General features: G+C 72.6%; 47 protein-coding genes and 3 pseudogenes (1 of these 50 running past the window's edge). 30 read left to right on the forward strand and 20 right to left on the reverse strand.

Annotation, left to right across the window (positions count from 1 at the left end):
* Window positions 1-97: 97 nt before the first annotated feature.
* The gene (locus tag I3F58_RS18095) at window positions 98-1114 is read right to left on the reverse strand and encodes an iron ABC transporter substrate-binding protein (protein ID WP_240109660.1); all 1017 of its coding nucleotides are present in this window, start codon (window positions 1112-1114) and stop codon (window positions 98-100) included.
* Window positions 1115-1311: 197 nt separating this feature from the next.
* Between I3F58_RS18095 and I3F58_RS18100 the strand changes: the two genes are divergently transcribed.
* Window positions 1312-4017, forward strand: a complete 2706-nt coding sequence (locus tag I3F58_RS18100; RefSeq protein WP_240109661.1) for an AMP-binding protein — start codon at window positions 1312-1314, stop codon at window positions 4015-4017.
* On the opposite strand, the gene I3F58_RS18105 is transcribed toward I3F58_RS18100, so the two are convergent.
* Both I3F58_RS18105 and I3F58_RS18110 read right to left on the reverse strand, forming a co-directional pair.
* Entirely contained in the window at window positions 4014-5132 is a 1119-nt protein-coding gene (locus I3F58_RS18105; RefSeq protein WP_240109662.1) for a CapA family protein, read from the reverse strand. The genes I3F58_RS18100 and I3F58_RS18105 overlap by 4 nt on opposite strands.
* Before the next feature lie 40 nt (window positions 5133-5172).
* Entirely contained in the window at window positions 5173-5619 is a 447-nt protein-coding gene (locus I3F58_RS18110) for a DUF4383 domain-containing protein (protein ID WP_240109663.1), read from the reverse strand.
* A 102-nt stretch (window positions 5620-5721) separates the two neighbouring features.
* On the opposite strand from I3F58_RS18110, the gene I3F58_RS18115 reads away from it, so the two are divergent.
* Complete coding sequence (locus I3F58_RS18115) at window positions 5722-6486, forward strand: PIG-L deacetylase family protein (protein ID WP_240109664.1); 765 nt, start codon at window positions 5722-5724, stop codon at window positions 6484-6486.
* On the opposite strand, the pseudogene I3F58_RS29835 reads toward I3F58_RS18115, so the two are convergent.
* A pseudogene (locus tag I3F58_RS29835) lies at window positions 6371-6928 on the reverse strand (AfsR/SARP family transcriptional regulator); the annotation flags it as partial. The gene I3F58_RS18115 and the pseudogene I3F58_RS29835 overlap by 116 nt on opposite strands.
* 63 nt (window positions 6929-6991) lie before the next feature.
* A complete protein-coding gene (locus tag I3F58_RS18120; RefSeq protein ID WP_240109665.1) occupies window positions 6992-7312 on the reverse strand; it encodes a hypothetical protein in 321 nt (106 codons plus the stop codon).
* Window positions 7313-7454: 142 nt separating this feature from the next.
* Here I3F58_RS18120 and I3F58_RS18125 point away from each other — a divergent pair.
* Window positions 7455-7595: pseudogene (locus tag I3F58_RS18125) on the forward strand (IS5/IS1182 family transposase); the annotation flags it as partial.
* Window positions 7596-7999: 404 nt separating this feature from the next.
* Here I3F58_RS18125 and I3F58_RS18135 read toward each other — a convergent pair.
* The 7 genes from I3F58_RS18135 to I3F58_RS18165 form a co-directional block, all read right to left on the reverse strand.
* On the reverse strand, window positions 8000-9067 hold the full coding sequence (locus I3F58_RS18135) for an aminotransferase class I/II-fold pyridoxal phosphate-dependent enzyme (RefSeq protein WP_240109666.1): 1068 nt from the start codon (window positions 9065-9067) through the stop codon (window positions 8000-8002).
* On the reverse strand, window positions 9064-9894 hold the full coding sequence (locus I3F58_RS18140; protein WP_240109667.1) for an alpha/beta fold hydrolase: 831 nt from the start codon (window positions 9892-9894) through the stop codon (window positions 9064-9066). The genes I3F58_RS18135 and I3F58_RS18140 overlap by 4 nt, the downstream gene beginning before the upstream one ends.
* Window positions 9895-9972: 78 nt before the next feature.
* On the reverse strand, window positions 9973-11841 hold the full coding sequence (gene asnB, locus I3F58_RS18145; RefSeq protein ID WP_240109668.1) for an asparagine synthase (glutamine-hydrolyzing): 1869 nt from the start codon (window positions 11839-11841) through the stop codon (window positions 9973-9975).
* A 24-nt stretch (window positions 11842-11865) separates the two neighbouring features.
* The gene (locus tag I3F58_RS18150; protein WP_240109669.1) at window positions 11866-12273 is read right to left on the reverse strand and encodes an ester cyclase; all 408 of its coding nucleotides are present in this window, start codon (window positions 12271-12273) and stop codon (window positions 11866-11868) included.
* 51 nt (window positions 12274-12324) lie between these two features.
* Window positions 12325-13560 (reverse strand): acyl-CoA dehydrogenase family protein, encoded by a 1236-nt coding sequence (locus tag I3F58_RS18155; RefSeq protein ID WP_240109670.1) that lies wholly within the window; start codon window positions 13558-13560, stop codon window positions 12325-12327.
* Window positions 13561-13584: 24 nt separating this feature from the next.
* Window positions 13585-14427 (reverse strand): SAM-dependent methyltransferase, encoded by an 843-nt coding sequence (locus tag I3F58_RS18160; RefSeq protein WP_240109671.1) that lies wholly within the window; start codon window positions 14425-14427, stop codon window positions 13585-13587.
* A 48-nt stretch (window positions 14428-14475) separates the two neighbouring features.
* Entirely contained in the window at window positions 14476-15045 is a 570-nt protein-coding gene (locus I3F58_RS18165; RefSeq protein ID WP_240109672.1) for a DUF2867 domain-containing protein, read from the reverse strand.
* Between the two features lie 421 nt (window positions 15046-15466).
* Between I3F58_RS18165 and I3F58_RS18170 the strand changes: the two genes are divergently transcribed.
* The 20 genes and pseudogenes from I3F58_RS18170 (at window position 15467) to I3F58_RS18265 (ending at window position 41875) form a co-directional block, all read left to right on the forward strand.
* Window positions 15467-15640 (forward strand): thiocillin/thiostrepton family thiazolyl peptide, encoded by a 174-nt coding sequence (locus tag I3F58_RS18170; protein WP_240109673.1) that lies wholly within the window; start codon window positions 15467-15469, stop codon window positions 15638-15640.
* Between the two features lie 156 nt (window positions 15641-15796).
* Window positions 15797-16564 carry an alpha/beta fold hydrolase gene (locus tag I3F58_RS18175; protein WP_308355038.1) on the forward strand — a complete coding sequence of 256 codons (768 nt, stop codon included), beginning with the start codon at window positions 15797-15799 and terminating at the stop codon, window positions 16562-16564.
* The gene (locus I3F58_RS18180; protein WP_240109675.1) at window positions 16557-19235 is read left to right on the forward strand and encodes a lantibiotic dehydratase; all 2679 of its coding nucleotides are present in this window, start codon (window positions 16557-16559) and stop codon (window positions 19233-19235) included. The genes I3F58_RS18175 and I3F58_RS18180 overlap by 8 nt, the downstream gene beginning before the upstream one ends.
* The gene (locus I3F58_RS18185; RefSeq protein ID WP_240109676.1) at window positions 19232-20254 is read left to right on the forward strand and encodes a lantibiotic dehydratase C-terminal domain-containing protein; all 1023 of its coding nucleotides are present in this window, start codon (window positions 19232-19234) and stop codon (window positions 20252-20254) included. The genes I3F58_RS18180 and I3F58_RS18185 overlap by 4 nt, the downstream gene beginning before the upstream one ends.
* Window positions 20241-21344, forward strand: coding sequence for a lantibiotic dehydratase C-terminal domain-containing protein (locus I3F58_RS18190; RefSeq protein WP_240109677.1), 1104 nt, complete (start codon window positions 20241-20243; stop codon window positions 21342-21344). The genes I3F58_RS18185 and I3F58_RS18190 overlap by 14 nt, the downstream gene beginning before the upstream one ends.
* Window positions 21341-23020: a SagB family peptide dehydrogenase gene (locus I3F58_RS18195; RefSeq protein WP_240109678.1), complete on the forward strand. Its 1680-nt coding sequence runs from the start codon at window positions 21341-21343 to the stop codon at window positions 23018-23020. Before I3F58_RS18190 ends, I3F58_RS18195 begins: the two co-directional genes overlap by 4 nt.
* Entirely contained in the window at window positions 23017-24735 is a 1719-nt protein-coding gene (locus I3F58_RS18200; protein WP_240109679.1) for a hypothetical protein, read from the forward strand. The genes I3F58_RS18195 and I3F58_RS18200 overlap by 4 nt, the downstream gene beginning before the upstream one ends.
* Window positions 24732-26675: a TOMM precursor leader peptide-binding protein gene (locus I3F58_RS18205; RefSeq protein ID WP_240109680.1), complete on the forward strand. Its 1944-nt coding sequence runs from the start codon at window positions 24732-24734 to the stop codon at window positions 26673-26675. The genes I3F58_RS18200 and I3F58_RS18205 overlap by 4 nt, the downstream gene beginning before the upstream one ends.
* Entirely contained in the window at window positions 26653-28062 is a 1410-nt protein-coding gene (locus I3F58_RS18210) for a cytochrome P450 (RefSeq protein ID WP_240109681.1), read from the forward strand. Before I3F58_RS18205 ends, I3F58_RS18210 begins: the two co-directional genes overlap by 23 nt.
* Window positions 28038-29342: an AMP-binding protein gene (locus tag I3F58_RS18215; protein WP_240109682.1), complete on the forward strand. Its 1305-nt coding sequence runs from the start codon at window positions 28038-28040 to the stop codon at window positions 29340-29342. Before I3F58_RS18210 ends, I3F58_RS18215 begins: the two co-directional genes overlap by 25 nt.
* Before the next feature lie 43 nt (window positions 29343-29385).
* Window positions 29386-30570, forward strand: coding sequence for a cytochrome P450 (locus I3F58_RS18220; protein ID WP_240109683.1), 1185 nt, complete (start codon window positions 29386-29388; stop codon window positions 30568-30570).
* Window positions 30561-33257, forward strand: a complete 2697-nt coding sequence (locus I3F58_RS18225) for a lantibiotic dehydratase (RefSeq protein WP_240109684.1) — start codon at window positions 30561-30563, stop codon at window positions 33255-33257. The genes I3F58_RS18220 and I3F58_RS18225 overlap by 10 nt, the downstream gene beginning before the upstream one ends.
* A gap of 33 nt (window positions 33258-33290) precedes the next feature.
* Window positions 33291-35033: a tryptophan 2-C-methyltransferase gene (gene tsrT, locus I3F58_RS18230; protein WP_240109685.1), complete on the forward strand. Its 1743-nt coding sequence runs from the start codon at window positions 33291-33293 to the stop codon at window positions 35031-35033.
* Window positions 35030-35863 (forward strand): SDR family oxidoreductase, encoded by an 834-nt coding sequence (locus tag I3F58_RS18235; RefSeq protein ID WP_240109686.1) that lies wholly within the window; start codon window positions 35030-35032, stop codon window positions 35861-35863. The genes tsrT and I3F58_RS18235 overlap by 4 nt, the downstream gene beginning before the upstream one ends.
* A 453-nt stretch (window positions 35864-36316) precedes the next feature.
* Window positions 36317-36704, forward strand: a pseudogene (locus I3F58_RS18240) (GNAT family N-acetyltransferase); the annotation flags it as partial.
* 104 nt (window positions 36705-36808) lie between these two features.
* Window positions 36809-38413, forward strand: coding sequence for an ABC transporter substrate-binding protein (locus I3F58_RS18245; protein ID WP_240109687.1), 1605 nt, complete (start codon window positions 36809-36811; stop codon window positions 38411-38413).
* A 26-nt stretch (window positions 38414-38439) separates the two neighbouring features.
* Window positions 38440-39405 (forward strand): ABC transporter permease, encoded by a 966-nt coding sequence (locus tag I3F58_RS18250; RefSeq protein WP_240109710.1) that lies wholly within the window; start codon window positions 38440-38442, stop codon window positions 39403-39405.
* Complete coding sequence (locus tag I3F58_RS18255) at window positions 39398-40228, forward strand: ABC transporter permease (RefSeq protein ID WP_240109688.1); 831 nt, start codon at window positions 39398-39400, stop codon at window positions 40226-40228. The genes I3F58_RS18250 and I3F58_RS18255 overlap by 8 nt, the downstream gene beginning before the upstream one ends.
* Before the next feature lie 41 nt (window positions 40229-40269).
* A complete protein-coding gene (locus I3F58_RS18260) occupies window positions 40270-41223 on the forward strand; it encodes an ABC transporter ATP-binding protein (RefSeq protein WP_240109711.1) in 954 nt (317 codons plus the stop codon).
* Entirely contained in the window at window positions 41216-41875 is a 660-nt protein-coding gene (locus I3F58_RS18265; protein ID WP_240109689.1) for an ABC transporter ATP-binding protein, read from the forward strand. The genes I3F58_RS18260 and I3F58_RS18265 overlap by 8 nt, the downstream gene beginning before the upstream one ends.
* Window positions 41876-41888: 13 nt before the next feature.
* Here the strand turns inward: I3F58_RS18265 and I3F58_RS18270 are convergent, their stop codons facing one another.
* Entirely contained in the window at window positions 41889-42437 is a 549-nt protein-coding gene (locus I3F58_RS18270) for a MarR family winged helix-turn-helix transcriptional regulator (protein ID WP_240109690.1), read from the reverse strand.
* A 79-nt stretch (window positions 42438-42516) separates the two neighbouring features.
* Here I3F58_RS18270 and I3F58_RS18275 point away from each other — a divergent pair, with 79 nt between their 5' ends.
* From I3F58_RS18275 to I3F58_RS18285, 3 genes are all read left to right on the forward strand, one after another.
* A complete protein-coding gene (locus I3F58_RS18275) occupies window positions 42517-43239 on the forward strand; it encodes a hypothetical protein (protein ID WP_240109691.1) in 723 nt (240 codons plus the stop codon).
* Window positions 43240-43241: 2 nt separating this feature from the next.
* The gene (locus I3F58_RS18280; RefSeq protein ID WP_240109692.1) at window positions 43242-44039 is read left to right on the forward strand and encodes an SGNH/GDSL hydrolase family protein; all 798 of its coding nucleotides are present in this window, start codon (window positions 43242-43244) and stop codon (window positions 44037-44039) included.
* Between the two features lie 156 nt (window positions 44040-44195).
* Window positions 44196-44390, forward strand: a complete 195-nt coding sequence (locus I3F58_RS18285) for a hypothetical protein (protein WP_240109693.1) — start codon at window positions 44196-44198, stop codon at window positions 44388-44390.
* Here the strand turns inward: I3F58_RS18285 and I3F58_RS18290 are convergent.
* The 7 genes from I3F58_RS18290 to I3F58_RS18320 form a co-directional block, all read right to left on the reverse strand.
* A complete protein-coding gene (locus I3F58_RS18290; RefSeq protein ID WP_240109694.1) occupies window positions 44380-45195 on the reverse strand; it encodes an aminoglycoside N(3)-acetyltransferase in 816 nt (271 codons plus the stop codon). The genes I3F58_RS18285 and I3F58_RS18290 overlap by 11 nt on opposite strands.
* Before the next feature lie 637 nt (window positions 45196-45832).
* On the reverse strand, window positions 45833-46849 hold the full coding sequence (locus tag I3F58_RS18295) for a GerMN domain-containing protein (RefSeq protein ID WP_240109695.1): 1017 nt from the start codon (window positions 46847-46849) through the stop codon (window positions 45833-45835).
* A 391-nt stretch (window positions 46850-47240) separates the two neighbouring features.
* A complete protein-coding gene (locus I3F58_RS18300; RefSeq protein WP_240109696.1) occupies window positions 47241-48485 on the reverse strand; it encodes a protein-glutamine gamma-glutamyltransferase in 1245 nt (414 codons plus the stop codon).
* 301 nt (window positions 48486-48786) lie between these two features.
* Window positions 48787-49254 carry a hypothetical protein gene (locus I3F58_RS18305; RefSeq protein WP_240109697.1) on the reverse strand — a complete coding sequence of 156 codons (468 nt, stop codon included), beginning with the start codon at window positions 49252-49254 and terminating at the stop codon, window positions 48787-48789.
* A gap of 750 nt (window positions 49255-50004) precedes the next feature.
* Window positions 50005-50742, reverse strand: coding sequence for an alpha/beta fold hydrolase (locus I3F58_RS18310; RefSeq protein WP_240109698.1), 738 nt, complete (start codon window positions 50740-50742; stop codon window positions 50005-50007).
* Window positions 50743-51460: 718 nt separating this feature from the next.
* Complete coding sequence (locus I3F58_RS18315) at window positions 51461-51685, reverse strand: hypothetical protein (protein ID WP_240109699.1); 225 nt, start codon at window positions 51683-51685, stop codon at window positions 51461-51463.
* Window positions 51686-51923: 238 nt separating this feature from the next.
* Window positions 51924-52598, reverse strand: coding sequence for a hypothetical protein (locus I3F58_RS18320; protein ID WP_240109700.1), 675 nt, complete (start codon window positions 52596-52598; stop codon window positions 51924-51926).
* 287 nt (window positions 52599-52885) lie between these two features.
* On the opposite strand from I3F58_RS18320, the gene I3F58_RS18325 reads away from it, so the two are divergent.
* The 4 genes in view from I3F58_RS18325 to I3F58_RS18340 are tightly spaced (at most 10 nt apart) and all read left to right on the forward strand, a layout consistent with a single transcriptional unit that may run on beyond the window.
* Window positions 52886-55303, forward strand: coding sequence for a SpoIIE family protein phosphatase (locus I3F58_RS18325; RefSeq protein WP_374207998.1), 2418 nt, complete (start codon window positions 52886-52888; stop codon window positions 55301-55303).
* Window positions 55300-56517: a sugar ABC transporter substrate-binding protein gene (locus I3F58_RS18330; RefSeq protein WP_240109702.1), complete on the forward strand. Its 1218-nt coding sequence runs from the start codon at window positions 55300-55302 to the stop codon at window positions 56515-56517. Before I3F58_RS18325 ends, I3F58_RS18330 begins: the two co-directional genes overlap by 4 nt.
* A 10-nt stretch (window positions 56518-56527) precedes the next feature.
* On the forward strand, window positions 56528-57316 hold the full coding sequence (locus I3F58_RS18335; protein WP_240109703.1) for an ATP-binding cassette domain-containing protein: 789 nt from the start codon (window positions 56528-56530) through the stop codon (window positions 57314-57316).
* On the forward strand, window positions 57313-57425 hold the 5' portion of the coding sequence (locus I3F58_RS18340; RefSeq protein ID WP_240109704.1) for a sugar ABC transporter permease. The gene runs 1072 nt beyond the window's last position; 113 of the gene's 1185 nt are visible here — the first part of the coding sequence; it begins with the start codon at window positions 57313-57315; the stop codon falls past the right edge of the window. Before I3F58_RS18335 ends, I3F58_RS18340 begins: the two co-directional genes overlap by 4 nt.

Here is a 57425-nt window from a genome sequence, read left to right on the forward strand (position 1 = left end):
CGGGAACGCCTGCCGGGCGGGGGCCGTCGAGCGCCGGGCCGCCCGGAGCCGGGTCCTTGGACACCGGATCCGGGGAAACCGGTTGTGGTGTCATGGGTCAGACCAGCCCCACGTCCTGGAGCATCTCCAGGGTCTCCTTGAGCGACTCCAGCTTGCCGAGGTCGATCTGCGGGGACTGGAGCGAGTCGAGCGACGGCACGCCCTCGGCGGGCTTCATGCCGGCGGTCAGCGGGTATTCCTTGGTCTCCTCCGCGAAGTACTGCTGCGCCTCGTCCGACAGGAAGAACGCGGCTGCCTTCTGCGCGTACTCCGCCTGCTTCTTGTCGGCGGCCTTCAGGACGCCCACGCCCGCGACGTTGACCAGGCCGCCCGGGTCGCCGTCCGGCAGGTAGTGGATCTTCGCGGTCTGCTTGTCCGCGCCCTCCTCGGCGGCCTTCTCGTACCAGTAGTAGTGGTTGATCAGGCCGAGCGAGACCTCGCCGGAGTCGACGGCGGCCAGCACGTTGAGGTTGTTGTCGTACGCCTTGGGCTGGTTGGCCTTCAGCCCCTTCAGCCAGGTGCGGGTGGCCTCGTCGCCCTCCAGGACGCGCATCCCGGTGACGAACGACTGGAAGGAGGCGTTGGCGGGCGCGTAGCCGATCTTGCCCTTCCATTCGGGCTTCACCAGGTCGTGGACGCTGTCCGGCGGCGTCTGTACCTTGCCCGGGTGGTAGGCGAGGACGCGTACGCGGCCGCTCGTGCCGACCCAGTCGCCGCCCGCGCCGCGGTGCGAGGGGCCGACCTTGTCCAGGGTGGTCTTCGGGAGCGGCGCCAGCAGGCCCTCGGTGGCCAGGGCGCCGAGGGCTCCGGCGTCCTGCGAGAAGAACAGCCCTGCCTCGGTCTTGCCGCCCTCCTCCAGGAGCTGCGCGGACAGCTCGGCGCTGCCTCCGTAACGCACCTCCACCTTCGCGTCCAGCTCCTCCTCCAGCTTCTCGATGAGCGGCTTCACGAGGTTCTCGTTGCGGCCGGAGTAGATGACGAGGTCGGCCGGTTCACTGCTGCACGCCGAGAGGAGGGGGAAGAGCAGACCGGCCGCCGCGACGGTGGCGATGCGGGTCAGGGAACGGCGGCGCATGGAGGGCCTTTCTGGATCCAGAGCAAAAGGATCAAGCCAGGGAACTGTGAACGATCTATAAATAAGGTAAAGCTAACCTCACCGTCAACCGGGCGGTGATAACGGATCAGGCACGCGCGCCCGATCTGTGCCGCTGTGGCCGTTCTGTGACTCGGGGGTGTCTTTTCAGCCAGGTAAGCCTTGCCTAAGATTCCGGCGTGCTTCCCCCAGATCTGCTCCCGGACGTCCGAGCCGCCGTCCCCTTCGCCCGTCGGCTCGCCGCGTTCGGAGAACGGCCGGCCCTGCTCACCGCCGACACCGAGATCACTTACCGTGACCTCGCCCGCCGCGTGGACGAGACCGCCGAGCGCCTCGGCCCGCGCCGCCGCCTGGTGCTGCTCGCCGGTGCGAACACGCCCGACGCGCTCGTCACCCACCTGGCCGCCCTGTCCGCCGGGCACCCCGTGCTCCTCGTCCCCGGCGACCATCCGGAGGCCCTGCGCGCCCTCACCACCGCCTACGACCCCGACGTCGTCGCGGCTCCCGGGGCCGACGGCGGCTGGGCCCTCGAGGAGCGGCGCCCCGGCACCGCCCACGAGCTGCACCCCGACCTGGCGCTGCTGCTCAGCACCTCCGGCTCCACCGGCTCACCCAAACTGGTCCGGCTCTCACACGAGAACGTCCAGTCCAACGCCGAGGCCATCGCCCGCTACCTGGACATCCGCCCCGACGACCGGGCCGCCACCACGCTCCCGCCGCACTACTGCTACGGCCTGTCCGTCGTCCACAGTCATCTGCTGCGCGGCGCGGGGCTGGTCCTCACCGACCTCTCCGTCGCGGACCGCTGTTTCTGGGACCTGTTCCGCGCCGCCCGGGCGACCACGTTCGCGGGTGTCCCGTACACCTTCGACCTGCTCGACCGCACCGGCTTCGCCGACCTGGACCTGCCGCACCTGCGGTATGTCACCCAGGCCGGCGGACGGCTCGCACCCGAGCGCGTCGCCCGCTACGCCGAGCTGGGCCGCCGCCGCGGCTGGGACCTGTACGTCATGTACGGGCAGACCGAGGCCACCGCGCGGATGGCCTACCTGCCGCCGGACCGTGTCCTCGAACACCCGCACGCCATCGGCGTCCCCGTCCCCGGCGGCGCCTTCCGGCTCCGGCCGCACCCCGACTGGGACGAGCCCGGCACCGGCGAGCTGGTCTACCAGGGCCCCAACGTCATGCTCGGCTACGCCGAGACCCCCGCCGACCTCGCCCTCGGCCGCACCGTCGACGAACTGCGCACGGGGGACATCGGCCGCGTCGTCACCGGCGCCGACGGCGGCACCGGAATCCGGGGCGACGGCCCCGGACGCGAACAGCCGCTGTACGAGATCGTCGGCCGCGTCAGCCGGTTCGCGAAGATCCTCGGCCTGCGCGTCGACCCCCAGCAGGTCGAGGCCACCCTCGCCGAGCACGGCGTCACCGCCCTGGCCGCCGGGGCCGACGACGCGCTGACCGTCGCCGTGGCCCCGGGCGCCGACCCCGCCGCCGTACGCCGCCTGGTCACCGCCGGGTGCGGACTGCCGTCCCGCGCCGTCCACGTCCACCCGCTGCCCGAACTGCCCCGCCTGGCCAACGGCAAGCCCGACTACCGGACCGTGCGGGCCCTGGGGCCCGCGCCCGTGGAGGCGGCCGAGGACGCCTCCGACCTGCGCCTGCTGTACGCGCGGATCCTCGACCACCCGGACGTCACCGAGGACGACAGCTTCGTCGGTCTGGGCGGAGACTCCCTCTCGTACGTCGAGATGTCCCTGCGCCTGGAGGAGACGCTCGGCGGTCTCCCCGCCGACTGGCACACCCTGCCCATCCGCGACCTGCGGGCCCGGGCTGCGCAGCCCGGGCCCGCGGAGACGTCCACGCCTGAACGCCCCGGCAGATTCCCGGGGCTGCGGCGCCCGGTGGCGCGCCGGATCGAGACCAGCGTCGCCCTGCGCGCGTTCGCCATCGTCGCCATCGTCGGCTCCCACATCCCGGTCTTCCACATCAAGGGCGGTGCCCACCTGCTGCTGGCGGTGGCCGGGTTCAACCTGGCCCGCTTCCACCTCACCTCCGCCGTACGGAAGGAGCGGGTCCTGAGGGTCCTGCGCGGCGTCGCCCGGGTCGCCGTGCCCAGCGCCGTGTGGATCGCCCTGGCCTGGCTGTTCACCGAGGACTACCGGCTGGCCGCGGTGTTCCTGGTCGAGTCCCTGCTGCCGCCGCGCGAAGGCCACCTCGCCGCGTTCTGGTTCATCGACACCCTGGTCGTCCTGCTGCTCGCCTCCGCCGCCCTGCTGGCCCTCCCGGCCGTCGACCGGCTCGAACGGCGCTTCCCGTTCGGTCTGCCCATGGCCCTCGTCGCCGTCGGACTCGTCACCCGCTACGACCTGCCGGGCCTCAGGGACCACACCTACCTTCCGGCGGCGGCCGTCGTGCCCTGGCTGTTCGCCCTCGGCTGGTCCGCCGCCCGGGCCACCCGCGTGTGGCAGCGGCTGCTGGTCACCGCCGTGGCCCTGGCCACGGTGCCCGGCTTCTTCGGGGACGAGCCCGCCCGCGAGGCGCTCATCCTGGCGGGCTTCGCACTCCTGGTGTGGGTGCCGTCGCTGCCCAGCGTCCCGCTCGTCAACCGGGTCGCGGGCGTCCTGGCGGGGAGCTCCATGTACATCTACCTGACACACTGGCAGGTGTTCCCGCGTGTCGACCACATATCCGGCTGGTTCGCCCTCGCCGCCTCCCTTGCGGCGGGTGTCGCCTACAGCAGGCTGGCGGCCCGGGTGGGAAGGTCCGGGCCCGTGCGGCGGCTGAGGGCGAGCCTCCTCCCGGCCCGCGCGGACGCCCGTGCGGGCACGGGCGAGGAGCCGGGCAGGAGCACGGCCCGGCAGACAGGCCAGGGCATGCGCTAGACGGCGGGCTCCGCGTACAGCCCGCCCTCCCGCGAGCCCACGCGTACGCCGAATCCCCGGCTCACCCGGTCCAGAGTCGTCCGCACCCACCCGCGCTCATCCTCCGACGCCTCCTCCAGCCGCAGCCGCCGGGCCCGCAGCGGAACCATCCGCAGCCCCCTCAGCGCGCCGGTGTCCCGGGCCAGCGCCGCGAAGTACAGCAGCCGCAGCTCGTCCCGGTACTCCGGGTAGCCGCCGATGCCCTCGTAGTCGTCGATCAGATCGCCGCACCCGTACAGCACCAGCCGTCCCTCGTACACCTCCACCGGGCGCGGGTGGTGCGACGAGTGGCCGTGCACCACGTCCACCCCGCCCTCCACCAGCGCGTGCGCGAACTCCACCTGGCTCCGCGGCACGCCGTACCCCCAGTTCGAGCCCCAGTGCACGGACACCACCACCAGGTCGCCGGGCCGCCGCACCTCCCGTATCCGCCGCACCACCTGCCCCGCGGTCGCGCCCGACGCCACCGGGACGTACGCGACCCCCGGGGTGCCGGGCGCCGCCGCCCAGTCGGGCGGGATGCCGCTGGACGGCATACCGCACCCGAACACCAGCACCCGAGGGCCGAGCCCGGGCAGCGGCACCGCGGCGGGGCGCCACGCCCCGGCCGCGTCCCGCCCCGCGCCCGTCACCGGCAGGCCCGCAGCGGCCAGCGCGTCCAGGGTGTCCAGCAGGCCACGGCGGCCGAAGTCCAGGACGTGGTTGTTGGCCAGTACCGTCACGTCCGGGCGGGCCACCGCCAGGGACGGCAGGTTCTCCGGGGTCATCCGGTAGTGCACGCCCTTGCCGTACGCGACGTCGTCCCCGCGCGTCACGCTGGTCTCCAGGTTCACCACGCGCAGGTCCGGTGCCGCCTCGTCGAGCAGCCGCAGCGCCGCACCCCACGGCCAGGCCCAGTCCACCGGGCGCCGCACCGGCCCGTTCACCGCCTCGGCCAGCTCCACGTAGGAGCGCGCGTCCCGGACGTACTCCTCCCACAGCGTGGGGTCGCCCGGGTGCGGCAGGACCTGGTCGACTCCGCGGCCGAGCATCACATCGCCGCAGAGGAACAGGGTCACATCCGGCTCCCCGCGCATGCCTCCACGGTAGATCCGTCACCCGCCCGTCCGGGAGCCGTCAGACCTCCGCCCGGCGTGGGAGGCCCGCTCCCAGGCCGACCATCACGATGCCCGCCGTGAAGTGCAGCCAGTTGCCGGCCGTGTCGAACGGCACGAAGTTGGCGGTGCCGCCCGGCTCGACGAATCCGCCGTACAGGGCCAGCGCCACATAGACCAGGCCGCCGATCAGCAGGTACCAGCGGGCCGCGGCGGCCGTGACAAGCGCCGCAGCCACACCGGCGACGCCGTACACGAGGTGCACGGTGTTGTGCAGCACCGACACCTGGAACAGCCCCAGCAGCTCCGCCGACGATCCGTGGCCGGCGAACTCCAGGCCGTCGCGCCCGGTGGTCACCCCGGGGACGAAGCCCAGCGTCCCGAGCAGCAGGAACACCACTCCCACCAGGAGGGCGGCGTACTGCACGGGCGCGCGGGGCGCGGCCCTCCTGCCGCGTGCGCTGGTCATGCCGCCGCGAGTACCCCGGCCCGCCCGCCCCACACCCACGACCTCCGCGACCCGGACCGTGCCCGCACCCGGTTCCGTCGCCCCCGCCCGTATCCTGCGCGCATGAACGACCGGAAGACCGAACCGACGTCCCGTCAGCTGGACCCGCTCACGCCCATGCCCGAGGACTGGCGGCGCGCCCTCGCCGTCGTCGCGCACCCCGACGACCTGGAGTACGGCTGCTCGGCGGCTGTGGCCACCTGGACCGACGCCGGACGGGAGGTGGCGTACGTCCTCGCCACCCGCGGCGAGGCGGGCATCGACAGCCTCCCGCCCGCCGAGTGCGCCCCGCTGCGGGAGCAGGAGCAGCGGGCGAGCGCGGCGGTCGTCGGGGTCGGCACGGTGGAGTTCCTGGACCACCGGGACGGCGTCGTCCAGTACGGGCTCGCGCTGCGGCGTGACATCGCCGCCGCGATCCGGCGCCACCGGCCCGAACTCGTCCTGACCCTCAATCACCGCGACACCTGGGGCGGGACCGCCTGGAACACGCCCGACCACGTGGCGGTCGGCAGGGCCACGCTCGACGCCGCGGCCGACGCGGGCAACCGGTGGATCTTCCCCGAACTGACCGAGCAGGGCCTCGACCCGTGGGACGGTGTCCGCTGGGTGGCCGTCGCCGGGTCCGCCGCTCCCACGCACGCGGTGGACGCCCGGCCGGGGCTGGAGCGGGGCGTGCGCTCGCTGCTGGAGCACCGGACGTATATCGAGGTCCTCACCGACCAGGACCCGGAGACGTACTGCCGCAGGTTCGTCGGCGGCCACGCCGAGGCGGCGGCCGAGCGGTTCGGGGGAGTGCCCGCGGTGACCTTCGAGCTGTTCGCCCGCTGAGCACCCGCTGGGCGGGAGGGCGCCCGGCGAGGGGGCGGCCGTGCGGCGGCTCCGTCACACATCGGGCGTGTCCCAGGCGACGTTGACCTCGCCGGGCCCTGGTCGGAGACGAGCATCGAGCGCTGGAGGCGCCGCAGGGCGGGGAGGGCTCCAGGCCGAACTCCTTGACCAGGCCGGCGCGCACCCTGTGGCAGACCCCGAGCGCCTCCGGGCGCAGCCCCGCCCGGTGCAGGGCGGGCATCGGGTGTGCGCACAGGCCCTCGTGCGTGGGGTGCCGGGCGATGACGCCCCGCAGCTCGCCCAGGAGTTCATGGCGGCGGCCCAGACGCGGATCGGCGTCGATCCGGCGGTCCAGGAGGTTGAGACGGGTCTCCTCCAGCTCCTCGACCTCTCGCTGGAGGTGGTGGCCGGTGCGGATGCCGGACAGCGCCTCCCCGCGCCAGAGCGCCGGGGCCTTCGCGAAGGCGTCGGAGGCGGCCTGGAAGTCGCCCTGCTCGCGGGCACGCTACCCGGCCGCCGCGTATGTCTCGAACCGCCGCAGCGCCACCCCGTCGTCGGCTGCCCTCAGCACGTAGCCGTCGGACTCGGTGGCCAGGACGAGCGGGGACCCGGCGGCCCGCGCCATGCGCTTGCACACCTCCTGGACGTACGCATGGTCGGCGGTCCTGGCGCAGGCCGGGGCCTTCTTGGTCCACACTTCCCGAATGATCACGGAGACCGGAACGAACCGGTTGGCCCGCACGGCGAGCAGCGCTTTGGCCTTGGGCGCCGCGGGGACCACGGAGAGCGCGCCCTGGGAAACCCTCAGCGGGCCGAGCACATCCACGTACGTCGCTTCCCTCAGTCGATCAGTGAGCTTCTTCTAGCGGGCCGCTGATCAGGTGACGGTCCACAAGACGCAACGAGCGAGGCCCCCGAGCTGTTGATCGGGATGTCTGACGTCTCAATCACGTTGCCCGGGGGCCTCGTTGGTCATCTGTCCCGCCGCACTCGACCTGCCGCGTGCGCTCGTGGAGCGGGTCACCATGCTCATCGTCACCCGTGAGGGCGACCGGCGCTGCAAGTTGCGCCCCTCGCAGCGCGCGATGGTGGCACTGGTGCACCTGCGCGAGGTTCTCCCCGAGGCCGAGCAGGCCGCCGTCCTGCAGGCCGTCCTCGAAACCACAAGCCCTGCGACCTGGGACTTTCCGGTCAGCTGTGGACGCGGGGGCTGATTGGCGAGCTGATCCTCAAGCTGCACCAGGTCCGCTTCGTCGAGCCGGGGGCACGTACCTCGAACGCTGGGGCGCTGAACCGGCCCGCGTGGGTCCGGTGATTCGGTGGCCGAGTTCGTCGCCGGCCGCCGGAAGGGGTGTGTGGCAGCGTTGGGTGAGCCCGGCTGCGGAAGGGCAAGCCGGCGTGCCGGGCCGTCGCCCAGGCGGTGAAGGCGGACCTGGAGGCAGGCGGTGCCGAGCACGTCAACCAGTGCATGTCCGGCGCCGGTATAGCGGCGGTCTGATCAGGAGAGCCTGGCTCAGCGTGGTGGGGGCGCGGGCCGAGGCCCGCGGTTCCGGGAAGGGGCGGGGCGGGGAGAGAACCGCTCGGCAAACCTCAGCAGCGCGTCGTTCGCCTGCGGGCTGCCGACGGTGACCCGGACGCCCAGGTCGTGGACGGCTCGCACGCGCAGGCCGTGGCGCGCCGCCTCCGCGGCGAACGTGGCGGCCCCGGAACCCATCGGCAGCCAGACGAAGTTCGCCGCCGACGGAACGACGTCCCAGCCCCGGTGCCTCAACTCGTCCTCGACGCGGTCCCGTTCGGCGATGACCAGATCCACGTGGCGCATCACCTCGGCTCTGCGGCCAAGTGCGGTCCGCGCCGCGGCCTCCGCGACCGTGCTCACCGAGAAGGGCAGTACCCTGCCGCGCAGGATCTGCGCCGTGCTGCTCTGCGTGAGCGCGTAACCGACGCGCAGTCCCGCCATCCCGTAGGCCTTCGAGAAGGACCGCAGGACCACCAGGTTCGGCATGCTCCGGTAGATCCTGCGTCCGTCCGGGGTGGGGTGGTCCCCGGCGAACTCGCGGTAGGCCTCGTCCAGGACGACGACGATCCGTTCCGGGATCTCACGAAGGAACGCCGACATCTCGGCGCTGCCGACTACCGTCCCCGTGGGGTTGTGAGGATTGCACAGCACGATGGCGCGCGTGTCGCCGGTGATGCTCTCCAGCATCCGGGACAGATCGTGCCGGTGGTCCCTCAGGGGGACTTCCACGGGCTTGGCCCCGGCAGCGTCCACGACGAGGCGGTACGCGTCGAAGGACGGCCAGGCGTGGATCACCTCGCCGCAGTGGGGCGCCGCCCACTGGATGACATGCTGGAGGATCGCGGCGGAGCCGGGGCCCACGACCACATCGGAGACCGGCGTGGCGTGGGTGGCCGCGATGGACTCCGTCAGCCTGCGGGAGAAGGGGTCGGGATAGCGGTTGACCTCACGGAGGGACTCCCGCAGTGCCTCTCCCAGACCGGCGACCGGGACGTCCGGCATTTCGTTCAGGGAGAGCTGGTACCCGTCGGCGGGCGTGGCCGAGCCTGAGTCCTCCGTCATGGCGACACGCCTGCGAGGGCGTCGTCGACGAAGGCCGTGATGTCGGCTGTCGCCCGGTCACCGTCCAGGTCGTGCAAGATCCCGTGCACTGCTTCCTGGTACACCCGTTCGGTGAGATGGAAGCCGCGGATCTTCTCGACGCCGCTCCTGGTCTCCTCGATCCGGGCCAGCGGATCCGCGGCGCCGTGCAGCCAGAGCGTCGGCAGAGAGGACAGACTGCCGCCGTCGTTGATCCGGTCCAGGCAGCTGACGACCGACTCCAGGGTCCTCCGTACGAAGGCGCCGTGCCAGATCAGCGGGTCCTCGTTGTAGCGTGCGGCCTCGTCGGGGTTCCGGGACATGACCGCGCCGACGTCGATCGGCATCTCGGGGATCTCGTCGAAGGCCAGCAGCGCGGTCGCCGTGTGCCAGGAGCCGAGCACGGGCGCGACCAGGACGAGAGCGGCGAGTCCGTCGCCGCCGTGGCCGTGGCGCTGCGCGTAGCGGGCCGCCACCATCCCGCCGATCGAGTGCCCGATCATGACCACGGGAAGGCCGGGGTGCTCGCCGCGCGCGTGCTCCACCACCATGTGGACGTCGTCGACGAGTTCCTCGTAGTCCTCCACGAGTGCGCGCTGACCGCCCGACCGGCCGCTGCCCATGTGGTCCGGAGCGTAGACGGCGGCGCCGTGTCGTGTCAGGGCACCGGCCACGCGTCGGTACCGGGCGGCGTGGTCGGCGTATCCGTGGACGAAGACGGCGGCATACCGGGGGGCCGGATGCGGCCAGACGTGCGTGTGAATGGGATGGCGGACGCCCGTGAACCGGCGCCCGGTGCTGTCGGTCATCGCTCTGACTCCCGTCGATCGGCCTTGTAGCGGCCCAGGTCCGCCTTGTTCCGTGCATCCGCCCGCTGCGTGCGTCCGCTACTCCGTGAGCTCCACCTGGTAGTCGCGCATCCAGTCGTCGATCCTGATCAGTGACTCGAACCCGACCCTCAGAAAGCGCAGTTCCTCCGGTGACGCCCTCCGGACCGCGGCGAAGGCCTCCCGCGCGCTGCTCTCGTCCATCAGCGCCCGCACAGGTGCCCCAGTGTCGTCCATCAGGTCACCCAGCCTGCCCTTGAGCATCTGGTCGTAGTCCGGATCGGCGATCGTCGGGTAGGGCTCCTTCTTCCTGGTCAGGACGGACTCGGGAAGGTCGGCCGCCATGGCCGCGCGCAGGAGGCTCTTCTCGCGCCCGTCGAAGGCCTTCATCGACCACGGGACGTTGAACACGTACTCCACCAAGGCGTGGTCGCAGAACGGAACCCGGACCTCCAGGCCCACGGCCATGCTCATCCGGTCCTTGCGTTCGAGGAGCATCGGCAGGAACCGGGTGAGGAAGAGGTGGCTGACGGTCCGCATGCGCCGTTCGTGCTGCGGCTCCCCGGGCAGGACGGGAACGTCGGCCACCGCTTCGCTGTAGCGGTCCGCCCGGTACTCGTCCAGCGACAGGCGTGCGGGCAGGGCCGGATCAAGGAACGAGGGGCCTTGCGGGACTCCTCCACCGCCCATGTGCATCCAGGGGAACGTCCGCGCGCGCGTCGCGTTCTCGTCGTGGAACCAGGGGTAGCCACCGAAGAGTTCATCGGCTCCCTCACCGGACAGCGCGACTGTGGAACGCTGCCGGATCGACCTGAACAGCAGGTACAGGGAGGTGTCCATGTCGGCGAGGCCCTGCGGCAGATCGCGGGCGCGGAGGACGGCGGCACGTGACGAGGGATCGGACAGGAGCTTCGCGTCGAGCACGATCGACTCGTGCGCGGCACCGATGTGGCCGGCGAGTTTCGCCGCGTGGTCGGCGTCGTCGAGGGGACCATGGCCATGGGCGGGCGGATCCGGCACATGGGCTGGCCCGGTCGGCCGGGAGAAGGCGACGGAGAAGCAGGCGAGAGGAGGTTCACCCCGCGTCCGCAGGGCCTGCGCGGCCAGTGCCGCCACGGAGCTGGAGTCCAGGCCGCCCGACAGCAGCGAGCACAGGGGGACATCCGCGACGGTCTGACCGGTGACCGCTTCCCGCAGCAGCTCACGCACCTGGCGGACCGTCGTGTCGCGGTCGTCGTGGTGGGGACGCGCCTCGAGTTCCCAGTAGGCGGTCTCGGTGATCTTCCCGTGGGAGACCCGGACGATGTGTCCTGGACGTACCTGGGACAGGCCCTCGAAGATCGCGTGTCCCGGGGTGTTGACCCACGTCATGAGCTCCCGCAGGCCGGCGGCGCCGAGCCGGGCCCGTGCCTCGGGGTGGGCCAGGACGGCCTTCGGCTCGGAGCCGAAGAGCACTCCGTCCGTGGTGGGGTAGTAGTACAGCGGCTTGATCCCCAGCCGGTCACGGACCAGCAGCAGTTCCTGGCGCCGCACGTCCCAGAGGGCGAGCGCGAACATGCCGGTGAGGTGCCGGGCGAAGTCGGCGCCCCATTCCAGGTAGGAGCGGAGCACGACCTCGGTGTCGCTACGGGTCCGGAAGCGGTGGCCGGCGGAGCGCAGCCGGTCCCGGAGTGCCGCGAAATCGTAGACCTCCCCGCTGTACGAGATGACGGCCCGGACGCTCCCGTCGTCCTCGGCGGCCATGGGCTGCGCCCCGCCGGCCACATCGATGACGGCCAGACGACGGTGGCCCAGGGCCACGTGGTCGCCGTACCAGACGCCCCCGGCGTCGGGGCCCCGGCAGGCCATGGTCTCCGTCATCGCCTCCACGGCGGACCGCCGGGTGCCGGGGTCCCGCTCGAAAGCGACCCAGCCCGTGATTCCACACATACCTCTCCTCCAGGCAGTCGCCGTCTATGCGGGAAGCGCACCGAGCTGCCGGTGCAGCCCCAGCAGGTCCATCTCGTCCCAGTGCTGGGCGAACAAGCCGTCCTCGACGAGGAAGATGTCGATCAGGCCGATGGAGAACCGCCTGCCGGAGGGCGGTATGCCGAGGACGGCGCCGACCTGCCGGCCGCTGAACGTCATCCGTGCGACCACCTTGTCCCCCTCGACGACGAGGTCGTCGAGGGTCAGCCGCAGGCCCTCCACCGACGCCGACCAGCGGCTGACCGCCTTCCGCATGCCCTGGATGCCGCGCTCGGCCGCCGGATCGGGATGCCGGTACTCCGGATGCAGACAGTGGTCCAGATGCCGTGGGTCTCCTTCGTTGTAGGCCGCCAGGAAGTGCTCCATGAGCTGCAGAGCGCCCGCTCTGTCCACAGGTGGTCGCCTTTCATGTGGTCTGATCAGGTTGCACGCCGTCGGATCAGGTCAGGGATTCCGGTCGTCGGCCGCCGGCTCGGCCAGCCTGGTCAGACGCGGTGGCCGGGCCGGGGCCACCTCGGCGCCGAACGCCGTCGCGGCGATGAGGTCACATGCGTCGGAGTTGCTGTACGGATGCATCGTCCCGGCCCGTACGTCCCGGTGAGCACGCTCGTACGGCGAGCCGGGACGCAGCGCCGGCGTGCCGATGATCCTGATCACCCGGTCGACGATCTCCACTGCGTTGTTGGTGCCGACGGTCTTGGCCAGCACGACGCGCGCCATGCCCTGCTGGACGCTCATCGAATCCCACAGGGCGTTGCCCATGACCTCGCGTGCCGTCCGTTCGATGACCGCGCGGGACGTCTCGATCAGGACCTCGCACTCGCTGATCAGCGCCCGCACGTAGGGCCGCTGCTCCCATCCGCGGTTCTGCACGTCCCGTACACACTGCTCGAAGGCCCCGACGGCGACGCCGAGATACACCGCCGCGAACGTGGGCATGGCCCAGCCCCACAGCGTCTGCAGGAGCGAACCGTCCAGTGAGCCGAGGGGGAAGCTGGTCAGGACGGACTCCTCGGGCACCATGACATCGCGGAGTTCGATGTTCTCGCTGCGGGTCGCCCTGAGGGCGGAGGTGTCCCAGGTGCCCTCCAGGACGCGGACACCGGGGCTGTCGGCGGGAATGCGGAACACCAGGACGTGCGGGCCCTCGGGGTGCTCCCGGTACACCGCCATCGACGTCATGTGCGTCATGACCGCCGAGCCCGTTCCGAAGGTCTTGTCCCCGGTGACCAGGTAACCGCCTTCCACCTTCAGCGCTTTGGCGCCGGTGCTCCGGACGAGCGCGTGCCCCGGCTCCGCGGTGGCCCCCATGAGGATCACCCGTCCGTCGGCGATGTCGGTGAGCATCCGCCGGGCGCGCTCGTCGCCCGTGGTCCGCCAGGCCCTGGCCATCTGTCCGGCCATCGACAGGTGCATGTTCACGGTGAGCGCCGTGGAGGCGCATCCGGTGGCCAGCCGCTCCTGGGTCACGGCCATGTCGGCCAGGCCGCCGCCCAGCCCGCCGAGTTCCCGGGGGACGGTCAGCCTCAAGTATCCGGCGTCAAGGAGGTCGTCGATGTTCCGATGGGGGAACTCGGCCTTCCTGTCGTACTCCTCGGCCCGTTCGCGGAAGGCCGCCGCCAGCTCCTCCGCCATCGCGGCGTACCGTTGCCGGGCGGGTTGGGGGATGAGAGGTCGCATGAAGACTCCAGCGGTAGCAGGTGCTCACTCGGATGCCGTCGCGGTCACGAGGCTCGCGGAGATCAGCCAGGTACGTGCCGCACCGGGCGTGCCGCGGGGTGGTGTCCTGGGAACCAGCCGTCCCGCCGCTTCGGGCAGGTCGCCCGGTTCGCACACGACGGCGTGCCAGCCCCGGGCGGCCAGCCAGGCTTCGGGGTCGGCCACACCGGACTGCCAGGGGCGCCCTTCGTCACGCATCTGCCGCAGCCAGCCCCGCATCCACGGCGCGCGGTACAGGTCGGTGTTCACCTGTTCCAGGCAGAGGACGCTGCCGGGTGCGGACTGCTCCGTCACCTGCTCGACGACTGTGTCCGCCTGGTTGCCGGTCAGGTAGTAGAGAACTCCTTCGGCCAGCCACACCGTGGGGAGTTCGGGGGAGAACCCCGCGTCTCGGAGCGCGGACGCCCAGTCGGCGGTGAGGTCGGCGCCGACAGGGACGCGGCGGCACCGGCCGGCAGGCAGTCGGCAGCCGGCCAGAAACGCGTTCTTCCGCTCGACAGCCTCAGGCAGGTCCACCTCGTAGAGGGTGACGCCGGAGGGCCAGGGCAGTCGGAACGCCCGGCCGTCCAGGCCGGCGGCCAGGACGACGACCTGCCGGGGGGTGCCGTCGGTGACCGCGCGCAGCAGACGGTCGTCGAAGAACCTGGTCCGCACGGCCAGGACGTCGAAGCGCGCACTCGGCTCGGATCGCAGTGTGGCGTACAGTGCCGGTTCGGTGTGCCGGACGAACGCCACCGCGAGCGGATCCTCGAAGAGCCGGTCGGGACGGAGCGATTCGGCGGCCCTGGCACAGGCGATCCAATGGGCGGTCTCGGTCAAACTCGACATAGCGCTCTTCTCGCGTGTGCCGGACGGCGGGGCGCCCGGTGAGGATCACTACCGGTCTGCGGTCGTCCCACGGCCCACGGCGCCGTCCGCGCTCTCCGCGGCCCGGGTCAGTCCGCGACGGAGTGACTCGTGCAGGATCTGCGTCTGGTTGTGGCGGAACTGGTTCCAGTAGGCCTCGCCCTGCTCGTTCAGGGTCCGCAGCACGACACCGATGTACGCTTTGCCGTCGGCCACGACGAAGGCCATCCGGTGTTCGAGGAACTTGTCGGTGTCGCCGAGCAGCACCTCGCGGTCGTCGGCCTCGAACACCTCATAGGGGCCGAGCCGCCCTCCCGCCTCCGGCAGGGGCTGCTCCTGTCCGCTGCGCATCGTGTTGGGCTTGACTCCGAAGGGGCGAAGGAGCAGGCCCTGTACGCGGATCCACAGGTCGACCAGCCGGAAGGCCCGTTCGGGCGTCAGGCTGGGACGGTCCATGGTCAGCCGGGCGAGCTCCCGTGCGCCGACCTTGCCGCGTTCTGGAAGCGGGGACTCCGCGGCCTCGGCGTGCGTGTAGGCCCCGCTGTCACGGAACCGGGCGAGGGCGGTGCCGTCCGGAATCGGGCAGCTGGCTACCTTCATTGATGATCCCCCATGTGCGGCGTGTCGTATCCGGAGGCCCGGGGCGTCCGTGCGTCGGAAATCAAGATCGAGGAATTCAAGATCGGAAAGCACGGGATCGGGAAAGAGGGGTCGGGTGGCGCAAGATCGAACGATGAAAGATCGAATGGCGCAAGGTCGAATGGCGCAAGATCGAAATGTTCGGCGCTGACGCGAACCTACCCGTGATCCGGTCGCCGAACATGCCGCGCGCAAGCATTTGCCATGTGATATACATCACAGTCGCTGTGGCTGAAAAGCTGTCTTGAGGGCCGGAAGTGCGGATGCCTAAGGTCGGCCCCAGCCGGGCGACAGAAGTCCCGGGGGGCCGGCTGAACATTTCCCTGGCTGGCCTGTGTGCGGCGCGACGGACGCGATCCGCATTCGCTGAAAGGGGAAAGTCATGACCAATTCCACTGCCGTCGGCGTCGAGGACCTCACGGGTTTGGACGTCGATGCCCTGGAGATCAGCGACTACATGGACGAGACGTTGCTCGACGGCGACGACCTGACCGTGACGATGGTCTCCTCCGCCTCGTGCACCACCTGCATCTGCACGTGCAGCTGCAGCTCCTGAGGTAGTCGCCGGCGCGGGCAGCGACCCCGCCGCCCTCGGGTCCGCCCATGTGAACCGGGCGGGCCCGAGGGCTCCCGCCGGTGTGCGCGGAAAACCGCTGCGAAGAATCGCCGTTCGCCACAAGAAAGCTGGTAATGCGTGCGACCCGTAATCCTCGTGCACGGCCTCATGGGTACAGAAGACACTCATTATGAGGGGTGTCGGCGCTGGTGGACCGATTCCGTCACCGAATTACGACTCCCCGGCCACGGAGCCGAGGGCGGAGTCCCGTCACACCCCGCGGCCGCGGCGGTGGACCGTGTCCGAGGATCGATTGTCGAGCACACGGAACCGCCCGTCGTCGTGGGGCTTTCCTATCTGGGTGCGGCCGTGGCGTTCCGCGCGGCGGAGACGCTGCCGGACCGGGTGGCAGGAGTCGTCATGTCGGGCTACTCGTTCCTGGTGTCCCCCGGCACGCTGAACCGCTGGTTGGAGGGTTTCACCAGGATTGCCGCCCGCCAGCAGCGCACTCGTGACCACTTCGCGGAGCTGCACGGCCGGAATTGGGAGAAGCTGCTCACCGCGACATTCGACGAACTGTCCGACGGATGTCTCCGTCTGCCCGGCCTGGACGACCTACGGCAATTCCACGCCCCGGTCCAACTCGTCAACGGGGCACTGCTGCAGAACGAACGGAACGCGATCGGTCCGGCGGCGGCCGCGGGCGCCGATGTCGCCGTCGTCGCCGGGGCGGGACACGTCGTACCGGTGGACGCCCCCCGCGTCTTCGCCGCCTCCGTCGAGGAGTTCGCCGACCGCGTCGACACCGGACGCACCGCCTTCCACGAGCGGCGCCGAGCCGCCGCCCGGACCCTGCACACCGCAGCGACCACCAAGAACGCCGACACGACTGACGCATCCGCCGGGGAAGGGGCCCATGTCTGAGCCGGAGATCGGATTCGCCGGATACGGCGTGGTGCGGGTCTGCTCGCAGCCGGTCGACGTGGTGACCCGGCTCTCCTCGCCGAAGGTCGCCCAACTCTGCGACGAGCTCAGGGAACTGCGGCAGAACTGGCAGGATCAGGCGCCGCGGACGGCCGAGGAGCTCACCTCCCTGGTCCCGCTCCTGGACGACCGGGACCAGCGCCGCTCGGTGCTCGCCCTGCGGCGGCGCCTGCACCGCGCGCTGGACGTTCCGGCGGACGACCTCGCCGCCCTCCACCACCCGGATCGCGCCGCGGACGTGCCCGGTGCCGCCGAACTGCGCGCGCTGGCCGCCCGGCGCGACGAGCTCACCGCCCGACTGGAGACCGAGTGGGAGGCGGCGCTGCGCGCCGAGCGGCAGGTGCTCGCCTCCGCGGCACGCGACCGCACCCTGCGCGCAGGCGCCCAGCTCAGCGCGGACGGCCTGCTGCAGAACATGGAGCGCTACGCCACCGCGGTCGCGGAGGGAACCGCACACGGCAAGCGCGACCGTATGACCGAATCCACTGTGATCAACCTGCTGACCCGGAGCGCACTCAAGCCGTCACCTTTCGGTCGACTCGTCCGCACCCAGCCCGTCCTCATCCGGGACGGCGCGGCGACCGGCGCACCTGCCCCGGCACCTGCTTCGGGGCCGCAGGTCTCCGTCTGCCGACTGCCCCGCCAACTGGTGAGCTGGGTGGAGCGCTGCCTCGCGGACCACCCCACGCTCCGGTCCGCAGCCGTGCTCCGCCGGGCACCGGTGGTGGCGGTGTCGCCGGCAGGGGTCGTCTTCCTCGTCCGGGGCCGTGACGGAACCCACGAGCCCGCCGCCAAGGAACGGTTCGTCCGGGTACCTGCCAGTCCCGTGGTCACGGAACTCCTCGCGCTGCCCGCGGACGCCCCCGCGTACGAGCGGGACGTACGGGCACGGTGCGCGGCGCACACCGACGCGGATCCGGACGCCACCCGTGCCGAGCTCGACTCGCTGATCCGGAAGGGCGTCCTCGCCCGCGACCTGGGAGTCGGAGACCAGTGCCCGCACCCGATCGCGCGACTGGTGGAGCTGCTCCCCGAGGACGCCGAAGCCGGTCTCCGGGAGTGCGTCACCGGAATGGCCGCCACGGAAGCCGCGTTCGAGACCGCCGGCATCGACCGCCGCCAGGACCTCATCGCCCGGATCAGGCGGCACGTCACCGACTTCGCGGAACGGTGCGGCGTCACCACACCGCCGATCGACACGGCGAGAACGCTCGTGTACGAGGACACCGTGGTGGCCCGCCCACGGACCGAGGACGCCAGCCGATGGCAGCCGCACCTGCCCGCCCTGGCCGCGTGGCACCGGCTGATTCCGGTCTTCGACGACGGCGCTCACGTCCGGGCGATCGTCGCAGAGCTGGTCAGGACCCGGTTCGGCCCCGGCCCGCACCGGCTCCTCACGCTCTTCGCCGCGCTGTCCTCACCCAAGCTGCAGCCCCTGCTCACCCAGCGGCTGACCGACCTCTCCGCCACCGTGCCGAGCACGCTGCGACACCTGCAGGACACGGTGTTCGCGCTGGCCCGCCCCGACGGCTACCCGGACGGAGACCCCTGCGGAGCCGCTGCGGAGACGGTCATCGATCCACGGCGGGCCTTGGAGGCCGCCGAGCACCTTCCGCCCTGGATACCCCGGTGGTCCCGAGTGAGCTGGAACGTGCAGCACCACCCGTCCCCCGGCGGTGGACTGCTCGTCGTCAACGGCGGCTCGATCGGCTTCGGGCGGGCCGTCTCACGCTTCCTTCCCTCCTACAGCGCCGTCGGAGACCAGGGTTTCGGCCGGCTCGTCACCGAGGACATCGCCCGGGACGACCTCGCATCCGCGCCTCTCACCGACCTGTCCGCCGTACTCGGCATCAACGCCAACGTGCATCCACCGCTCCTGGGCCGTCACCTCCGCTACCCCTGTGGCACCCCCCAGGAGTGGGGAGGGAACACAGGCGTCTCCCTGGAGGACTGCTGGGCCGAGTTCGACGAGCCCACCGGCCGGCTGCTGCTCCGCCAGGGCAAGGACGGTCCCCCGATGCGGCTGGTGATGCTGAACTTCCTGCTCAACGAACTGGCCCCCCGCTGCTACCAGTTCCTGAACTTCTTCAGCCCCGGCAGCCTGGCCAACATCGCCTGGTGGGACCGGGTCGACCAGCGCCGTGGTGCCCGGGACGAGGTCCGCCGGTACCCACGCGTCCGCTCCGGGAGCCTGGTCCTGGCCCGCCGAACCTGGAAGGTTCCCGCCCACCGGCTGCCGGAGACCGCCGGCCGGAGAGGCGTCGCACTGCTGGAGGAGGTACGGCGCTGGCGGGAGTCGCTGGGGCTCCCGGAGCGCGTCTTCTACCGCGGCTTCACGCTCCCCGACCCACTCGTGCCGGTGTCGGAGGAGGAGCAGCGCACCTGGGCCAGGACGCTCGCGAGGTTCCCGGCCTCGGCCGAACGCAAACCCACCTTCCTGGACTTCACCAGCGTCACCGGCGTGCTCGCCTGGCAGCGCGCCCTGCGCCGCCACCACGGCGACATGACGTTTCACGAGTGCCTGCCGACGGTGCGCGACGACGGCACCGAGGGCCACGGCGCCCCATTCACCGAGGAGTTCATCATCGAGACCACCGAGGGGGCACGGTGAGCGCGGCCACGGCGTACCCCTGGCTGTCCTGCCACGTCTTCCACCACGGCGACACCGATCCCCTGATCACCGACCTCCTCCTTCCCCTGGTCGACGACCTGAGCCGTGAGGGACTCCTGCTGCGCCACTTCTATCTGCGCCACTGGGAGCGCGGCCCGCACGTGCGGCTCCGGATGCAGGTGCCTGCCGAGCAGGCGGACCGTGTCCGGGCCGAGGCGGGACGCAGGATCACCGACCACCTGGAGCGGTACCCCGGCCCCGGTGACACCGATCCGGAGAGGCTGCGCGAGGCGCTGCGCCGCCTCAGCGAGCTGGAGCACGGCGACGCCTCCGACGAGCGGCTGCGGACCCCCGAGCCGCCGAACACGGTGCGGTGGATCCCCTACCGGCCCGAACTGGACAAGTACGGGGGGACACAGGGCACCGAGATTGCTGAGGACGTGTTCCACGCGAGCTCGCTGCTGGCCGGGAAGGTGCTCCGGCTGGTGCGCGACGACCGCGCACGCCTGGGCGTGGCCCTGCAGTTCCTACTCCTGGCCTCGCGGGCCCTGGGCTTCGGGCGGGACGAACGCGCCGTCTTCCTGCGCACCTACCACGAGCGCTGGGCCGCCTACGCGCCGGACGACCGGCTGCCGGTCGCCTGGGACCGGCAGTACCGGCTGCAGCGGGAGACCTACGCGACGCTGATCGCCGGACTGGACGCGGGTGAGCCCATCGGCAGAGGGCTGGGCGAGCGGTGGGAACACACCCTCACCGCTGCACTCGCGCGGCTGCGTCCGCTCGTGGAGTCGGGGCGGGTGTGGCCGGCGGAGACCGATCGCTCGGCGCCTCCCGTGGTCGCGCTCGCGGCTCTCGTCAGCCAGTACCTGCACACCACCAACAACCGGATGAACGTCCGCCCGCAGGGCGAGTGCTTCGTCGCCTACCTGGCCCACCGGGCCGCGACGGAGCGGACGGCCGGCCACGCCCGCCCGGCGCCGGCGGCACACCAGGGGGAGGAGAGCCATGTCCACCAGTGAGCAGAAGGATCTCACCGTCAGTGTCCCGTGGTCGCTGCAGGAGGATCTCCTTCTCGATGTGGCCGCGCCCGCGCTCGACGAGTCCGTGGAGCTCGGCGAGACGGCGTCGTGGTTCTACCTGCGGGAGAACCACGGAGGCCGCCCGTTCCTGCGGCTGCGCTTCGCGACCGGGAGCCCGTCGGTGGAACGCCGCCTGAAGTCCCGGATCATGGAGCACCTGGGCCCCGCCGGGCACGACGACGTCTTCGCGTACCAGCCGTACAACCACGAGCACGACTGGCTGGGCGGCACGGCCGCACTGGGGCTGGCCGAGTCGTTCTGGACCGAGACCACTCCGCTGGCCCTGCGCACCCTGCGTGCCACCCGCGGCAACCGGGCCCTGCGGCTCGCCGCTGCATTCGACTTCCTCGTATGCAGCGGCGTGCTCCTCGCCCCCCGGCTCCCCCCGCCCATCGCCAAGTTCGGCTTCAAGGCGGGCTACCTCTCCTACCTGGCGACGTTCGAGGGATACATGCTGCTGATCCGGGATCCGGAGGGCACCCGGGCCAAACACGCCCGGCGGTACGAGCAGAACCGGGACCAGCTCAGGCCACGCCTGCGCGAACTGATCGAGGCCATGCAGGACCCCGACGGCGACCTGGACGAGGTCCCCGGACTGGCCCGTGAGTGGACGCGACGGCTGCGCGGCTGCCTTCCGGCCATCCAGGAGGGCTTCGACCAGGGCCGGTTCTACCTCTACGCCACGCCGCGGAAGGCCGAGACGGCCAAGCTCACGCCGTCACCCGACGGCCTCTACCGCAGGCCCCGGGTGGAGTGGCTGGCGGACCTTCCCGAGCCCCCCGTGGCCGGCATCCACCGCGCCATCGCCGACAATCCGTACTACCAGGGCATGATCCGCGAGGACCGCAGGTTCCTGGCGTCCCGGCTGGCCCAGGCGTACACCAACTGGCACCTCTACCGGCTGGGTTTCCTGCTTGCTGACCGCTACACCCTCTTCTACCTGATCGCCAGCGCCTTCGAGGAGGAGTTCGACCTCGACGCGGCGGAGATGATCCGGTCCGTACGGCCGGAAGCCGAGGTCGCCGGATGACGACAGCCGGGACCGGCACACCGCCGCTGTCCGGCGGCTCACCGGACAGCGGACCGTTCGACGCCGCAGGCGTGGACGGCTTCGTCCGCAGGCTGCGTGGCAGCTACGACGAGATCCACCCGCAGCACTGGCAGATCGACTGGAAGAGCATCCCCAGCCCGTTCCGCTGGTACGTCGACGCGCCCCGGACCGACCTGCCGCCCATGCCGCGGACCGCCGCGGCCGGTGGCACCGCCGCGGCGGCCGCGTTCGCAGCGTACGAGCCCCTCACCCGCCTCGGCACACTGCTGCAGGCCGGTTACGGGCTGACCGGCGTGCGCTGGTACCCCGAGGGCATCGCCAAGAGCAGCCCCGAAGAGCCCACACCGGTCCACCGCAACCCCCACTACCAGCTCCGCCGTGCCGTGCCGTCGGGAGGCGTGACCTACCCCGCCGAGTGCTACGTGGTGACGGGCGGCGCGGAGGGCCTGGACGCCGGGATCCATCACTACGACGCGGTGCGCCACGCCCTGGCCGTGCTGGCCCGGGGGCGGCCGCCGACGGAGCTGACACCCCCTGAGGGGAACGTCCGGATCGTTCTCACCCAGCCGCTGTGGAAGAACTACTTCAAATACGGTGACTTCTCCTACCGGCTCGGTGCGATGGACACCGGAGCCGTCGTCGGCCAGTTCGCGCTCGCCGCCCGTTCCTGGAACCTGCGCTGCCGGGTGACGTTCGGCCTGGACGAGCGGCGGATCCTGGAGCTGCTGGGGCTCGACCCCGAGGAGGAGGCCGCCCCGGCCGTGCTGGACCTCCCCCTCTGCGCTCCAGCGGGTTCAGGGGGGCCGCGCGGCCGCGACCGTGAAGCCGTCGTGGCGGGACGCCCCCGCTGGCTGGGCGCGTCCGTGCCTCCCGGGCCCGCCACCGGCACCCGCCGCATGCACGCCGCCTGCCTGGCGGCCGGAGGCCCCGGCCGGTCCGTCGGCCTTCCGCCCGTCGTGCTGGAGGATCAGGCAGGCCGGGCGGACGCGGAGCTGCCGCCCGCGTCCACCCGGCCGCCGACGGTGGCCGACTCCTGGGCACGGTCGGCCCTCGGTGAACAGTTCCGGGGCTCGCCCCTCCCTGCCGCTGTCCTGGCAGGCTGGCTGGGCACCGTACTCGCCCCGCTGGAAAGCGACGTGACCGGGAGCGGGAAGGGGAACGGGGACAGGGACGTCCTGGCGCATCCGCGCTGTCTGCTGGTCGTCCGGTCCGTACCGGGCGTGCTCCCGGGGGCCTACCTGCCGGACCAGGAAGGGCAGCGGCTCGTCCGGCTCGCCGACGGCGACTTCGGGCCCCTGGTCCAGCGCAGCATGTTCGCGGACTACATGAACGTCGGGCAGGCCCCGCTGGTCGCCGTCATGGTCGGCTCCGCCGATCCGCACAGCGGCGCCGGCGGTCCGGTCGCATACCGCACTCAGCACCTGCTGGCGGGCGTCCTCGCCCAGCGACTGGCCGTGTGCGCGGCCCGCGACGGCATGTCCGCGCATCCGGTGCTGGGCTTCGTCAGCGGGCTGCTCGACGACGCGTTCGGGCTGAGGCCGCGGCGTCTGACGTCCCTGCTGATGGTCCCCGTGGGCGGCTACCGCCGGGGCCTCTATCTGGAGAACAGCCTGAATCCGCTCGCCGCGTCGGCGGGCAACGGGGGTGGGAAGTGACCGGCACTCTGCTGCGCCTGCGCGGGGACGCCTACTACGTACCGGTGCCGAACGGGGTGTGGATCCGCACGACGGACGGCTCTTTCACACTGAAGGGCGGGACGGTCGCGACCTGGGTGGAGCGACTCGCCCCCCTGCTGGACCGCGGGATCGAGCCCGGCGAACTCCTCGCCGCGCTCAAGCCGGAGCAGGCCGCGTTCGTGGACACGCTGCTGAAGACGCTGGAGCAGCGGAAGGTCCTGCGGTGGGAACACGCCGAGGGCGGCTTCGACGAGCCGTCGGCCCGGCTCTTCCCGCAGCAGGCGGAGTTCCTGAGGCACTTCACCCCGCACCCCGCGGCCGCCTTCGACCGTGTACGGCGGCATCCGCTGGCCGTGGCGGGCCCCGTCGACCGCGCAGCACCTCTGGCCACGGCCCTCATCGAGTCCGGCTTCGGCGACATCATGCTGCTGGACACGGAACCGGACGCCGACCTGCGGGAACTCGCGGACGAGTTCACCCGCCAGGGTGCGCCCGTACACCTGCGCGGCCCGGACGCCGACGCGGACGCGGGGCGCACCCTCACCGGGATCTTCCCCCCGGGGGACGAGCAGGAGGCCTGGCGGTTCCTGGACCGGTCCGAACACCTCGGCTGCGGCGCCTGGGCGGGCCTCGTGCGCGGCCAGGCCATGCTCCTGAAGGGACAGATGCCCCGGTCGGGCCATGCGTGTGTACGGTGCGCCTGGCGGCGGCTCGCCCACCGGGCCGTGGCCCTGCCCCCGTCCGAGGGCCTCGGGCACGTGCCGGTGTCGGTGGCGGCGACCGTGATCGCCCAGGAGCTGTTCCAGTACACCGGCGCGGGCGAGCGTTCGGTGCTCGGTGAGGGCGTGGTCGTCGACCTGACCCGCCTCAGCGTCTGGCGCACGGCCGTCGACCCGGACCCCGGCTGCCCCGGGTACGCGGTGCACGCCGGTCCGGCGGACGCGGCGGACCCCTCGATTCCGGCACCGGAGCGCAGGCGGGCCCGCTTTCCCGAATCGGTCTTCGGCGCGCGGTGCTTCGGCCCGCTGTTCTCCTGTGCTCCCGAACGGCTTCCGCAGTTCCCCCTCACCGCTCTTCACGTCAGGATCAACCCGCCGGGCCGCGCCGCACCGACGGGCACGGCGGACGGCCCGGTCGTCGTGGCGGAGTCCGTGGCCGAGGCACGCGCCGAGGCGGCCCTGACCGCTGTCGAGGCGAGCCTTGCCACCGGAGCCGAAGCCGGAGCCGTCGCGGGCGTGGGCCGGGACAGCGCCCAGGCCCTGGCCCGGGCCGTGCTCCGCTGGGCCGATGTGGCCTTGGACGGCGCGGCGTCGGGCACCGCGGGCGCCGAGCGCTCCGAGCGGGCGCGCAACCTGGCCGAACTTGCCGGAGCGGACGTCGACGTGACGACGGAACGCCATCCGAGCGGCCTGTGGCGTGCCCGGGTGGACACCACCGCCGCCACCACCACCCGGACCGGCTTCGACCCCGGCCAGGCGGAGGAGCGCGCCCTGACGGCCGCCCTGGCACTGCGGCAGCTGGGACAGGACGACGACGTGCGGGCCGTACCGGCGTGGACGGGGCCGGTTCCGGCCCGGCGGCACACCGGCGACCTGGCGACCGCGCTCGGCCTGACCTGGCGCGAGGCCGTCCTGCCGGCGCTGGTCGCCGCCGATCTGTCGGGGATCTTCCTCACCCCGGGACACGGCGCATGAGCGGCACGCTGACGTCGCCACGCGGGGTCCCCCGCGCCCCCGGCGACCTCGTGGCGGAGCTGCGGCGGCTGGCCGGTGATGCCGTCGACGTCCGCCCCCCGGACCGGCTGGACGTGCCGGGGGACGGGCGCCCGGTCGCCGTGGTGAACCTCGACTGGGACGCCGATCTGTCGGACCTGCCCGCGGCCGACAGAGCCGTCCTGCCCGTGTACGGGCTCCGGGGCCGCGTGGTCGTCGGCCCGGTGATACGACCCGGCCGGCCGGGGTGCCCGCAGTGCCTGGCGCTGCGCGTACGAGCGGCGGACGGACCGCAGGGGGTGCCCCTGGGGCAGGCGGCCCCCCTCCGCCCCATGTCCGCGCGGGGCGGACGCTGGCTGCCGCCCGGAACGGAACGCCTGGCGGCAGCCGTCCTGCGGGCCGAGGCGGAGCGGCTCGCCACCGGGGCGCCGCCGCGCGGCATCGACGCCGCCTTCGCGATCGGGCCCGCGCGGCTGAACGGCGCCTGGCATCCCGCCGTACCGCACACCCTGTGCGGGTCGCCGCACTGCCGGGCGGCGCGCCGCCCGCTCCCCCCGCCGCTGCCCGTCCTCTCCCGGCCGCTGCCCGCGACCGGCACGGGCTCGGCGCGCCGCCACCCGGCTGCCCGGTACGCCGAGCGGCTGGAGCGGGAGTACCTCGACGCGTGGTCGGGGATCACAAGGTCCGCCGCCGTCGGTGACGGGGCCGCCCTGCCGTCGGTACAGGTGCGCGTGCCCACCGTCTGGGGATTCGACGAGATCGCGATCGGGCGGGCCGAGGACTACGCGGGAGCACGGCCCGCGGCCGTCCTGGAAGGCCTGGAGCGCTACGCGGGATGGCACTGCGGCGGCCGCGACCCCGTACGCTTCGCCGCCTTCGCCGAACTCGACGACGCGGTCGACCCCCGCTCCCTGCTCCTGCACCCCGAAGAGGCCTACGAGAAGCCCGGCTTCGCCTACACGCCGTACACGCCGGACACGCCGACGGGGTGGGCGGAGGCGTACTCCGTGCACACCGGACGGCGCACCCTGATGCCGTTCCACATCGCCTACTACGGTGCCGCCGAGCGCCCCGACACCGGCCCGAGGTTCGTCTACGAGAACTCCAACGGCTGCGCGCTCGGGTCCGGCGTGGAGGAAGCCCTCCTGGCGGCCCTGCTGGAGGTGGCGGAGCGCGACGCCTTCCTGTGCGCCTGGTACTCCGGGACACCGCTGCCGGAGATCGACCTCGGCCGCACGACCGGCGAAGCCCGCCGGGCCGTGCACACGGTGCGGCACCGTACCGGGCGCGACCTGCGGGCCTTCCGGGCGGCCGGTGCCTTCGGCATCCCCGTGGCGCTGCTCGTATCGACGTCCGAGGAGCCGGAGTCGCCGGCGACTCTGATCACCGCGGGCTCGGGACTCACCGTGGAGAAGGCACTGCTCGGGGCCGTCCACGAGATGGCGGCCGCCGCACCCGCGATCACCGTCGCGTACCGGCGCCGCCGCCCCGAGCTGGAACGGGCCCTGGACGCTCCGGACCTCGTACGCCACATGGAGGACCACGCCCTTGTCGGAGCCCTGCCGGGGGCCCGGCCGTGGTTCTCGTTCCTCCTCGACGCCCCACCGCCGGATGCCGCCCCCGGCCCGGCCGCGCACCGGCCGGCCGGCGACGTCGCAGCCGATCTCGCGGCGGTGCTCGCAGCCGCGCGGCGCGACGGGCACGAGGTGTTCGTCGTGGACCACACCACCAGCGAACTGCAGCGCCTCGGCCTGAACTGCGTCAAGGCGGTCGTGCCCGGCACGGTGCCGATGACCTTCGGACACCGGCACCGACGGCTGCCGCCGCCCGCGGCACTCACCGCGTTCCGGGCCAGGAACGGTATGGGCACACACGAGTTCACCCTTGAGGAGGTACGGCATGAGCCGCACCCGTTCCCCTGACACGGAAGCCTCCGCCGCCACTGCGGCGGCGCCGCCGGAGGGGCTGAGCCCGCTGCCCAACGGCCTGGGATGGGTGGTCAGCAGCCGCTCCCTGACGGTCCGGCTGCTCAGCGATCAGCGGCTGGGCGTCCTGGAGCCACGACCCGTCATGGCCCACCTCGCCGCGAAACTGCCCGACGACGCACGTCCCTTCGTCGACGAGATCACCTCGTTCGCCGAGCGGGTCATGCTGCAGACCAACGCACGGCACATGGTGCTGCGCAAGGCTTTCGGCGGGTTCTTCGACGCGGACGCCATCGCGGCCCTCACACCGGGCATGCGGACGGACGCCCGGCGCACCGTGCGCCGGTTCGCGGCGGACGGGGGCGGCGAGTTCATGACCTCGGTGGCGTTCCCGTACGCGGTACGCGTCGGGGCGCGGCTCATCGGCCTCACCGACCAGGAGTACCGCCTACTGCACAAGCTGAGCCAGCACGTCGCCCTGGTCGCCTATGCGGCCCGCCTCGACGACCCGGCGCAGGCGGTCCGCGCCGGCCATAGCGCGCTGACCCGGGCCCGCGAGACCCTGGCAGCCGCCCGGCCGGCCGCGCCCCCGGCCTCGGTGCTCGGTGCGTGGCACGCCGGGGCGATCGACCTGCCCGACGAGGACATCGAGGCCAACGTGGTGATGCTGGTCCAGGCATCCCTGGAGACGGTCGCCGGAATGCTGGGGAACACGGCCGCGCGCGTCCTCGGCACGTCCGGCGCGCTAGCCGACGCCGGGCGCCGGGAGAGTCTCCTCGACGACGCCCTCCGCGCGGAGCCCCCGCTCAAGACCCTGGAACGCGTGGTCCAGGAGCCGTTCCACATGGACGGCCACGAGTTCCGGCCCGGGCAGATCGTCTCGGTCAGGGTCGCGGAGGCCAACCGGCTGGACGCGGAGGCCGACCGGCCGGGCACGGGGGCTGACCAGCCGGGCACGGAGGCCGATCCGCCGGACCATGGCCCGGTGGCCGGCCGGGCCCTGTTCTCCTTCGGCTGGGGCGCCTACCGCTGCCTCGGCGCCCGCATGGCCCGCCACCAGGCGTGGGAGCTGTTCGACGCACTGCACCACATCGCGCCCGCCACCGCGCTGGCCGACGAGGAGGTCGAACGGGTCCGGCACATCAGATTCGACATGCCGCGGCGGCTCCGCGTGGTGTGCCCGCCGACGGCCGACCGCACACAGCTCACCCGGGCGCTGACGGAAGCACTCGAAGAGGACGACCTCGACCGGCCGCTGACGTCGCTGGAACGCGAGGTGACGTTCGTCGTCCTGCGGGAGAACGGAGTGACGGTCCCCGAGGAACTCCGAGGACCGACGACCATCAGGGAGTGGGTGGAATGGGCGACCCCGGTGCATGGCTGATCCACGCCGAGCCCGTGCTGCGCCGGTCCCGGGCGGGTGTGGTGACCGAGCGCGGGCGCTTCTCCTGGCCGTCCCTCCTGGAGCGGGCCGAAGCCCTCGCGGCCGGGCTTCCCGATGCCCCGCACGGCTGGGTCGTCCCCGCGGACGGTGCGGAACGGGCCGTTGTGGGCCTGCTCGCCCTCGGCCTGACGGCCCCCTCGCCACGCTGGGTGCTCGGAGACCCGGCCAGGTGGTGCGCCGCCGGGCTCGCCGCCGCGGGCGACGGGGAGCTGTTCGTGGCGGGGCCGCACGCCGCACCCCCACCCGGCACCGGGGGACCCACCTACGCGACGGCCTCGTCAGGCACGACCGGCCCCCCGAAGCTGCTCTTCGGGCGGCCCCACTCGGTGCCGCCCGCGGTCGGGCTGTACACCGCGGGCATCCCGGAATACGCGTCCGCCGAGGTGTTCGCCACGTGCTCCGCGATCGACTTCGCGGCCGCCTTCTACATGGTGGTCGCCCCTGCCATGCTGCTCGGCCGCGACCTGGTCCTGTTCCGGCCCGGCTCGTGGGAGACCGCCGTCCCCGAGCTGGCCGGGCGGCCCGGTGTATGCCTGGCGCCGCCGGCCCTCGCCGTACTCGGAGCCCGGACGGCGGCCGCCCGACACGCCTTCCCCGAGACCTCGTTCGTCCCCGCCGGCGGCGGGCTCACCCAGGGGAGGGCCGAGCGCGTCAGCGCGGGATTCCCCGGCTGCGGATTCCTGACGATGCTCGGCTCCACCGAAACCGGGCTCCTCACCGTCGGCCGCGGCGTACGCGACGACGGCCACGTCGGATCACCGCTCCCGGGCAAGCCGGTGTGGCTGGAGGACACCGGACCGGACGGCACCGGCACGCTGTGGACCAGGGGACCGGACACCCGGTTCGCCGTGACCGGAGGGCAGCTGACGACGCGCCGGGACGGCGCCGTGAGCACCGGCGATCTGGCCCACCGGACGGAGGACGGAGGCTTCGTCCTGGACGGCCGCAAGGACGACCTCGTCAAGGTCGACGGAATGAGCGTCTACCCCCGGGAGATCACCGCCGCCGTCCGGGCCCTGCCGGGCGTCACGGACGCCTCGGTCTCCGTCGACCGCTCCCGGAGCGCCGACCGGGTGACCGTCATCGCGGTGGGCGACACCACCGAGGCGCGGGTCCGCGAGGCCTGCCGGAGTCTCCCCACACCCGTGACACCGCACCGGGTCGTCTGCCGGCCGGTCGGCCAGGCCGTCTACGACACCCGCGGCAAGGTGCTCCGCTGAGGAAGGGCGTGATGGCATGACAAGGACAGAGAGCGTTGACGGCATGACGACTCGCCCGGCCCGTACGGCCGTCACCGAGGCGCTGCTGAGGTGCCCGGCCCCGCTGTACGAACGGATGCGCCGTCAGGGGCCCCTGGTCTGGAGCGCACCCGACCGCACGTGGGTGGTGACCGGCCACGAACTCGCGCGGCTCGTCCTGCGCGACCCGCGCTTCCGCATGCCCGGCCCGCCGCAGGAGTCGCAATGGTCGGAGAGCGGCAGCCACGGCGGCTTCTTCCAGAGCATGCTGCTGGCCTCCGAGGGAGAACGGCACGCCCGGCTGCGCCGCTTCCTCGGCCGGCTCTTCACCCCCCGGGCCGTCCGCGCCCGGACCGCCCGGATCGAGGCCGCCATGGCGGCACTCCTGGACGACGTCGACGGGCGTACGGCGATGGACGGCGTCGCCCAGATCAGCGCCCGGCTGCCGGTGAGTGTGATCGGAGACCTCGTCGGCATCCCCGAGGACGACCGCCACGACGTCAGTGAGCTCTGCCGGGCGATCAGCAGGGGCGGCGGAGTCTCGTCGGGCCGGCCGTCCGGCGACGACGTCGGTACGGCCCTGACCGGCGTCGACGCGCTCGGCCGGCTCGTCACCGGCTGGACGGCCACCCCGGACCGGCTCGTACCCGACTCCGTGCTGGCGCTCGCCGCCGGCGCCGAGGGCACCCCGGAAGCGCTGTCCCACACCGAGATCGTCGCCAACGTCTTCAGCCTGTACATCGCGGGCCACGACACCTCCCGCAACATGCTCAGCGGCCTGCTGCTGAGCCTGGCGACCCGGCCCGGGCTGCTGGACCGCCTCGCGGCCGGCACCGTCGACGTCCCGGCGGAGGTCGACCGGCTCCTCCTCGCCGAGTCACCGCTCACCTTCACCGTCCGGGTGGCGCAGGAGGAGTGCCGGCTCGAAGGGCGGCGCATCCGTCCGGGCGACCGGATCAGGGTGATGCTCGGCGCCGCCAACCACGAGCTGCTCACCAGCGGCGCCCCGGCCGCCCACCCCGGTGTCAGCTTCGGTGAGGGGCGCCACGTATGCCTCGGAGCACACCTGGCACGCACCGAGGGCAGGGTGCTGATGGAAGCGGCCGGGCAGCGGTGGTCCCGTGTGCGCCTGGCGGCCGAGCCCACGTGGGCGCCGCACTTCCTCCACCGTGGACTGGACAGCCTGCCGCTGGAGATCGCATGGCGCTAGCGAGTGGGGACGAGGGGGCGCCGGGTGAGGGTGAGGTGCTGCCCGGTCGGGAGGCGGTGCTCCCCGGTGGGGACCCGGTGCCGTCGCGGACCGGCCCTGTCACTCTGGGACCGGTCGCGGTGCGCAGGCGGTGCCGCCTGCCCGGTTCCGTCCTGACGGAGCTGGGCAGCGATCGGGTGTGGCAGTCGGCCGGGGCCTGGGCCGACGCCGAGGACGCCGCCCTCCGACTGGGTGGCGCGCTCGCGGACCACCTCGGCACGCTGGTGCCGACGGCGCCGAAGGAGCCGCGCCGGGACCTGCTGCGGGCGCGCCGCGCCGCCTTCCACGCCCGGACGCTTCCCGTCCGGCCGCTTCCCGCGGGGCCGGCAGCGGACGCGTACACCGAGAACCTGGCTGCGGAGTACGCCCGCGTGCTGGAGGCCCGGGAGTCCGCCCGGCGGGACCTCGACGCGGCCCTGGGGACGCTTGCCCGGACCGCCGGCGCGACGGTCGACGCGGTCCTCGACGACCCGGACCTCGCCTGGTCCGTCGAGCTGTCCGTACCCGGCCTCCTGGAGGCCGGGCCGGTCGGCGCGCTGGACGCGACCGCGGGAAGGAAGGCCCGGCGGAGAGCTCTGACGCTGCTGCGCCTGGTGCAGCGCGCCGCGACCAAGGCCACCCCGTTCGCCGGCTTCGCCGCCACCCACCTGCTCTTCCGGGACGGCGTGGAGAGCGCGCCGCGCAGTCATGTGCGAGTGGACCGCGGAGCGGTCGAGCGGGTGCGGCAGTGGGTCGCGGACGGCGGCTACCGGAGTCTGCGACCGGAGCGCCTGTGGCTCACCGCGAACCCGAGCGCGATGATCCGCGAACACGACGACGGCCCTCGGGTGACGTGGCTGGTGACCCGGGGGAACGGCATGGAGCGCTTCGGGTCCGCGCGGTGCGGGCCGGCGCTGGCCCGCACCCTGCACCGGCTGCGCGACCCGGTACGCCTGGACACCGTCACGAAGGACGGCGCGCTGCCCGGCACGCTGGAGACGCTCGTGCGGCGCGGGCTGCTGGAGGTCGGACCGGCCCTGCCGACCCACGGCTGGCGCACCCTGCACGCGGCGGCCGACGCCACCGCCCCGGGACCGCGCGCCGAGGGCGAGGAGGCCCGGATCGCCAGGGACGTCCACGACTCGCTGTGCGTGCTGCGCGACGCGGAGGACGCGCTCGACGGCGCGGGGCGCGGCGGCGCGCTGCGGCGAGCGAGGGAGGGGATCAGCGCACTCGCCCGGACCCTGAGCACCGGCGAGCGGAGCACCGGCGGCTGGCGGGGTGACGGCCAAGGGGGCGGTCGTGCCCCGGTCGGTGCCGTGCGTTGCCCGGTCAGCGAGGACGTCGTTGGCCTCCAGGCCGACGACGGCATCCTGCGTACATCCACCGACGTGCTCGCAGACCTGGGCCGGGTCCAGCGCATCGTGCCGCTGCTCAGCTACGAGCTGCCGTTCCAGCTCGCCACCGCGATCGCGTTCCGGCGCCGGTTCGGGCTGGATCCCGTGCCCCTTCCCGCTGCCTACCAGTGGTTTCTGGAGTCCGGCCGCAAGGAGTCCGACGCCCTGCTCGCCGACTGCCGCGCCGACGAGCTGGTGGCGGTGCTCGGGCTTCGCCGTCGGCTCTTCGAGGGGCTCCGTGAGGCGGCGGACCGGCCGGGCACGGAGGTGCGGTGCGACCCCGGCCTGCTGGACGCCGTGGCGGCGGGCCTGCCGGACGCGGTCATGGACCTTCCGTGCGCGGCCTGGCCCGTACAACCGGCCGGGAACCAGGTGGTGGTCAACGGTGTCGGCAGCGGCTACGGGCGGTTCGCCGCCCGGGTGGCCGCGGGCCTCGACGACGTCCGGACAGCCGAGCTGCGCGGCTGGGCGGCGGCGGCCCACACGCCGCTGGAGGGCGGTATAGCGGTCGACGTCTCCGCGCTGCTGGGGGCCACGGTCAACGAGCATCCGCTGCTGCTGCCCGCGGCACTGAGCTACCCGGGCCGGGCGCTGGAGTGCGCCCCCCATGCCCGGATCGACCTGTCCGAAGTCGTCGTCCGGGCTGTGGGCGGCCGACTGCTGCTGTTCGGTGAGCGCTTTCCGGGTCGGCCGCTGTTCCCCGTACCGCACAACGCGACCCTGTCCGCTGTGGCGCCCGGACTGTACCGGTGGCTGAGCCGCTTCGGACCGCCGTCCGGCGCGACGCTCGACCTGTGGGACCACGTGGACGCCCTGGCCGGGCCGGAGGCCCCCGTCGCCGTCCGCCACTACCCGCGGCTGACCCTGGGGCGTCTCGTTCTGTGCCGGCGGACCTGGAAGGTCCCTGGTGCCGCACTCCCCGCCGTGACCCCGTCGGGCACCGCGCAGGGGGCCCGGGCCTGGTACCGGTGGTGCGCGAGCACCGGCGTGCCCCGCCGTTCGTTTCTGCGTACCACCACGCTCCCGGACCCCTGGGACGTCGTCCGCGGCAAGGCCGACAAGCGCCCGGTGCTGGCCGCCCGTTCCTCTTCGGGTGCGGCGATCCGCAAGCCTCTCTACGTCGACCTGTCGCAGCCCCTGTGCTGGCCGGCCGCCACGGCCGCGGCAGGGGACACCCTGACCTTCACCGAGCCGCTGCCCGACCCCGTCGGAACCGCCCGGGGCGGCCGCGTCACGGAGTACGTCCTGGAGACCTCCCAGCCCCCGTCGTGAACCCGGGGCTGACCCGAGCCGTGAAGGAGACCAATGGAGCGCAAGGGCGTTGTCACGCTCGTCAATCCCAATCAGATATACCCTCCCATCGCGCCCTATGCACTGGACGTTCTGACCACGGCGCTCGAGCGTGCCGGATATGAGACCCACGTCCTGGACCTGACGTTCCATCTGGACGACTGGAAGGACGTACTCCGAGAGTATTTCCGGGCTGCGGGCCCCTTGCTCGTCGGTGTCACGTGCCGCAACACCGACACGGTGTACGCCTTCGAACAGCGCCCCTTCGTCGACGGGTACAAGGCGGTCGTCGACGAGATCCGCCGGCTGACACGGGCTCCCGTCGTCGCGGGCGGGGTCGGGTTCTCCACGATGCCCTTCGCCCTGGTCGACTATCTCGACGTCGAGTTCGGGGTGAAGGGGCCGGGGGAGAAGACCATCTGCGACCTGGCGGACGCCCTCCACGAAGGGCGGTCCGCGGACGTCATCCCGGGACTGCTCGTCAACCACGGAGCGGGGAAGGTGACCAGGGTGCCGCCGGTGCTGAGCGGGCGTGAGGACGTGGACCCCCTGCCCGTGTCGTTCGGAGCCGTCGGCCACGGCGAGGGCAGGGCATGGCAGGCGGAGACCGAGAACTCCTACACCCGCCGCTCGGGTGTGCCGTACAAGGTCGACAATCTGCGCTACTACAGACTGGGCGGCCTGGGCAGCATCCTGACCAAGAACGGCTGTGTCTACAGGTGTACGCATTGTGTGGAGCCGGACGCCAAGGGCACGCGCTTCGGGCGCCGTAGTGTGGCGGCGGTGGTCGACGAGATCGAGTCGCTGACCGCTCAGGGCATCCACGACCTGCACACCACGGACAGCGAGTTCAACCTCTCGATCGCCCACAGCAAAAAGCTGTTGCGAGAGATCATCAGGCGCCGGGACGGAGACGTGTACAGCCCGCTGCGCGACCTCAGGCTCTGGGTCTACTGCCAGCCCGCCCCCTTCGACGAGGAGTTCGCGGAGCTCCTGGCAGGCGCCGGGTGCGCGGGGGTGAACGTCGGCACGGACCACGTGCGCCCCGAGATGCTCGCCGGGTGGAAGGTGACCGCGAGGGGAAGGCGGTACTACGACTTCACCGACACGGCGCGCCTGGTGGAACTGAGCCACCGGAACGGGATGCTGACGATGGTCGAGGCGTTGTTCGGGATGCCGGGGGAAACCCTGGAGACGATGCGCGAGTGCGTCGACCGGCTGATGGCGCTGGACGCCACGGTCACGGGCTTCAGCCTCGGACTCCGTCTGCTTCCCTACACGGATCTGTCGATCTCTCTGGCCGAGCGGTGCGACGGGGTACGGACGGTCCCCGGACTCCAGTCCAACAACGCGACCCGGCCGATCGTCCTGAAACCGCTGGCGAAGTGCGGCAGCCCCGTCGAGTACGAGAGGCAGTTCATGTTCGACGAGTCAGGCGAATTCCGCCTGGTCTGCTACTTCTCCCCCGACCTCCCGGAAGCACCGGACACCGTGGCCAGCCCGAACGGGATCTGGCGCGCGTCGGTCGACTTCCTGTGGGACCACATTCCGGAGTCGGAGCACTACCGGGTGATGCTTCCGACGATCTCCGGAAGCAGCGAGAACGACAACAACTACGCCGACAACCCGTTCCTCACCAGCCTGAACAGGCAGGGCTACACAGGCGCCTTCTGGGCACACTGGCGCGACCGTGAGGCCATCCTGAACGGCAGCGGCGCCGGCGCCTTCGGGGCGCTGACGGTGGAGGCGTCCCGGTGAGCGCCGCGCCCCGATCCCCCCGGTCCCTCCGAGGCCAGGTGGCGCTGATCACCGGTGCCGGCCGCGGCATCGGCCGGCTCCTCGCCGTCGGACTCGCCGCAGAGGGCATGGCGGTCGGGCTGATCGGCCGGGACCGGCGGCGGCTGGACGACACCGCGCGCGTGTGCGCACGGCACGGGGCCGGGACCGCCGTCTCCGTGGCGGACGTCCGGTCCGTGAAGGAGGTACGGGAAGCCGCACAAGCCGTGTTCGCCGCACTGGGACCCGTCGACCTGCTGGTGAACAACGCTGGGCTCGCGGACCGGGGCGAGACCCCCTTCTGGGAGACCGACCCCGAGCACTGGTGGGAGGTCTTCGAAACGAACGTGCGGGGCACCGTCAACGCCTGCCAGGCGATCATGCCGGAGATGATCCGGCGACGGTCGGGCCGCATCGTCAACGTCAACTCGGCCCTCGCCGTGAAGGGCGATCTCCGCTACTCCGCCTACAGCGGTTCCAAAGCCTCCCTGCTCGCGCTCACCTCGGTCCTGGGCACCTCGCTCACGGAGCGCGGTGTCCACCTGTTCGACATCAGCCCGGGCATGGTGCGCACGGACATGACGCTCGGCATGGCCGTCTGCGCCGGACGAGAGGACTGGACCGACCCCGCCCCCTTCGTGGCGGCGGTCGTCCGGGTGGCGCGGGGCGAGCTGGACCCGCTCGCGGGCCGATTCCTGCACACGGGCAGGGACGACCTCGACCAGCTGCTCGCCGGAGCGGAGAGGCTGCGCGCCGCCGATGCCCGGACGCTGCGCATGCGCGCGCACGGGCAGTCGGACTGGATCGTGTGACGCGGCCCGGGCGGGAAGGGCGCGAACGGGCGTGGCACCCAGGGCCCCCGTGGAAGGCGGGTGCCAGGCGACCGGGAGGTGGATCGTGGCCCGGAAGCTGCGTGTCGGGACGTGCCCGGCGCCGGGACCCATCGGGGCGTCCCCGGCCCTGGACCGGCTGCCCGCCACCCCCGCCGGGGCGCACGACCGGTGCCTGGAGCTACTCGCCGGGCCGGACGGCGTGGAGGTTGGTTGACGGCTGTCGGGCAAGCACAACGCCAAGATCAGCATGGTGGCATGGATCTGCCTCAAGGAGGGCGCCGAACCCCGGATGACTGAGAGGCCGTGCGGACAGGCGCGGTTGGGGACCCCGGGCAACAGAACGGGCGCAGGTCTCGGTGATCACGGAGTTGCGGCGCTTCGTGATCACTGGGGGACCTGTGCCCGCGCTGCCATCATGAGTTACCGAACCGCTCTGCAACCACCGCCGTGGATCCGAGGGACCGGGCCCACTTCGACGCGCATCGGAAGCGCGTCCTCGCCTCGCCGGACGTCGTCACCCGCACCGTGCTCGCGGACGGCGATGTGGTCGGGCACGCGGCCGTGTACGGCGATCCGGGCGAGCGGGAGGTCACGTGTTTCATCGATCGCCACTACTGGGGGCGGGCATTGCGACCGCGGCGCTGCGGGGCTGCTCGCCGAGGCCCCTGAAGGCCCGCTCCTGGCCCGGGTGGCGGCGGACAACACCGGATCGGCGCGGGTTCTGGAGAAGTGCGGCTTCAAGGCCGTCGGCGAGGACCGGGGTTTCGCGAACGGGCGGGGAGCGGAGATCGCCGAACTGGTGCTGCGGTTGGACGGCTGATTCCTCCCACCCCGTAAGGGGTGCCAGGCTACCTCTCACCGTACATGGGGTTTAATTGCGAGCTGTTCGCAACAACTGTTGATCTTCATAAGGGGTGTGGCTCCATGAGCGCCCGATCCGCCCGTCCGATACGCGGCCTGGCCGCCGCCGCGCTGGCCTTCGCCCTGGCCGGCTCTGCTGCGGCCTGCTCCAAGCCGGGCGGAGCCGACAGCGGCGGCAAGGGCGTGGACACGGTCACCGTCGGCATCGCCTACGAGCCCGAGACGCTCAGCCCGCTCCTCGGCTACGGCCGCGAGGGCAACTCCAAGATCTTCGACGGGCTCCTCGCCCACGACCCCGACGGCAGGCTCACCCCTGCCCTCGCCACCGCCCTCCCCGAGGTGAGCCCGGACGGCCTCACCTACACCTACACCCTCCGCACCGGCGTCACCTTCAGCGACGGCAGCCCCTTCACCGCCGAGGACGTCGTCTTCACCTACCGCACCATCCTCGACCCGAAGACCAACAACCCCGCCCGCACCGAACTCGACGCCCTCAAGGACGTCCGGGCCGACGGCGACCACACCGTGGTCTTCACCCTCAAGTACCCGTACGCGCCCTTCGCGGAGCGCACCGTCCACGCCATCGCCCCCGCCCGCATCGCGGGCGGGCAGGACGTCAACAGCGGCTCCTTCACCGCCGAGCCCGTCGGTACCGGCCCGTACGTCCTCGTCGACTGGTCGAAGGGGGAGAAGCTCACCTTCAAGGCCAACCCCCGCTACTGGGGCGGTGAGCCCCGGGTGAAGAGGCTCACCATGGCGATCGTCAAGGACGACGACATCCGCGCCACCCGGCTCCGCGCCGGAGACCTCGACGGCGCCGTCCTGCCGCCCAACCTCGCCCGCACCTTTGCGAACGACCCCGGCAGGAAGACCTACACGGCCCGCACCTACGACTACCGGAACGTCACCCTCCCCACCCACAACCCGGTCGCCGGCGACACCGCCGTCCGCCGCGCCCTCGACCTTGCCGTCGACCGCCAGGCGATGGTCGACGGCATCCTCGACGGTGCCGGGAAGCCCGCCTACGGGCCGGTTCCCACCGACAGCGAGTGGTTCACCCGCGGCACCGAACGCCGTCACGACCTCTCCGCCGCCCGCCGCATCCTGGACGAGGCGGGCTGGAAGCCCGGCAGGGACGGGATCCGCGTCAAGGGCGGCGTCCGCGCCGCCTTCCCCCTCTGGTACCTCTCCGGTGACAAGCTCCGCCAGGACCATGCCCTCGCCTACGCCTCCGACGCCAAGAAGGCCGGTATCGAGATCACCACCCAGGCAGGAACCTGGGAGGTGATCGAACCCCGGATGAAACAGGACGCCGTGCTCGCGGGCGGCGGCGCCCCCGGCGACCCCGACTTCGACCAGTACCCGCTGCTCCACTCCTCCCTCGCCGGAGACGGCTTCAACAACATGGCCCGGTACACCGACCCGGCCGTCGACAAGGCCCTGGAGGACGGGCGCAGGACGAACGACCGCGCCGCCCGCAAGGCCGCCTACGACACGGTCCAGCGCGCCCTGGTGAAGAACCCCGGCTACACCTTCCTCACGCACATCGACCACCTGTACGTGGTCGCGGACCGCTGGGACGGCCTCACCACCCAGGTCGAACCCCACGACCACGGCCTCGCCTCCGGCCCCTGGTGGAACGTCGAGGACTGGGCGCCGAAGAAGTGACCGCCGGCCGCCTCCCCTGGGCGGCGATGGCCAGGATGGCCGGACGGCGGTCCCTGGCCGCCGTCCCCGTCCTGGTGACCGTGACCTTGGGCGTCTTCGCCGTGGCCGCCGCCTCCCCGTTCGATCCCGTCACCGCGTACGCCGGGAACGCCGGTCTCACCGCCACCGAGGAGAACCTGGACCAGTTGCGCGCCAACCTCGGCGCCGACCAGCCCTTCACCGCCCGCTGGTGGCAGTGGCTCGGCTCCGCCCTCAGCGGCGACCTCGGGGACTCCACAGCCCTGCGCCGGCCCGTCACCGACGTCATCGCGCAGCGCCTCGGCTGGTCCGCGCTGCTGGCCGCCGCCGCCTTCGCCGCCGCGCTGCTCCTCGGCACGGCCCTCGGCGTGCTCGCGGCCCGCCGCCGCGGCGGCCGGTTCGACCGCTGGGTCACCTCCGCCGCGTACGCCCTGGAAGCCGCCCCCGCCTTCTGGCTCGGCCTCCTCGCCATCTGGCTGTTCGCGCTCCACCTGGGCGCCCTCCCGGCCGGCGGCCTCACCGACACCGCCAGCGACACCGTGACGCCCGGTCAGGTCGCCCGGCACCTGGTGCTGCCCGCGGCCGTACTCGCCGCCACCCAGCTGCCCTGGTTCCTGCTGTACGCGCGCCAGGGCGTCGCGGACGCCCTCGACGAGGACCACGTGCGCGGCGCCCGCGCCCGCGGCCTGCGCGAACGGACCGTGCTGCTCCACCACGCCCTGCGCTCCGGCATGCTGCCCGTCCTCACCCTCATCGGCTCCCGGGTGCCCGAACTCATCACCGGCGCGCTGCTCGTCGAGACCGTCTTCTCCTGGCCCGGCATCGCCGCAGCGACCGTCCAGGCCGCGCTCGCCGCCGACTTCTCGCTGCTCGCGGCACTCACCGTGCTCGCCACCGCCGCTGTGCTGCTCGGCAACCTCCTGTCCGACCTGCTGTACGGGCTGGCCGACCCGAGGGCGGGCTTCGATGGCTGACCGCTCCCTCCCGCGCGGCGCGGTCCCGGGGACCGTCATCGCCGTCGCCGTACTGGCCGCGCTCCTCGTGCCGCCGTTCGCCCAGCTCGACCAGCAGGCCGTAGACCTGTCCGCGAAGCTGCTCCCGCCCTCCTGGGGGCACCCGTTCGGCACCGACGAACTCGGCCGCGACCTGCTGTTGCGCTGTGTGTACGGGCTTCGGGTCTCCTTGCTGGTCGGCGTCGTCGCCGCACTGGTGGCCACCGTCGCGGGGACGGCTGTCGGCGCCGCCGCCGGGGCGCTCGGCGGCCGGACCGACCGGCTCGTCATGCGGCTCGTGGACACCTTCTCCTCGGTGCCGCACCTGCTGCTCGGCATCGTCGTGGTCGCCCTGTTCCGGCCCGGCGTATGGCCGGTCATCGCGTCTGTGGCCGTCACCCACTGGCTGTCCACCGCCCGGATCGTCCGCTCCGAGGTGCTGACCCTGCGCGCCCGCCCCTACATCGACGCGGCGGTGTCGGGCGGCGCCTCACGCCGGCGGGTGACGGTCCGCCACCTGCTGCCCGGCGTCGCCCCGCAGGCCGGGATCGCCGCCGTGCTGATGATCCCGCACGCCATGTGGCACGAGTCCGCGCTGTCCTTCCTCGGGCTGGGCCTGCCCGCCCACCAGGCCAGCCTCGGCAACCTGGTGCAGTCGGCGCGCGGCTCCCTGCTCGCCGGGCACTGGTGGCCCACCCTGTTCCCCGGCCTCTTCCTGATCGTGCCGACCCTCGCCCTCGCCGGGCTCGCCGCCGTCTGGCGGGACCGGCTGAATCCGCGCCGCCGATCGGAGCTGACGCTGTGACCACGGTTCTCTCGGTACGAGGCCTGTCCGTCCGGTTCCGGATGCGCGGCCGTCCGCCGGTCGCCGCCGTCACCGACGCCGACCTGGACGTGGCGGCGGGGGAGTGCCTCGCCCTGGTCGGGGAGAGCGGCTGCGGCAAGTCCGTGCTGGCCTCCGCCCTGCTCGGGCTGCTCCCCGGCAACGCCACGACCGAGGGCTCCGCCATGGTGGACGGCATCGATCTGCTCGCCGCCGACGAACGCACCCTCGCCCGCACCGTACGCGGCCGGCGCGTCGGCCTCGTCCCGCAGTCCCCGGCCGCCCACCTCACCCCGGTGCGCACCGTCCGCGCCCATCTGGCGGAGGCGCTGCGCGAACTCACCGGCACCCCCCGCGCCGACCTGCCGCAGGCCGTACGGGCCGCCGCGGAACGGGCCGCCTTCCCCGCGGACCACCTGGACCGCCACCCGCACCAGCTGTCCGGTGGCCTCGCCCAGCGCGCGGCCACCGCCCTCGCCCTCGTCGGGGACGCACCCCTGCTGCTGGCCGACGAGCCGACCACCGGACTCGACCGAGACCTGGTCGACCGGACCGCCGACGAGCTGCGCCGCCACGCCGACTCCGGCCACGCCCTGCTGCTCATCACCCACGACCTGGCCGCCGCGCAGCGCATCGCGGACCGGGTCGCGGTCATGTACGCGGGCCGCATCGTCGAAGTCAGCCCGGCCGACCGTTTCTTCGCCTCACCCGTCGCCCGCCGCCGCCCTTCCACGGAAGCCGTGGGCGCCGCCCCGCCTGATCCGGGCCCCCGCCACCCCTATGCCCGCGGCCTGCTCGCCGCCCTCCCCGAGCGGGACTTCATCCCCGTCCCCGGCATGCCGCCCGAACTCGGCGACCTCCCGGACGGCTGCGCCTTCGCCCCCCGCTGCCCCCGGGCCACCAACACCTGCCGCGACACGCCCCGGCTCACCGACGGCGTCGCCTGCCACCACCCGCAGGAGGCCCACCATGCTTGAACTCCGCTCCGTCACCGCCGGATACGACCGCCACGCCCCGGTCCTGCGGGACGCCTCCCTGACCGTCGCCCCCGGCGAGGCCGTCGGGCTGCTCGGTCCGAGCGGCTGCGGAAAGTCCACCCTGGCCCGTGTCGCCGCCCTGCTGCACCGCCCCGACGCGGGACAGGTCGTGATCGACGGCGAGACCGTACGGGGCTGGCGCCACCGCGCCCCACGGCGCCTGCGCACCGCGGTCGGGGTCGTCTTCCAGCAGCCCCGCCTCTCCGCCGACCCCCGGCTGAGCCTGCACGACATCGTCGCGGAGCCTCTGCGGGCCACCGGCCGCCGCGCCGAAGTCGCCGCGCGTGTCCCGGAGCTCGCCCGCCGGGTCGGCCTCACAGAGGACCTGGCCGCCCGCCGCCCGCACGAGGTCAGCGACGGACAGCTCCAGCGCGCCTGCCTCGCCCGCGCTCTCGTGCTGCGCCCCCGCTGGCTGGTGTGCGACGAGATGACCGCCATGCTGGACGCGTCCACCACCGCCGCGCTCGTCGCGGTCGTCGAGGACTACCGGCGGGAGACGGGCGCCGGGGTCCTGGCCGTCAGCCACGACGCCGTGCTGCTGAACCGCTGGTGCGACCGCACGGAGGACTGGCGGGCGGTCCGGTTCTCCTGACGGAGCATCACGCTCACTTGTCCGAACGGCTTTTCGCCCCCAGCCGGTACCCCGGGTGGACACCCGGGGTGAGGCCCTGCTGCTCCGCGATCCGCTCCAGCAGCTCCGTCAACCGCTCCCGATCCTTCCGGTCCAGCGCGCCGCAGATGTCGTTCTCATGCGCCGTGGCCGCCTCCCGCACCCGGTCCAGGGCGCGGCGCCCCTCCGCCGACAGGTGCAGCGCGTGGTGCCGCCGGTCCTCCGGGCTGCGCCGCCGTTCCACCAGCCCCTTGCGGTCCAGGCCGTCCAGCAGCGTCACCACCCGGCTCGGCACGACTCCCAGCTCCTCCGCCAGGGACCTCTGACTGCGGCCCGGCTGCCGGGCGATCATCCGCAGCAGTCCCACATCGGGCGGGGTCAGCCCCAGCTCACCCACCCGCTCCGCGAAGCGGCCCGCCGCGTGCGCGCCGATCTGCGCCAGGAGGAACGCGGCCCCTCCCGGCCGCGCGGCCGGCCGCTGTTCCCGCCCGTCCTCCGCGGCTTCCGCCGCCTCTTCCGTGTGTGCTTGCCGTGGTGTGCTCACCCAGCTATCGTACCCATCAGAGAATGATTCTCCATGGTGAACGATTTACACAAGAGAACGATCAGAACGGATCTCCGCCATGTCGTCAGCGAAGCTCACCCCTGCACCCGCCCAGGCCCGCGAGCGGCGGCGGCCCCAGGGCGGCCCCCCGCCCGGCGTGCTCGCCGTCGTCTTCACCGCGCTGTTCCTCGCCGGGCTCGTCATCGGCACGGTCATGGCGGGAGGCACCGCCTACCCGTCGCCGTACGGCCCGTCGGCCGACGTCCTCGGCTATGTGCGGAACCATCAGGACGCCCTCCGGGTCGCCGGGGCCCTGCAGTTCGGAGTCGCGATCCCACTGGGGATCTACGCGGCGACGATGTCGGCCCGGCTGAACCGGCTCGGCATCCGCGCCCCCGGCGCAACCATCGCCCTGTCCGGCGGAGTACTCGCCGCCGCGTTCCTGGCCTGCTCGGGCCTGGTCAGCTGGGTTCTGTCCCGCCCCGAACTCCCCGCTGAGCCCGGCGTCGTGCGGGCCCTGCACTTCCTCGCCTTCGCCACCGGCGGGCCCGGACACGTGGTGCCGCTCGGCCTGCTCGTCGCGGGAATCGCCGTGCCGGGGCTGCTCGCCGGGTTGCTGCCCCGGGGGCTGGCATTCACCGGGCTGGCCATCGCCGCCGTCGCCGAGTTGTCCACACTGGCCCTGCTCGTCGACGAGGCCGCCTACCTGCTGCCCGTCGCCCGGTTCACCGGCCTCGCCTGGCTGATCGCCGCCGGGTTCCTGCTGCCGCAACGGCGGCCCCGCAACCGAGCGGAGAGCTGACCATGGACGCCGGGATCACCGCGAAGCTGGTGCGCTTCCAGCAACCCGAGAAGGTCCTTCCCCACCTGCCCGGCCTGGACGAGTCCCGGATCGCCGCCCTGTTCGGCCTCACCCCGTCCGACTACCGTGCCCTGCGCGAGGAGTTCGCCACCCGGACCAGGGAAGCCGCGGCCGGACTGCTCGCGGACCCCGCTCTCGCGGGGGACGTGGGGCGGCTGCCCTTCGCCCCCGGACAGCGGATCGCCGTGCTCGGGGAGAGCACCACGGCCGACCGGCTGTCCTGGTGCGAGATCCTGCGCCACCTCCTCCCCGACGGCACCGGGCTCGCCAATCTCGCGGTGTCCGGGTGCACCACCACCCAGGCCCTGACGACCCAACTGCCCGCGCTGTCCTCGCAGCGCCCCGACTGGGTGCTGTGCATGCTCGGCGGCAACGACGCCCAGCGCCTCGGGCCCGACGGCGGAACCCGGCTCGTCAGCCAGGACGAGACCGCACGCAACCTGCGCACCCTGTTCGACCTCTCCGCGACGGACGGTGCCCCCCGCTGGCTCTGGCTCACCCCGACCGGCGTCGACGAGGCCCGGGTCCGGGCGTACCCGTACTTCCGGAAGGCCCGCATCACCTGGACCAACCGCGACATCGACCGCATCGCCGCGTTCCTGGCCGACCGGCCGGAACCCACCGTGGACACCCGGGAACCGGCGGCGGGGCGGCACATGGACGACGGTGTGCACCTCACCCTCGACGGGCAGAGGTCCGTCGCCGCCGCGGTCGTACGTGCCCTCGCCCGCCGCGCGTAACGGCCCGGCGCCGATTCATACCCGTTCGGCCGACGTGCCGTACGTCCGCATGGCGCCGTCACTCCGCCAGACTGGGCCGCCGAAACGCCGTACACGCCCCGCCGCACCCCGTTTCCGGAGCCACCGGTGCGGCGGCCTGGCCGAGGAGGGTGACCCGTGGCCGTATCCGTCTCCGTCGTGCTGCTTCTGCTGATCCTGGCGGTGGTCTTCCTCCGCAGTGGCGGTCTGAAGCTCTCCCACGCACTGGTGTGCGCCCTGCTCGGGTTCTTCCTCGCCGGGACCAGCCTCGCCCCCACCATCTACAACGGGGTGTCCGCCACCGCCGACGTCGTCAGCAGCGTCAAGCCCTGAGCGCGCACGCGGGCACAGGCGCGGGCCTGTTCCGGACCAGCCAGTCCCGTGCGAAGTCCACCGCCGTCGCCAGACCCAGCACCCGGCACCCGGCTTCGCCCACCCGGCCCGTCCGCACCGGCACCACACCGGACCGCTCGAGATCCGCTCCCAGAGCGCGGAAGTCGCCGTCGTCCAGCACCACGTCCTCGTACGCCCACCAGTGCCCCCCGCCGGCACCGTCCCGCACCACGCACCGATAGGTGCGGCGGGGCGGCTCGGGCACCCGGTACTCGGCCAGATGGAACGCCGTGCAGGTGTCGAATCCCGTGCCCAGCATCAGGATCCGCGCCCCCCGCTCGTACAGCCGGGCCGGCGGTGAGTCCTCCCCGAAGTGGCAGTCGGGGCGGTGCCCCCGCACCACCTCCGCCGCACGCGGCCCGAGCGCCGCGAACGACGCCTGCGGATGGGCGCTGCGCAGCGCCCCCGGCGCCGTACGCACCAGTTCCGCCAGGACCCCCACCCCCGAAGACGGCATGGCCAGCGGATCGTACGGCTCCATCGCCGCCCGCACCTTTGCCGCCTGCGCCTCGCTCAGCCCGCGCACCCGCTGCCGGTACGCCGCCGAGGAGTCCGAATTGTGTGCCGTGAACGCCGGGACGACCAGCGTGCCGTCCGGCCCGAGCGCCGTCCGCAGCGCCCGCAGCACCGCCGCGCCCCCGCCCGCCACCGGGCCCACCGCCCGCAACGACGCGTGCACCAGCAGGAATCCGCCCGGTCCGACCCCCAGCGCGGACAGCCGCGCCGCCAGCTCTCCCTCGTCCATGGCGGCCCATCGTAAGGGCGGAAACCGCGCCGCCCGACACCAGAAGGAGCCAGATCGCGCCCCGTTCACCCGCTCCGGGGTCATCCGGTACGGATCCGCCGTGAGCGGGCCGACGGGAGCCGATCGGTGCTGCACAAGGACCGCGTGTCCAGTGGGATACGAGCAACGTGTCATCGCCGCGGTCCAGGCGGAGCGGGAGCGTCCCCTGCCGCCGCGGGAGGAGGCGACGGAGACGGCGAACACCACCGTCAGGCCGAGCGCCGCGGCGGAGCCGCCGGGCCTCCTGCCCTGCCCCGACCCCGCGTACGTCCCGGGCGTCAGACACGCGCGGGGTGAGGACGGCCTGCTCGCCCCGAGACCGTCCCCGGGCGCACCGGGACGCCGCGTCCACCGGAGAGGTCGCCGGGAACGCCGGGCGGGCCACGGGAGGCCGCCGACCGGTACGCGGCCGAGTTGACGGAAGCCTGCCCCGCCCCGGACGAGAACGTGTCCGGTGACGGGGGCGAGGGCGCCGGGTCCGTCCCCGACCGGCGCGGCGCCGGGGACGACCAGGGGACGTGTCCGGAGGCAGGTTCCGCCGAGCCGCCGGCTGACTTCCCCCGGCCCGCGCCCGGTCGCTTCGGCCCGGCCATGCGGCTCAGCGGGTCACGCGCACCGGGACCGTGTCCGAGAGCACCGCGCGGCCGTCCTCCGGGGAGTCCCAGAACGCCGTCAGGACCCCGGAGCCCGGCCGCGTGGCCGTGTACGGGATCGTCAGGTCGTACGTCCCGCGCGTGCCGCTGCCCGACGTGGCCGTACCGAAGACGTCGGCCACCGTGGCACCGCCGCCGTCCGTGAGCCTGAAGCGGATCGTCGCCTCGAAGGTGTTCGCGCTGCCCCACACCCGGACCGGGGAGCGTACGCTCTCCCCGATCATCGGGGACTCCACCAGGATGTCCGGCGTGAGGTCCTCGAAGTCCTGCCGCCCCACCGGCCTGCCGAGTTCGACGCCCTCACCGCCGAAGGCCTCCACCGGTTCGCCGTCCAGCGCGAACCGCACCTTGTCGATGGACGAGAACCGGGTCGCCGTGAACACCACCTGCGCCAGCCGGGCCCGCATCGACAGCGTGCCGCCCCCGTCGTCGTAGCGGCCCGACAGGTCCACCGTCGCGATCCGGTCACGCACCACCACGGAGTTGAGCCGGGTGCCGGAGGGGATCGAGGTGGAGCGGTCGTGCCCGCGTTCGAAGCCGTTGGGCCCTGACAGAAGGGCGCGCAGTGCACCGTCGGCGGTGGCCGGCCCGGCCACCGTACGGGGAGCGGGGGACACCTGCTCCCCGTTCAGGAAGTAGACGGCGACCCGTACCCGCCGCGCCCCGCCGTCCGGCGTCGGAGTCCCGGGCGGCATGGAGACCGCGGGCGCGTCCGGCCCGGTCCCGGCGGGCGTCGGATCGGCGGGTGCGGACGTCCCGGGCGCCGGCGTGCCCGGGACGGCGGTTCCGGGCACAGGGCTCGGGGTGGGGGCCAGGCCCGGCGCCCCGACAGCGGCCCCCTCCCCACGCTCCCCGCACGCGGCCAGCCCGAGCGGCAGCAGCAGTACGGCGGCGAGCGCCGCGGGCCGGAGACGCCGGAAGCGGCGCGGCGGAACATGGCTCATCACGGTCTCCGAACCCATGGTGTTTCCTGGTGACCCCTCCAGGAAACACCCTCCGCGCCCGTTGCAGAAGAGCGGCAGGGAGCCCACACGGAGGACGTTCTGGAGTGCGCCGGGAGCGTGTCCGGGGCGCTCGCGACGCCCGGGGGAGCGTCGTCCCCCACTGGGCCGGACCCCATCCGCGCACCTGCGTGGCAGCATGCGGGGTTCACAACGCCGCGTCAGCGGTCCCACCGGCCGTCCCGGCCGGCGTCCTCGCGTCGCCCCCGAGTCCCGGGACCCGCGGGCCCCGGGACTCGAAGCGGGGCCCGCCGGCCGCGCGGGTGACGGTCCGGGAGCGGTTCACGCCCGGCTGCCGTCGACCTGCGCCCCTTGCCCGGCGGCAGCGGCTCGATCCGCTCCCACAGGTCCGTCACCGCCAGCCTTGCTCCACCTTGGCGGGTGCGGTGTTCCAGCTCTTGGGTATGAACGTGATCACGTAGGTTCCGCGGTCGAAGTCGCTGTACCCGGCCGACCAGTTCCGGAACCTGCTCTCGTATACGCGCATGGGGCCCACGTCGCTGTTGGGCGCGTGATAGTGGTTGGCGTGAGTCCAGATGGTCTTGTCGGCATTCGCCTCGGTCTGCGCCCCGAACCAGCCGTAGTCGAAGTTGACCCACCGTTCGCCAGGCTTGGCGGGACTGCGCGAAACGTTCCTGTCCCTGGACATGTCGACCAGGCCCGTGTCCCGGTCGGGGCGGAAGGCGTTGGGGTCGCCGTACTTCCTCTTCTCGGATGAGCCCCACCAGTCCTGCCCGCTCCAGAAGTGCTTCGAGTAGATCACCGCCTTCATCCTGGACGGGTCGTAGTTGCCTCCGTCCCTCGCCTTGAAGGACGGTGTGTTCCTCAGTGCCGTGTAGAAGTTCGAGCGGCTGCCCTCGTGGAGCAGAGCGTCACCCTTGTCCGCGAGCTCCTTCTTGAGTCTCTCGAGGTAGGTTCCCTCGTCGTGGGAATTCGCCAGCGCCTTGTTCATGACGGACGCCACGTCGCGCGCCCGCTCGAAACCCTTCCTCTCATCGAAACTGTCCTTGGCGATGCGTCCCTCGAACTCCGCCTGTGTTTCGTTGGGGCGGGGGCTCGTGTTCTCGAGGTCGTTCTCGTACTTGTTCTCGTCGAAGTACGAGAAGGCCAGTCTGTTCGTCGGGTAGGGACCCGAATTGACCCAGGTGATGCCGACGCAACCGTAGGACAGCTTCTCCCGCTGCTCCTCGGTCATCTGCTGCTTCCTGCCGTCGCGATGACTGTAGACCTGCTGCCACTTGCGTATGTAGTTGTTGACGACCGTGGTGGCCCTGCCCCCGTAGGCCCGGTACGCGTCAGGCATCCTGTCGAGCGGCTCGGCGGGAGGGGTTTCCCTGCTGGAGGCCCGGGAGAACGCGCCGGCGCTCGGTGACAGGTCTGCCGGGGACTTCCCGGGCCGACTCAGCGACAGGGCTCTTTCGTTGAGTGCGTTGATGTTCTTGACGTCCTCCGCCGTCAGACCATGCGTTTCGGCGTAGGACCCCTTCTCGCCCTCGTCGGCGCTGCTGTCGGCCACGCTGGCCGACGGCATGAATCCGGTGGTGCACACGACCGCGCCCAAAGCGGCGAAGACGAGAAAGCTCTGATGTTTCTTCATGAAAATCGATGACTCCCTTGTGCTGGAACTCTTGAAACGAGGGCGTGCGAGGGGCACGACCCGATGGAGGGGTTCGGTGAGCTGCGGCTCAGGGCCTCGGAGGCCCTGTCCCGCGTCCGTGCGCCGCAGGCGGAAGAGGCGGCGCCGCGAGGGGAAGGAGACGCGGTGGACGCGGGAGAAGCCGGCGGCGGCGCGGACGTGGCCCGTCGTCACCGCGGTCGCCGCCGCCGGGCGGCTGGGCGCGACTCGGTCCCTGACCGCCGGGGCCGGCCGCCCGGGGCGGCGGCGGTACGGCGGCTCGCTACATCAAGGTCGTCGCCGTGGCGACGACGCGGGCCCGGTCCGGGCGATCGGGGTCGCCGTAGCGGACCTCGACACGCGGGTGGGACCGCATGAAGTCGGTGTCGACCAGGCGGACCTGGCCGGGGTGGTCGACCGTGCGCACGACGATGTCCGTGTCGAGGAAGAAGCCGAACTCACCCGTGGCCGGGGCGTAGACGAAGAACTCGCGGCCCTCGAACTCCTGCCGCATGACGCTGTCCGTCAGGACCAGCGACCAGAAACCCGCACAGTGGCCCGCGGGGCACATCAACCCGAAGTCGGCTCGCAGGCCGTCCAGTTCCATCCCGTGGAAGGGGTTCTTGCCGTCCGCGTTGATCGTGATCGCGGTTTCCGGGGCGGCCGCCCGGGCTCCTTGAGTGAGAGGCAGGGCGAGGGCCGCGGTCACCACGACGCCGGTGAGGGTGCGGAGAGCGGTTCGACGTATCACGTCTCGGCTCCTGGGTGAGTGATCAGATCGTTACGAGGGGTGATCATGTCTGTGCGCTGATTCCCCGGCAACACCATGGCTGCAGAATCGGCCACTCCGGTATGAAGAACGATATCTAGCCGTTTATGCGAACCAGTCGTAAGAGGAGCCGGTGTGATGCGGCAGCGCTCGCCCGCTCCTGACGTGTGGTCCGTGGTCAGGCCGGTGCCGATGCTGCCGGGCACCCGCGGCGGACGGTGACGTCGTCGCCGACCGGTATGAGGAGCGAACTTCCACCGACTCGAAACCGCAGCTCATAGGGCTGGAGTGAGTCCGCGCAGCAGGTACTGCGGCGACACGGTCGGTCCCGGGCCTACGTGTCTTCGACGAGATCACATCGTGCGGACAATCCTGTGTGCGGCGGTCGCCTGCCGAAGCGGCAGCCGGTGACGCGCCGGATCACGCCGTTCTCTGAGCCGGGGACACGATCACGAGTTGTGCTGTGCGGGTGTCTCCAGTAGAGGAGGCCGCACGGGAGGGAGAGACGCGGGCGTCGTGGAGTGCGGTGTGGCGTTCCCGGCGGGCGGCGCGGCGGATGAACCGGTGGGGGCGGGCGACGGTCCCCTCGACGACGTGCCGGAGTTCGCCAAGGCCTTCTCGATGTCCGGGTCGTCCCTGCGGGAGTTGACCGGGAAGGTCCGGTGCCTGGCGCAGTCCGCGGCACGTCGGGGCCGAAGGCCGCAGGTCTCGCCCGCCTGCTGGATGAACTCGCTACGGGACGCTCCTGCGCAGGAAGGACTCAAGCTGTCCCGCGAAGCCCGGTGCTGCGGCGACGAAGTGACCAGAGCCCGGATGCACGCTGCGCCGACCGCCGAGCGCCTCCGCGAGAGCGTCGCAGATCCGCTCGAGCGCGGCCGCGTGGCCTCCGGAAACGACGAGGACCGGGACACCGGCATCGCGGATCGCCTTGAGGCGCGGGCGCGCCTCGCTGGTCGGCCGAGCACCGTGTGCGCGGCGAACGCCCGCGATCACTTCTGCCGGGAGCGGGCCGTCGCCGACGGGCGCGCCCGCGAGACGGAGGAACTCGCGCAGCTCGGTCGGGTCCGTGTCCATCCCATGGGTGAGGACGGCGTCGCCGATGCGCTCGAGTCGCGCCACCTCGGGATCGTCGGGGAGAAGCCGGTTGAGCGGTGGTTCGATCAAGGTGAGCGAACGGACGCCGTCCGGCGCGGCAGCGGCTGCGATCAACGTTCCGAGGGCGCCGTAGGAGTGGGCGACGACGTGTGGGCGGCGGACGAGCAGCGGCGCGAGGTCCCGGGCGTCCACCTCGAAGTCCTGACGCTGCTGCGGCGGTGGACTCGGTGGACAGCCACGTCGATGGACGTACGCCAGAGTCCACCGGTCGGCCAGCGGAGCGATGGCGCCCCACGTCGCCCGCGGACCGGCGCCGCCGTGCACCAGCAGGACCTCCGGCCCGGAACCATTGCGCGCCACCACGATCTCGCCCACGGATGCGAGGGTAGCGGCGCACGGTGAGAGCCGGCCCGTACTTCGACCTGTGCTGCCGAAAGGTTTCTCGTTCTCGATCACCCGGTGGGGCAACCGCCGCGCGAGCAGGTGGACTTTGATCGAGCATGTGCTCCGAGGACGCGGCAGCCCGACCCCCGGCCTCGGTGCTGCCGCCTCGGGCCGCACGTCACCACAGCGGATCCTGTGCCACCTCCACAGCCGGGGCGAAGACCCGCCGTCCCTGTTCCCGGCCGGGCCTCACGCGATCGTCTGCGCACGTGAACCGCCCGCAGTTCGTGGACCGCCGCGCTGGACGCGTTGTGCCTGGCACCCGGGGACGCCACCGCCGCCGTTTGCCGTCCGCGCGCAACTGCGCCTCGTCCGTCCGCCGCGGCCGGCCTGCAAAGGCCCTGGGAGGAACCAGGCTCCCCGGACAGGCTCACCCCGCTCGCGTCAGCCGGGACTTTCGGGACGTCCCTTCAAGGGCCGACTGCCCAGACAGAGCGCCGAAGCGCTCCCGCCCCGGGCCTGGACGGCCGCCGGTCCGTAAGAACACCCGGCTGACTTCTCCCGTCGCGACATACCCCCGCAAGACGCAGCGGACCCAAGCGGCGAACGAATGCGTCAACCGCCTCCACCACCCCGCCGCCAGGATGAATGCCAGGCTTTGCGGGCGGGGTGTGGCCGTCTGACGGGGCTGTCGTGTCATCCAGGCCGATTACACCGCGCCTGTGGCGAACAGCTCGAGGTGTCCGCATTTGGGGCAGCGGAACGCCTCTATCTGCCGCCGGGGCCGGCCCATCCGTTTGGCACCCCCGAGAATCCCCCGCTCCAACGCGCCTTCGATCCAGCGCGCGTACCCTCGTGAAATCTCGCCGGTGTCCTCGATGAAACCCTCTGCCAGGCCGACGGTGCCGCAAGATGTGCACGTGTAGTTGTTCACCCCGTGAGTGTAGGAAACAGTGCGGTCGGCCCGGACGGACGCGAGGCCATCGGCTCCCGCCCGACCGGGACGGCGGAGGCCGGGCGCCACCGCGCGTTCGAAGCACTGACGCTCAGCCCGTGGCCGCGGGGGAGCGGGAACTCGTCGGCGCGCCCGTCCGGCACCCCGCAGCGCCGCCCAGGGCACCACCCGGCCGCCCGGTCCGTCCACATCGACGACCTGCGAACCACGGGCCCGGTCAGCCGGCCGAGGCGGAGGCGGAGGAACCGGACTGCTGCGGCGCCCCCGTCTCGGTGCCGTCGGCACCCGGGGCGACCAGGTCGTGCAGCAGGTCGGCGATCGTACGGACCGGGGACGGGGACGGGGAAGGAGTCAGGGAGGGCGGCGGGCCGTCGGTGCCCTGTTCCGTGCCGGACGAGGGGTCCGTCGCCGGGCGCTCCGTCTCGGGGGCGGCCGGCGCACCCGTGACGGTGTCGCCCGCCGTGCTCTCCGGCGCCACGCCGCTCGACGGGGACGCCGCACGGGCACCGGGCGTACCGTCCGGGAGTGTCGGCAACAGCGGGACGACCGTCGCCGAGGGGCCGGTCTCCGGCAGGACCGGGATGTCCGCCGGGGCCGGGACCGCCGACCGGACGCCCGCGGCGGCGGACGGAGCGGCCGCCCGGTGGTGCGGGCCGACCGGGACGGGCGCTCCGCCCACCTCCCCGCGGCCGGGGCCCCGCCGGTCCGGCACGGCGAGGGGCGGGGCGGCCGACCGGACGGAGTGCGGGCTCTCCGGACGGGCACGCGAGACCGGCACCTCATGGGTCTGCTGTATGGCGATGGCCAGGGCACCGGCCACCCCCACGGCGGTGGTCACCCGGACGACGGTGTAGCGGGCGCCGCCCGTCAGCGGCCGCCTGTGCCTGCCCATGAAACGCCTCCAGAACATGGGCGCGCGCGCACCCGGGTACGTGATCCGACGGTCGGACAATGGGCCGACCACGCCGAAGGACACGGGTGATTTCCGTCTGTGACAGGCCGTGGCCGAATCGCGACACTCGCAGGCGCATACATCCGCGGATATCACCCTGAAACCGCTCTGACTGGCTGTTTTCGCTCCCTTCGTAGCAGCATGGAGGGAAGGTGATGCACAGCGAGACACAGCAGGACACAGCGGAACACGCTGGCGGCTTGCCGCGTACGGAGGCGGTGCAAGCTTTGACCGGGCAGATGTTTGCTTCCGGCGGCGTCGGGATGGCCGCTGTGTACGTGCTGGCCGAGACCGGCGGCGAACTGCACCTGGCCGAGACGGTCGAGAACAACGGGGGACCGTACCGGCCGCCCTCCGAGTACCCGTTGAGCGGCCGCTCACCGGTGGCCGACGCATGTCGCTCGGGCCGGCCCCTGTGGCTGGTCACCGAGGACCTCGCCCCGTATGACGCCCGGACCCTTCCCACCGGCGGGCAGCCGGCCTTCGCCGCCCCGAGCGCCCTGGGCGCGCTGCCCCTGGGCGGAGAGTCCCGGCTGCTCGGCTGCCTCCTCGTCGTGGCCCGTGCCGGAGGCGGCTTCGACGCCGACCAGCGCGCTCTGCTGGAGCTGTACGCCGACCAGACCGCCGCCGGGCTGGAGGCCGCCGCCGCCCGCCTGCCGCCGGTCCGCCACGAGCCCCGGATACGGTCCGGCCCCGGACTCCTGCCACGGCGCGGCGGCGGGTTCGTGCTGACTGTCCGGACGGGCCGCATGGAGGTGGACGTCTCCGTCCTCGACCTGCTCGGCATCCCGCCCGCGGAGTTCGACGGCGCCGTGTCGAGCCTGCTCGAACGGACCGTCCCCGACGACATCCCCGCCCTGATGTCGGCGGTCGAACCCGGCGCGGCCGCCACCGACCTGCAGCTGGCGTTCCGGATCCGGCGGCCCGGCGGCGAACTGCGCTGGCTGGGGCTGCGCTGCCGGGTCCAGGCCGGCATCGACGGCACCCCGGCACGAGTGCTCGGGGTCGTCGGGGACGCCTCCTACCTGCGGCCCAGCGTCGACGACGTGTCACTGGTGCAGCGGCTGTCCGCCGCCCTGGCCGGGGCGACCACCGTTCGCGACGTGAGCCGGGTCGTCGTCGACGCGCTGCGCGAACCGCTGCGGGCCGACCGGGTCGCGGTGGCCGAACTGGAGGGAGACCGCATCGTGGTCACCCTGCTCGACCCGCCGCAGCCCGATGCCTGGCCCGAGGCCTGGCGGTCCGAGTGGCGGACCGAGTGGCCCGACGCCTCCTGCAACACGCTGCCCACTCTGGAGGGAGCCCTGCGCGAGGGCCATGTCAGCCTGTGGCCCGCCAACGCCGGACTGGAACCCGCCCTCGACGGCATCGGGCCGGGCGGGCTCGCCGTCCTGCCCCTTCCGGCGGACGGCCGTATGGTCGGGGTGTGCCTCGTCGGCTGGGACCGCGCGCATCCGCACCGGTTCGGGCCTGAGGAGCGCACCCTGCTGACCGCGACCGCCGGGATGGTCGGCCAGGCCCTCACCCGCGCCCACGCCCTGGACGCCGGGCACGAGCTGGCCACGATGCTCCAGCGCAGTCTGCTGCCCCGCAAGCTCCCGCATCTCGCCGGCGGCGTCGCCGTCGCCCGCTATCTGCCCGCGACCATGGGCCTGGAGGTGGGCGGGGACTGGTACGACGTCATCCCACTCGCCGACGGGCACGTGGCGCTGGTCATCGGGGACGTCCAGGGCCACAGCGCGGGAGCCGCCACGATCATGGGGCAGATGCGCACCGCGATCCGCGCGTACGCGGTGGAGGGCCATCCGCCGGACGTCGTCGTCGCCCATGCCAACCGGCTGCTCGTCGGCATGGAGACCGACCTGTTCGCCACCTGCTGCTATGTGGACCTCGACATGGAGGAGGGCATCGCCCTGGTGGTTCGCGCCGGCCACCTCCAGCCACTGCTGCGGCTGCCCGACGGCAGCACCGAGGAGCCGGTCGTCGAGGGCGGCCCGCCGCTCGGCGTCGTGGCGGACGCCGAGTTCCCCATGACCGAGGTGGATCTTGCCGCGGGCACCCTTTTCACCCTCTTCACCGACGGTCTGGTCGAGTCCCCGGCCCTGACCCTCGACGACGGGGTGCGGGCCGTGCGCCGGGCCCTGGCCGCCGCGGACCCCGCCGATCCCGGGCGGGTGGCCGACGACCTGGTCGCCCACAGCCACCGCCGTGCCGACGACGTGGCGGTCCTGCTGCTGCGCTACGACGGGATGCGGGAGCTGCCGATCCGCGCCCGCTGGGCGGTGTGGCGGCTGCCCGACGCCGTCATGCACGCCCGCCGTTTCGCCGCCCGCACCCTGCGGTCCTGGTCGGTGGGGGAGGAGGTCGACATGGCCCTGCTGGTGGTGTCCGAGCTGGTCACCAACGCGATCGCGCACACTCAGGGCGAGGTGCGGCTGGACCTGACGCTCGCCGGGAACCGGCTGCGCATCGCCGTCAACGACGCCTCGCCCCGTACTCCTGTCAAGACCACCAGCGCCGACTGGGAGGCGACCGGCGGACGTGGCCTGCTGCTCGTCGAGGCCCTGTCGGCGTCCTGGGGCTCGGTGCCGCTCAGCGGCGGCAAACAGGTGTGGGCCGAACTCACCGTGGAGCGGACGCCATGATGTGGCGACAGAGACGACAGACACGAGAGCACGGACGGCGGGGGCAGGACCCGGAGCGCCCGGCCCGCCGCGGACGTACGGCCGCGCTCGCCCTGGCCTCGGTGGTCCTCGCCGGCGGCCTCGCCGCCTGCGGCAAGGCCGCCCAGGTGGGCGAGGCGGGGGTCGGTCAGGGCGTGCCCCGGGACAGCAACGCCATCGGGGTGCTGCTTCCGGGCAGCACCGACCGCTGGGAGAAGTACGACCGCCCGCTGCTGGAGCGCCGTATCAAGGAGCTGTGCGACACCTGCACCGTGCGGTCGGCCAGTGCCCGGCAGGAGGTGACGATCCAGCGGCAGCAGATCGACGCGATGATCACGCAGGGCGTCCGGGTGCTGATCCTCAGCTCCGTCGACTCCCGGTCCGTCCGCTCCTCGGTCGAGAAGGCCCGCGAGGCGGGTATCGACGTCATCGCCTACGACAGGCTCGCGGAGGGCCCGGTCTCCGGCTACGTCTCCTTCGACGGGGAGGAGGTCGGCCGCCTCCAGGGCGAGGCCCTGCTCGAAGCACTCGGGGACGAGGCCGCGAACAGCCAGATCGTGATGATGAACGGCGACCCCGCCGACCCCAACTCCGGATGGTTCAGAGAGGGCGCGCTGTCCGTCCTCGAAGACCGGGTGACCATCGGCAAGGCCTACGACACGGTGGAGTGGCGGCCCCTGAACGCGCATATCAACATGGCCGGCGCCATCGCCGCCCTCGGCGCCGACCGGATCGACGCCGTCTACTCCGCCAACGACGGCCTCGCCTCGGGCATCATCTCCGCACTCAAGGCCGCCCGGATCGACCCGCTGCCGCCGGTGACCGGACAGGACGCCGAACTTGCCGGGATCCAGCGGATCGTGGCGGGCGAGCAGTACATGACGGTGTACAAGCCGTTCGCGCTGGAGGCGGACGCCGCCGCCGAGATGGCCGTCGCGCTGATCCGCGGACAGTCCCTGGACGGCATCGCGACGACCACAGTGACGAGCGACGGCACCGGCCCCGGCACGGACGGGGACACCGGCCCGCACGGTGTCCCCGCCGTGCTGCTCACGCCCGTGCCGGTCACCGCCGACAACATCCTCGACACCGTCGTCGAGGACGGCGTGTACACCGTCGACGAGATATGCACCGGCAAGTACGCCTCCGCCTGCGAACAGGCCGGGCTCACCAACGACGACGACAGGCAGGAGTGAGGAGGAGCGCATGGTCCAGCAGTCGGCGGCACCCCTGCTCGCGCTGCGCGGCATCCACAAGCGGTACGGCGCGCTGCAGGCTCTCGCGGATGTCGACCTGGAAATTCACGTCGGTGAGGTCGTCGCCCTCGTCGGCGACAACGGCGCCGGAAAGTCCACCCTCGTCAAGGTGATCGCGGGCGTGGACCCCGCCGACCAGGGCACCGTCGTCTGGGAGGGCAGAGACGTCCACATCACCCGCCCCCACGACGCCCAGGCCCTCGGCATCGCGACCGTCTACCAGGACCTCGCGCTCTGCGACAACCTCGACGTGGTCGGCAACCTCTTCCTGGGCCGTGAGATCCACCGCTTCGGCATTCTCGACGAGGTGGAGATGGAACGCCGCACCCTCGACCTGCTGCACGCCTTCTCCATCCACATGCCGAGCGTGCGGCTGCCAGTGGCCTCCCTGTCCGGAGGCCAGCGGCAGACCGTCGCCATCTCCCGCTCCCTCATCGGAGAGCCCCGGCTCGTCCTGCTCGACGAGCCCACCGCCGCCCTCGGCGTCTCCCAGACGGCACACGTCCTGCGCCTCGTCGACCAGCTGCGCGAACGCGGCCTCGGCGTTCTCCTCATCAGCCACAACATGGGTGACGTGAAAGCCGTCGCGGACTCGGTCGCCGTCCTCCGCCTCGGCCGCAACAACGGCTTCTTCGACGTCCCCACCACCTCCCACGAGCAGATCATCTCCTCCATCACGGGGGCCACCGACAACGCCGTCACCCGCAGGGCCTCAGCGGAGTGGGAGGCCGACCTGTGAGGGCGAGGCGTTACACCGAGGCGGTGAAGAACCGGCTCCGCGCGGGCGAGCTGGGTTCACTGCCCGTCCTGATCAGCCTGGCGTCGATCTGGATCATCTTCGTCAGCCT

Origin of the sequence: Streptomyces sp. MUM 203J (genome assembly GCF_022414595.1) — a bacterium.
GTDB lineage: Bacteria > Actinomycetota > Actinomycetes > Streptomycetales > Streptomycetaceae > Streptomyces.

What these genes read in the sequence shown, in the direction of transcription:
- I3F58_RS18095 (WP_240109660.1), bottom strand. Translation starts at nt 1,114, where the DNA reads ATGCGCCGCCGTTCCCTGACCCGCATCGCCACCGTCGCGGCGGCCGGT.
- I3F58_RS18105 (WP_240109662.1), bottom strand. Translation starts at nt 5,132, where the DNA reads ATGCGCGGGGAGCCGGATGTGACCCTGTTCCTCTGCGGCGATGTGATG.
- I3F58_RS18110 (WP_240109663.1), bottom strand. Translation starts at nt 5,619, where the DNA reads ATGACCAGCGCACGCGGCAGGAGGGCCGCGCCCCGCGCGCCCGTGCAG.
- I3F58_RS18115 (WP_240109664.1), top strand. Translation starts at nt 5,722, where the DNA reads ATGAACGACCGGAAGACCGAACCGACGTCCCGTCAGCTGGACCCGCTC.
- I3F58_RS18135 (WP_240109666.1), bottom strand. Translation starts at nt 9,067, where the DNA reads ATGACGGAGGACTCAGGCTCGGCCACGCCCGCCGACGGGTACCAGCTC.
- I3F58_RS18140 (WP_240109667.1), bottom strand. Translation starts at nt 9,894, where the DNA reads ATGACCGACAGCACCGGGCGCCGGTTCACGGGCGTCCGCCATCCCATT.
- asnB (WP_240109668.1), bottom strand. Translation starts at nt 11,841, where the DNA reads ATGTGTGGAATCACGGGCTGGGTCGCTTTCGAGCGGGACCCCGGCACC.
- I3F58_RS18155 (WP_240109670.1), bottom strand. Translation starts at nt 13,560, where the DNA reads ATGCGACCTCTCATCCCCCAACCCGCCCGGCAACGGTACGCCGCGATG.
- I3F58_RS18160 (WP_240109671.1), bottom strand. Translation starts at nt 14,427, where the DNA reads ATGTCGAGTTTGACCGAGACCGCCCATTGGATCGCCTGTGCCAGGGCC.
- I3F58_RS18165 (WP_240109672.1), bottom strand. Translation starts at nt 15,045, where the DNA reads ATGAAGGTAGCCAGCTGCCCGATTCCGGACGGCACCGCCCTCGCCCGG.
- I3F58_RS18170 (WP_240109673.1), top strand. Translation starts at nt 15,467, where the DNA reads ATGACCAATTCCACTGCCGTCGGCGTCGAGGACCTCACGGGTTTGGAC.
- I3F58_RS18180 (WP_240109675.1), top strand. Translation starts at nt 16,557, where the DNA reads ATGTCTGAGCCGGAGATCGGATTCGCCGGATACGGCGTGGTGCGGGTC.
- I3F58_RS18190 (WP_240109677.1), top strand. Translation starts at nt 20,241, where the DNA reads ATGTCCACCAGTGAGCAGAAGGATCTCACCGTCAGTGTCCCGTGGTCG.
- I3F58_RS18195 (WP_240109678.1), top strand. Translation starts at nt 21,341, where the DNA reads ATGACGACAGCCGGGACCGGCACACCGCCGCTGTCCGGCGGCTCACCG.
- I3F58_RS18205 (WP_240109680.1), top strand. Translation starts at nt 24,732, where the DNA reads ATGAGCGGCACGCTGACGTCGCCACGCGGGGTCCCCCGCGCCCCCGGC.
- I3F58_RS18210 (WP_240109681.1), top strand. Translation starts at nt 26,653, where the DNA reads ATGAGCCGCACCCGTTCCCCTGACACGGAAGCCTCCGCCGCCACTGCG.
- I3F58_RS18215 (WP_240109682.1), top strand. Translation starts at nt 28,038, where the DNA reads ATGGGCGACCCCGGTGCATGGCTGATCCACGCCGAGCCCGTGCTGCGC.
- I3F58_RS18220 (WP_240109683.1), top strand. Translation starts at nt 29,386, where the DNA reads ATGACGACTCGCCCGGCCCGTACGGCCGTCACCGAGGCGCTGCTGAGG.
- I3F58_RS18225 (WP_240109684.1), top strand. Translation starts at nt 30,561, where the DNA reads ATGGCGCTAGCGAGTGGGGACGAGGGGGCGCCGGGTGAGGGTGAGGTG.
- tsrT (WP_240109685.1), top strand. Translation starts at nt 33,291, where the DNA reads ATGGAGCGCAAGGGCGTTGTCACGCTCGTCAATCCCAATCAGATATAC.
- I3F58_RS18245 (WP_240109687.1), top strand. Translation starts at nt 36,809, where the DNA reads ATGAGCGCCCGATCCGCCCGTCCGATACGCGGCCTGGCCGCCGCCGCG.
- I3F58_RS18250 (WP_240109710.1), top strand. Translation starts at nt 38,440, where the DNA reads ATGGCCAGGATGGCCGGACGGCGGTCCCTGGCCGCCGTCCCCGTCCTG.
- I3F58_RS18255 (WP_240109688.1), top strand. Translation starts at nt 39,398, where the DNA reads ATGGCTGACCGCTCCCTCCCGCGCGGCGCGGTCCCGGGGACCGTCATC.
- I3F58_RS18260 (WP_240109711.1), top strand. Translation starts at nt 40,270, where the DNA reads ATGCGCGGCCGTCCGCCGGTCGCCGCCGTCACCGACGCCGACCTGGAC.
- I3F58_RS18265 (WP_240109689.1), top strand. Translation starts at nt 41,216, where the DNA reads ATGCTTGAACTCCGCTCCGTCACCGCCGGATACGACCGCCACGCCCCG.
- I3F58_RS18275 (WP_240109691.1), top strand. Translation starts at nt 42,517, where the DNA reads ATGTCGTCAGCGAAGCTCACCCCTGCACCCGCCCAGGCCCGCGAGCGG.
- I3F58_RS18280 (WP_240109692.1), top strand. Translation starts at nt 43,242, where the DNA reads ATGGACGCCGGGATCACCGCGAAGCTGGTGCGCTTCCAGCAACCCGAG.
- I3F58_RS18290 (WP_240109694.1), bottom strand. Translation starts at nt 45,195, where the DNA reads ATGGACGAGGGAGAGCTGGCGGCGCGGCTGTCCGCGCTGGGGGTCGGA.
- I3F58_RS18295 (WP_240109695.1), bottom strand. Translation starts at nt 46,849, where the DNA reads ATGGGTTCGGAGACCGTGATGAGCCATGTTCCGCCGCGCCGCTTCCGG.
- I3F58_RS18300 (WP_240109696.1), bottom strand. Translation starts at nt 48,485, where the DNA reads ATGAAGAAACATCAGAGCTTTCTCGTCTTCGCCGCTTTGGGCGCGGTC.
- I3F58_RS18320 (WP_240109700.1), bottom strand. Translation starts at nt 52,598, where the DNA reads ATGGGCAGGCACAGGCGGCCGCTGACGGGCGGCGCCCGCTACACCGTC.
- I3F58_RS18330 (WP_240109702.1), top strand. Translation starts at nt 55,300, where the DNA reads ATGATGTGGCGACAGAGACGACAGACACGAGAGCACGGACGGCGGGGG.
- I3F58_RS18335 (WP_240109703.1), top strand. Translation starts at nt 56,528, where the DNA reads ATGGTCCAGCAGTCGGCGGCACCCCTGCTCGCGCTGCGCGGCATCCAC.